Origin of the sequence: Flavobacterium tiangeerense (genome assembly GCF_007830355.1) — a bacterium.
Classification (GTDB): domain Bacteria; phylum Bacteroidota; class Bacteroidia; order Flavobacteriales; family Flavobacteriaceae; genus Flavobacterium; species Flavobacterium tiangeerense.
Map to the genome: position 1 here is coordinate 288,358 of NZ_VLKO01000002.1, position 57,671 is coordinate 346,028.

The 57,671-nt window shown below is 34.7% G+C and carries 44 protein-coding genes (2 of these 44 only partly in view); 21 read left to right on the forward strand and 23 right to left on the reverse strand.

Translation table 11 applies throughout. The features are described 5' to 3' along the window. Both IQ05_RS02955 and IQ05_RS02960 read left to right on the forward strand, forming a co-directional pair. A protein-coding gene (locus IQ05_RS02955) for a retropepsin-like aspartic protease family protein (protein WP_144889669.1) crosses the window boundary here: on the forward strand, positions 1–783 show its 3' portion. 105 nt of this gene lie to the left of the window's left edge; 783 of the gene's 888 nt are visible here — the last part of the coding sequence; its start codon lies beyond the left edge, outside the window; the stop codon is at positions 781–783. 25 nt (positions 784–808) lie between these two features. Next, the gene (locus IQ05_RS02960; protein ID WP_144889672.1) at positions 809–1,417 is read left to right on the forward strand and encodes a hypothetical protein; all 609 of its coding nucleotides are present in this window, start codon (positions 809–811) and stop codon (positions 1,415–1,417) included. Between the two features lie 231 nt (positions 1,418–1,648). On the opposite strand, the gene rpmA is transcribed toward IQ05_RS02960, so the two are convergent. Next, positions 1,649–1,915, reverse strand: coding sequence for a 50S ribosomal protein L27 (gene rpmA / locus IQ05_RS02965; protein WP_086453627.1), 267 nt, complete (start codon positions 1,913–1,915; stop codon positions 1,649–1,651). A gap of 23 nt (positions 1,916–1,938) precedes the next feature. Continuing rightward, positions 1,939–2,361 carry a 50S ribosomal protein L21 gene (rplU, locus tag IQ05_RS02970; RefSeq protein WP_144889674.1) on the reverse strand — a complete coding sequence of 141 codons (423 nt, stop codon included), beginning with the start codon at positions 2,359–2,361 and terminating at the stop codon, positions 1,939–1,941. A gap of 235 nt (positions 2,362–2,596) precedes the next feature. Between rplU and IQ05_RS02975 the strand changes: the two genes are divergently transcribed. Both IQ05_RS02975 and IQ05_RS02980 read left to right on the forward strand, forming a co-directional pair. After that, a complete protein-coding gene (locus IQ05_RS02975) occupies positions 2,597–3,922 on the forward strand; it encodes a M16 family metallopeptidase (protein ID WP_144889677.1) in 1,326 nt (441 codons plus the stop codon). A gap of 11 nt (positions 3,923–3,933) precedes the next feature. Further along, a complete protein-coding gene (locus IQ05_RS02980) occupies positions 3,934–5,982 on the forward strand; it encodes a M16 family metallopeptidase (protein WP_208653342.1) in 2,049 nt (682 codons plus the stop codon). Between the two features lie 200 nt (positions 5,983–6,182). On the opposite strand, the gene IQ05_RS02985 is transcribed toward IQ05_RS02980, so the two are convergent. After that, positions 6,183–7,049 (reverse strand): DMT family transporter, encoded by an 867-nt coding sequence (locus IQ05_RS02985; RefSeq protein ID WP_144889679.1) that lies wholly within the window; start codon positions 7,047–7,049, stop codon positions 6,183–6,185. A 105-nt stretch (positions 7,050–7,154) separates the two neighbouring features. Here IQ05_RS02985 and IQ05_RS02990 point away from each other — a divergent pair, with 105 nt between their 5' ends. Beyond that, complete coding sequence (locus IQ05_RS02990; protein ID WP_144889681.1) at positions 7,155–7,547, forward strand: heavy-metal-associated domain-containing protein; 393 nt, start codon at positions 7,155–7,157, stop codon at positions 7,545–7,547. A 95-nt stretch (positions 7,548–7,642) separates the two neighbouring features. Here the strand turns inward: IQ05_RS02990 and gldD are convergent, their stop codons facing one another. Genes gldD through mutY form a run of 3 tightly spaced genes read right to left on the reverse strand, consistent with a single transcriptional unit; the run spans position 7,643 to position 9,778 of the window. Further along, positions 7,643–8,206 carry a gliding motility lipoprotein GldD gene (gene gldD, locus IQ05_RS02995; protein WP_144889792.1) on the reverse strand — a complete coding sequence of 188 codons (564 nt, stop codon included), beginning with the start codon at positions 8,204–8,206 and terminating at the stop codon, positions 7,643–7,645. Positions 8,207–8,250: 44 nt separating this feature from the next. After that, complete coding sequence (locus tag IQ05_RS03000) at positions 8,251–8,691, reverse strand: single-stranded DNA-binding protein (protein ID WP_144889683.1); 441 nt, start codon at positions 8,689–8,691, stop codon at positions 8,251–8,253. A gap of 46 nt (positions 8,692–8,737) precedes the next feature. After that, on the reverse strand, positions 8,738–9,778 hold the full coding sequence (gene mutY, locus IQ05_RS03005) for an A/G-specific adenine glycosylase (RefSeq protein ID WP_144889685.1): 1,041 nt from the start codon (positions 9,776–9,778) through the stop codon (positions 8,738–8,740). Positions 9,779–9,911: 133 nt separating this feature from the next. Here mutY and IQ05_RS03010 point away from each other — a divergent pair, with 133 nt between their 5' ends. Both IQ05_RS03010 and IQ05_RS03015 read left to right on the forward strand, forming a co-directional pair. After that, positions 9,912–10,202 (forward strand): HU family DNA-binding protein, encoded by a 291-nt coding sequence (locus tag IQ05_RS03010; protein ID WP_066080765.1) that lies wholly within the window; start codon positions 9,912–9,914, stop codon positions 10,200–10,202. 380 nt (positions 10,203–10,582) lie between these two features. Continuing rightward, a complete protein-coding gene (locus IQ05_RS03015; RefSeq protein ID WP_144889687.1) occupies positions 10,583–12,127 on the forward strand; it encodes an Rne/Rng family ribonuclease in 1,545 nt (514 codons plus the stop codon). Between the two features lie 204 nt (positions 12,128–12,331). Here the strand turns inward: IQ05_RS03015 and pbpC are convergent, their stop codons facing one another. From pbpC to IQ05_RS03035, 4 genes are all read right to left on the reverse strand, one after another. Next, positions 12,332–14,707, reverse strand: coding sequence for a penicillin-binding protein 1C (gene pbpC, locus IQ05_RS03020; RefSeq protein WP_144889689.1), 2,376 nt, complete (start codon positions 14,705–14,707; stop codon positions 12,332–12,334). Positions 14,708–14,840: 133 nt separating this feature from the next. Continuing rightward, positions 14,841–15,431 carry a transposase gene (locus IQ05_RS03025; RefSeq protein ID WP_144889691.1) on the reverse strand — a complete coding sequence of 197 codons (591 nt, stop codon included), beginning with the start codon at positions 15,429–15,431 and terminating at the stop codon, positions 14,841–14,843. A gap of 128 nt (positions 15,432–15,559) precedes the next feature. Then, complete coding sequence (locus tag IQ05_RS03030) at positions 15,560–21,229, reverse strand: alpha-2-macroglobulin family protein (RefSeq protein WP_144889693.1); 5,670 nt, start codon at positions 21,227–21,229, stop codon at positions 15,560–15,562. A gap of 299 nt (positions 21,230–21,528) precedes the next feature. Further along, positions 21,529–21,972: a nucleoside deaminase gene (locus IQ05_RS03035; protein WP_144889695.1), complete on the reverse strand. Its 444-nt coding sequence runs from the start codon at positions 21,970–21,972 to the stop codon at positions 21,529–21,531. Positions 21,973–22,031: 59 nt separating this feature from the next. Here IQ05_RS03035 and IQ05_RS03040 point away from each other — a divergent pair, with 59 nt between their 5' ends. The 3 genes from IQ05_RS03040 to IQ05_RS03050 are packed head-to-tail and all read left to right on the forward strand — an operon-like array spanning position 22,032 to position 25,874. Beyond that, complete coding sequence (locus tag IQ05_RS03040; protein ID WP_144889697.1) at positions 22,032–23,006, forward strand: energy transducer TonB; 975 nt, start codon at positions 22,032–22,034, stop codon at positions 23,004–23,006. Positions 23,007–23,039: 33 nt separating this feature from the next. Then, positions 23,040–24,821: a 1-deoxy-D-xylulose-5-phosphate synthase gene (locus IQ05_RS03045; RefSeq protein ID WP_144889699.1), complete on the forward strand. Its 1,782-nt coding sequence runs from the start codon at positions 23,040–23,042 to the stop codon at positions 24,819–24,821. 21 nt (positions 24,822–24,842) lie between these two features. Then, positions 24,843–25,874: a DUF3078 domain-containing protein gene (locus IQ05_RS03050; protein WP_317133632.1), complete on the forward strand. Its 1,032-nt coding sequence runs from the start codon at positions 24,843–24,845 to the stop codon at positions 25,872–25,874. Positions 25,875–25,928: 54 nt separating this feature from the next. Here IQ05_RS03050 and IQ05_RS03055 read toward each other — a convergent pair whose 3' ends face one another. From IQ05_RS03055 to IQ05_RS03085, 7 genes are all read right to left on the reverse strand, one after another. Next, entirely contained in the window at positions 25,929–28,586 is a 2,658-nt protein-coding gene (locus tag IQ05_RS03055; protein ID WP_144889701.1) for a T9SS-dependent M36 family metallopeptidase, read from the reverse strand. An 81-nt stretch (positions 28,587–28,667) separates the two neighbouring features. Further along, on the reverse strand, positions 28,668–30,011 hold the full coding sequence (locus IQ05_RS03060; protein ID WP_144889796.1) for a deoxyguanosinetriphosphate triphosphohydrolase: 1,344 nt from the start codon (positions 30,009–30,011) through the stop codon (positions 28,668–28,670). A gap of 119 nt (positions 30,012–30,130) precedes the next feature. After that, positions 30,131–30,598 carry an RDD family protein gene (locus tag IQ05_RS03065; protein WP_144889703.1) on the reverse strand — a complete coding sequence of 156 codons (468 nt, stop codon included), beginning with the start codon at positions 30,596–30,598 and terminating at the stop codon, positions 30,131–30,133. Between the two features lie 357 nt (positions 30,599–30,955). Next, positions 30,956–31,591 carry an NYN domain-containing protein gene (locus IQ05_RS03070; RefSeq protein ID WP_144889705.1) on the reverse strand — a complete coding sequence of 212 codons (636 nt, stop codon included), beginning with the start codon at positions 31,589–31,591 and terminating at the stop codon, positions 30,956–30,958. A 210-nt stretch (positions 31,592–31,801) separates the two neighbouring features. Further along, a complete protein-coding gene (locus IQ05_RS03075) occupies positions 31,802–34,231 on the reverse strand; it encodes a ribonucleoside-diphosphate reductase subunit alpha (RefSeq protein WP_144889708.1) in 2,430 nt (809 codons plus the stop codon). Between the two features lie 258 nt (positions 34,232–34,489). Beyond that, a complete protein-coding gene (locus IQ05_RS03080; RefSeq protein WP_144889710.1) occupies positions 34,490–35,467 on the reverse strand; it encodes a ribonucleotide-diphosphate reductase subunit beta in 978 nt (325 codons plus the stop codon). 254 nt (positions 35,468–35,721) lie between these two features. Continuing rightward, positions 35,722–36,297, reverse strand: coding sequence for a DUF3109 family protein (locus IQ05_RS03085; protein ID WP_144889712.1), 576 nt, complete (start codon positions 36,295–36,297; stop codon positions 35,722–35,724). A 187-nt stretch (positions 36,298–36,484) separates the two neighbouring features. Here IQ05_RS03085 and IQ05_RS03090 point away from each other — a divergent pair, with 187 nt between their 5' ends. Together IQ05_RS03090 and IQ05_RS03095 are read left to right on the forward strand one after the other, a co-directional pair. Then, entirely contained in the window at positions 36,485–37,060 is a 576-nt protein-coding gene (locus IQ05_RS03090) for a MarC family protein (RefSeq protein ID WP_220485203.1), read from the forward strand. 98 nt (positions 37,061–37,158) lie between these two features. Beyond that, complete coding sequence (locus IQ05_RS03095) at positions 37,159–37,362, forward strand: hypothetical protein (RefSeq protein ID WP_144889714.1); 204 nt, start codon at positions 37,159–37,161, stop codon at positions 37,360–37,362. A 249-nt stretch (positions 37,363–37,611) separates the two neighbouring features. On the opposite strand, the gene IQ05_RS03100 is transcribed toward IQ05_RS03095, so the two are convergent. Genes IQ05_RS03100 through IQ05_RS03110 form a run of 3 tightly spaced genes read right to left on the reverse strand, consistent with a single transcriptional unit; the run spans position 37,612 to position 40,213 of the window. Beyond that, a complete protein-coding gene (locus IQ05_RS03100) occupies positions 37,612–39,186 on the reverse strand; it encodes a S41 family peptidase (protein WP_144889716.1) in 1,575 nt (524 codons plus the stop codon). Further along, the gene (locus IQ05_RS03105) at positions 39,187–39,618 is read right to left on the reverse strand and encodes a deoxycytidylate deaminase (RefSeq protein WP_144889718.1); all 432 of its coding nucleotides are present in this window, start codon (positions 39,616–39,618) and stop codon (positions 39,187–39,189) included. It lies immediately after the preceding gene. Between the two features lies 1 nt (position 39,619). Continuing rightward, positions 39,620–40,213 (reverse strand): HupE/UreJ family protein, encoded by a 594-nt coding sequence (locus tag IQ05_RS03110; RefSeq protein WP_144889720.1) that lies wholly within the window; start codon positions 40,211–40,213, stop codon positions 39,620–39,622. A 453-nt stretch (positions 40,214–40,666) separates the two neighbouring features. Here IQ05_RS03110 and IQ05_RS03115 point away from each other — a divergent pair, with 453 nt between their 5' ends. From IQ05_RS03115 to IQ05_RS03125, 3 genes are all read left to right on the forward strand, one after another. Then, positions 40,667–42,145: a PhoX family protein gene (locus tag IQ05_RS03115; protein WP_144889722.1), complete on the forward strand. Its 1,479-nt coding sequence runs from the start codon at positions 40,667–40,669 to the stop codon at positions 42,143–42,145. A 71-nt stretch (positions 42,146–42,216) separates the two neighbouring features. Further along, positions 42,217–43,989, forward strand: a complete 1,773-nt coding sequence (locus IQ05_RS03120; RefSeq protein ID WP_144889724.1) for a cytochrome-c peroxidase — start codon at positions 42,217–42,219, stop codon at positions 43,987–43,989. A gap of 152 nt (positions 43,990–44,141) precedes the next feature. Then, entirely contained in the window at positions 44,142–44,573 is a 432-nt protein-coding gene (locus tag IQ05_RS03125) for a tellurite resistance TerB family protein (protein WP_144889726.1), read from the forward strand. Between the two features lie 56 nt (positions 44,574–44,629). On the opposite strand, the gene fbp is transcribed toward IQ05_RS03125, so the two are convergent. Continuing rightward, positions 44,630–45,649 (reverse strand): class 1 fructose-bisphosphatase, encoded by a 1,020-nt coding sequence (fbp, locus tag IQ05_RS03130; RefSeq protein ID WP_144889728.1) that lies wholly within the window; start codon positions 45,647–45,649, stop codon positions 44,630–44,632. A gap of 256 nt (positions 45,650–45,905) precedes the next feature. Between fbp and IQ05_RS03135 the strand changes: the two genes are divergently transcribed. The 5 genes from IQ05_RS03135 (at position 45,906) to IQ05_RS03155 (ending at position 53,432) form a co-directional block, all read left to right on the forward strand. Further along, positions 45,906–46,412, forward strand: coding sequence for a GNAT family N-acetyltransferase (locus tag IQ05_RS03135; RefSeq protein ID WP_144889730.1), 507 nt, complete (start codon positions 45,906–45,908; stop codon positions 46,410–46,412). A 99-nt stretch (positions 46,413–46,511) separates the two neighbouring features. After that, positions 46,512–47,768: an aspartate kinase gene (locus IQ05_RS03140; RefSeq protein WP_144889732.1), complete on the forward strand. Its 1,257-nt coding sequence runs from the start codon at positions 46,512–46,514 to the stop codon at positions 47,766–47,768. Positions 47,769–47,913: 145 nt separating this feature from the next. Continuing rightward, positions 47,914–51,345: a hypothetical protein gene (locus IQ05_RS03145; RefSeq protein WP_144889734.1), complete on the forward strand. Its 3,432-nt coding sequence runs from the start codon at positions 47,914–47,916 to the stop codon at positions 51,343–51,345. 85 nt (positions 51,346–51,430) lie between these two features. Beyond that, positions 51,431–52,141: a hypothetical protein gene (locus IQ05_RS03150; RefSeq protein WP_144889736.1), complete on the forward strand. Its 711-nt coding sequence runs from the start codon at positions 51,431–51,433 to the stop codon at positions 52,139–52,141. A gap of 223 nt (positions 52,142–52,364) precedes the next feature. Next, complete coding sequence (locus tag IQ05_RS03155; protein ID WP_144889737.1) at positions 52,365–53,432, forward strand: glycosyltransferase; 1,068 nt, start codon at positions 52,365–52,367, stop codon at positions 53,430–53,432. 60 nt (positions 53,433–53,492) lie between these two features. Here the strand turns inward: IQ05_RS03155 and IQ05_RS03160 are convergent, their stop codons facing one another. Further along, positions 53,493–54,548: a sensor histidine kinase gene (locus tag IQ05_RS03160; protein WP_144889739.1), complete on the reverse strand. Its 1,056-nt coding sequence runs from the start codon at positions 54,546–54,548 to the stop codon at positions 53,493–53,495. Further along, entirely contained in the window at positions 54,549–55,232 is a 684-nt protein-coding gene (locus IQ05_RS03165) for a response regulator transcription factor (protein ID WP_144889741.1), read from the reverse strand. Positions 55,233–55,407: 175 nt separating this feature from the next. Here IQ05_RS03165 and IQ05_RS03170 point away from each other — a divergent pair, with 175 nt between their 5' ends. Next, on the forward strand, positions 55,408–57,671 hold the 5' portion of the coding sequence (locus IQ05_RS03170; RefSeq protein WP_144889743.1) for a TonB-dependent receptor. It continues 517 nt past the right edge of the window; 2,264 of the gene's 2,781 nt are visible here — the first part of the coding sequence; it begins with the start codon at positions 55,408–55,410; its stop codon lies beyond the right edge, outside the window.

Sequence of the window (57,671 nt, forward strand, 5' to 3'; positions counted from 1 at the left end):
CCATGCAAAGTCAATGGTATCCCAATGAAATTCATTTTTGATACTGGAGCAACTGATGTAACAATTTCAGTTATAGAAGCAAAATTTCTACTGAAACAAGGATTAATAACGAAAGAAGATTTTATAGAAAACACAAACTATAAAATTGCAAATGGAGACATAATTGAAGGAACAAAAATTTATTTAAAAACAATTGATATCGACGGAATAATCCTAAGAAATATTCAAGCTTCAATAATTTTTCAGCAAAATGCACCTTTATTATTAGGACAATCCGCAATTGAGCAATTAGGAAAGTATTCGATTGACAGAAATAAATTAATTATTGAAAATCCCTCTTCAAAAAATGAACAACAACACCCAGAGGTACTAGAAACTATAAATTGGATTAATGAACAATTCGAGAATAATATAGCAATTCCGGGCTCAAAATATTTTTTAAAAAATATCATGTTTATAAAAAACCAACCCTTTATAATATTAGGTAGTGAAGAGGACTTCTGTGGCGAACCCTGTGAAATTCCTATAAAAAAAATAAAAACTGTAACTTTTCAAGAAATGCGTCATAATTCAGGCGATATAGTTCAACAACAACTAAGATTCGAAACAAAAAACAATGAAGAAATTATTTGGTTTAAGAATGAAGAATCAAACTGTGGCCAAGAAGGAACATATATGTTTATAAATCTTAACAACTCAGTTAATAACAATAACTTAATTTATAAAATTAAAGAGGCATTTACCCGTATAATGATGATTTATGGCAATGATGGTAAGGAATGAAACATAAGAAAAGAAAAAAACCATTATGACTACCATCAAGCCTTACTTAGTTATACTTTTAATATTTGCTTTTCAAAGCTTAGCAGCACAAGATAATGATCGAAGCGCCTACCAAACTCAGCTGTATAAATTAGCAATAAAAACGAGTGAGACCGGTGATTATTTAGAAGCAATAAGAACTTTTGCAATTAGCAACAATATCAATCCTAAAGCAGAAATTGCAGCGTTTGCAGTTAAAAAAGGTGATTCCTTAAAAAGAATATTGCGACAGAACAAAATCAACGAATTAATTGGAAAATGGAAATGGATCCCCAAAGAAGGTAATTGGGCAATACGAGAAGATAATTTGGTTGGCAAGATGATTCATATTACTACAGAAGAAATTCAGTTTTTTGAATTGTATAAAAATGCCAAAGAATGGCAACTAACACAAACCGACAAGATCCGATTTTCAGAAAATCCAGAATCTTATTCCTTTACAGAATTTTTGAATTCTAATAATGAAATTTGGGATTATAATATTAATTCAACTACCGGCGAATTAAAAGCATATTATATAGGCGAAAAAATAGACAATAATTATACTGAATTAGTATGCGGAAATCCAGAATTATTTTATTTTAAATTACAATAGTTAAAAACCTTATGACTAAAAGAAAAAACAATCAAACACAACATCTTTTTCTATTGTAGATTTCAGTTCTTGGCTTCTTGCCTTCAAAAGGTCAAAAACGTTATATTAATTAAATTTTAAACCAAGTTATACACCCGATTTACATTTATATAGCATTTAATACAATCAAGCTAAAAACAAAAAAAACCATTTCTTTCGAAATGGTTTTTTTTAAATAATTGAGAAAATCAATTATGCTTCAACTTCAAATGGAAGGATAGAAACATAAGATTTGTTATCTCTTTTCTTTTGGAAGAAAACAACTCCATCTACTCTTGCGTGTAGTGTGTGATCTTTACTGATGTAAACATTAGCACCTGGATTATGTTTTGAACCTCTTTGTCTTACGATGATGTTCCCAGCAATAGCAGCTTGACCACCAAAAATCTTTACGCCTAAACGTTTTGATTCTGATTCTCTACCATTCTTAGAACTACCGACACCTTTCTTGTGAGCCATGACGTATTAGTTTTATGTTGTTATTATTCTTGAGTATCTTCTTTTTTAGCTTTTGAAGCTTTTTTCTTTGGAGCTTCTACTTCTTCAGTAGTAGCTTCTGCTGCTGCTTTTTTAGGAGTTGCTTTTTTTGCACCTACACCAGTAATACCTTCAATTACAATTTGAGTAAGATATTGTCTGTGACCGTTTCTCTTTTTGTATCCTTTTCTTCTTTTCTTTTTGAAAATGATAACTTTATCTCCTTTTAAGTGTTGTAACACTTTAGCTTCTACTGAAGCACCTTCTATAGCTGGGGCGCCTAAAGTGATTGCTCCGTTATCATCTAATAAAAGAACTTTATCAAAAGAAACTTTTGATCCTTCTTCATTAGACAAACGGTTTACATAAACCTTTAAGTCTTTGCTTACTTTAAATTGTTGCCCTGCTATCTCTACGATTGCATACATACTGAATTGTTTTAATAATTTTTAAGGTTGCAAATATACACTTTATTTTTTATCCTGCAATTCGTACTCTAAAAAAATATTACAACCCTCTAAACACCTGATTTACTTTTCTTTTCAAGGTCATAATCTCTATTATAAATCAAACAGATGTTAAAGTTTATTTGGGTCGCATTTTTACTGTAACAAAATAAATACCTTCACTACTAATTGTCATATTAATAAAATTATTAACCTTATGAAAAATTCATTAATGGCTTTAGGTGCTTTGTTTATGCTAGGAGGAGTCGCTTCTGCGCAGAAAGTAGCTTTTGAGGAATACAAATTAGACAACGGCTTACATGTAATTTTACACAATGACCCATCTGCACCTACAGTGATTACATCTGTGATGTACCATGTGGGAGCCAAAGACGAAAATCCAGAACGCACTGGTTTTGCTCACTTTTTTGAACACTTATTATTTGAAGGAACCGAAAATATTAAACGTGGTGAATGGTTTAAAATTGTAACTGGAAATGGAGGGGTTAATAACGCCAATACTACAGATGACAGAACGTATTACTATGAAGTTTTCCCATCAAACAACTTAGAATTAGGTTTATGGATGGAAGCTGAGAGAATGTTACATCCTGTTATTAATCAAATAGGTGTTGATACTCAAAACGAAGTAGTAAAAGAAGAAAAGAGACTACGAGTGGACAACCAGCCTTACGGTAACTTCTTAGCAGAGGTAAAAAAGAACATTTTTACAAAACACCCTTACCGTTGGGCGACTATTGGTTCTATGAGTCATTTAGATGCTGCTACACTGGAGGAATTCCAAGCTTTTAATAAGAAATACTACATTCCTAATAATGCGGTTTTAATTGTAGCAGGAGATTTCAAAAAAGAACAAGCAAAAGAATGGATTAAAAAATATTTTGGACCAATTCAAAAAGGAGCTCCAATACAAAGAGAAACATTCGTTGAAGAGCCAATTACACAAACTATAAAAGCAAAATACGAGGATGCAAACATCCAAATCCCTGCTATAGTTGCTGCCTACAGAACGCCATCTATGAAAACTAGAGATGCAAGAGTATTAGATATGATTTCATCAATATTAAGCGATGGAAAAAGCTCTAGATTGTATAAGAAAATTGTAGACGACAAGAAAATGGCTTTGCAAATAGGTGCTTTTAGTAATAATCAAGAAGACTACGGAAGCTACATTATTTACGGCCTGCCACAAGCACCAAATACTGTTGAAAATATTCTTACTGAAATTGATGCAGAGATTGTAAAACTTCAAACTGAATTGATCTCTGAAAAGGATTTACAAAAACTACAAAACAAGTTCGAAAATCAATACGTAAACAGCAATTCAACAATTGATGGTATTGCAGATAATCTTGCAACCTACTATTTATTGTACGGCGATGTTAACTTGATCAACACCGAGATAGAAATTTACCAATCTATTACTCGTGAGGAAATAAGAGATGTTGCAAAAAAATATTTGAATCCAAACCAAAGGTTAGTTTTGGATTATGTTCCATCTAAAGACAAAGCTCAAAACTAAGATATCTCATTATGAAAAAATCAATATTAATTATATCAAGCTTGTTCTTAACCATAATTATGCAAGGACAAATCATCCCACAGCCAAAACCTGGAGTAGCTCCATCCATCAAAATTGGAAAACCACAAACATTTGAATTAAAAAATGGTTTAAAAGTTATGGTCGTTGAGAACCATAAACTACCACGTGTATCCTTTAGTCTTACCTTAGATAACGACCCTTATACTGAGGGTGATAAAAAAGGTGTGTCTGAAATGACAAGTGCTTTGATAGGCAGCGGAACTTCAAAAATTTCTAAAACAGCTTTTAACGAAGAAGTTGATTTTCTTGGAGCAAACATCAATTTTAGTTCTAATGGAGCATCAGCAAGTTCTCTTTCAAAATACGCAGGACGCGTATTAGAGTTAATGGCTGACGGAGCCTTGAATCCTGTTTTTACTCAAGAGGAATTTGACAAAGAAAAGGCAAAATTTATTGAAGGGCTAAAGTCGAATGAAAAAAGCGTTTCAGCAGTAGCTGGAAGAGTTGTAAATGTTTTAACATACGGTAAAAATCATCCAGCTGGTGAATTTGTAAGCGAAACTACGCTAAAAAATGTAACACTAGAGGATGTAAAAACAAATTACAACACCTATTTTGTTCCTAGTAACGCTTATCTTATTATTGTTGGAGACGTAAAGTTTAGCGAGACTAAAAAAATGGTTGAGAAATTCTTTAGCAACTGGAAAAAAGCTGTTGCGCCATCAATATCATATACTGATCCAAAGGATGTTCCTCAAACACAAATTAACTTTATTGACATGCCAAACGCAGTTCAATCAGAAGTTGCTGTGGTGAATATGTCTAAACTTAAAATGACAGATCCTGATTATTTTGCTGTTTTAATTGCAAACCAAATTTTAGGGGGTGATTTTAATAGTTACATAAACATGAACTTGAGAGAAGCTCATGGATGGACTTATGGTGCTAGAAGTAGCATTTATGGAGACAAAAGAGTTGGAACTTTCAATGCTTCTACTCAAGTACGTAACGCTGTTACAGACAGTACAGTAGTTGAAATTTTCAAAGAATTAAAAAAGATTAGAACTGAAAAAGTATCTGAGGAAATGCTAGCAAGCGTAAAAGCGGGTTACATCGGTAGGTTTGTAATGCAAATTGAAAAACCTCAAACTGTTGCTGGTTATGCTTTAAGAATCCAATCACAAGGTTTACCTGCTGATTTCTACGAAAACTATATTAAAAACATCAGTGCCGTAACTGCCGATGACGTTCTTCGTGTAGCTAACAAATATTTCTTAGCTGATAATAGCCGTATCGTTATAGTAGGTAAAGCTGCTGATGTTGCTGCTGGATTAGAAAAACTAAAATATCCAGTACAATATTTTGATAAATATGGTAATCCAACTGCAAAACCAGAGTTAAAGAAAGCTATTCCTGCAGGAGTTACAGTAAAAAGTGTTCTTGACAATTACATCAAAGCTATTGGCGGACTTCAAGCAGCACAAGCAGTAAAAACTATTGTGATGAACGGAAGTACTACAATTCCACAAGCTCCAGCTCCACTAAGTTTTGTTTCAAAAACCGATTCAAAAGGAATGTTAATAGTAGAGTTAACCATGGGAACGATGAGCTTGATGAAGCAAGTGGTAAATGAAAAAGGAGGCTATGTGATGCAACAAGGGCAAAAACAAATTCTTGAAGGCGAAATGTTGAACGATATGAAAGCAGAAGCTACTCCATTCAAAGAATTAACACTAGCTACAAAAGAAGGTGTTACATTGGTAAATATTGAAACAATTAATGGTAAAGATGCGTACGCAATTAAAAATGGTAAAACTACATTGTTCTATGATGTGGCTTCAGGTTTAAAAGTAGCCGATTCAGTTGTACTAGAGCAAGGTGGCAAGAGTATGACTAAAACTACTTCATACAGTGATTATAGAGAAGTAAAAGGCGTTAAAGTTCCTTTTAACATGATTCAAAATGTAGGTTTTGATCTTGATATTAAAATAAGCGATGTTAAAATTAACGAAGGAGTACTTGCTACTGATTTTCAATAAACAAACAGCGCATAAATAATAAAGGTTGTCTAGCAATAGGCAACCTTTTTTTGATTAAAAATTTCTTGGGCGTGACCCCATAAAAAAAGGGACCTACTCAGCAATACCGGCTAGTTGGTCCCTTTTTTTATGCTGTCGGGCAATACGCGCTACTTCGGTAGCTTGCTGCTTTCCCTCACGCAAAACCGTCACAAGAGTATTTATTTCTTTGCAGACAAATACACTCCTATTAAAACAATAAAAGCACCAAAAAGCTGCACGGGTGTCAACATTTCATTGTCTAACAATCCCCAACAAAAAGCAACAACAGGAATTAAATACGTTACTGATGTAGCAAAAACAGGTGAAGACATTTGAATCAATTTAAAGAAAAGAATATTTGCAATTCCTGTCCCTACAACCCCTAAAACCATAATAAACAAGATCGACTCTTGTACTTTAAGTTCGCCTACTTGCGAAAAGAAATTCGTAAACAGTAAAACGGTAAAAGCAGGCACCAAAAGCACGATGAAATTTCCAGTTGTAATACTCAACGGACTCAAATCATGTAAGTACTTCTTGATTAGATTTACATTTACTGCATAACATATTGACGCTATCAAAACTAAAATAGCGTAGTAATAATTTTGCTCAGGATGATGAAAAGCACCATTCAAAATCAACAAAGCACTTCCTATAAGTCCTATTAATATCCCAAAGGTTTGATTTCTTTTAAACTGCAAACCAAAAACGAGTGCACCAATAACAAGCGTATTCAAAGGCGTTAAAGAATTCAATATAGAACTCACAGAACTATCAATTTCTGTTTGTGCAATTGCAAATAAATAGGCTGGAATAAAAGTACCAAACAAAGAAGTTAGCGCAATATACTTCCATTTGAACGAAGGTATTTTAGCAGCACTTTTAAAACCAATAATAATTAAAAAAATGGAGGCAAATATAATTCGGAGCGAACCTAATTGCATGGCTGTTAACCCTACCAATCCTTTCTTGATCAAAATAAAAGAACTCCCCCACACAAGCGCGAGAACAACAAGATACACCCACTTTAACTGCTTTGATTCCATATAGATAATTTTACTCCAAAATTGTACTTTTTTTATGAATTACGCCTTCATTTTTTAATTAATTTTGTGAACACATTTAGAAAATAAACTTTTAATAATAACGTCATGAATTTCAATAAATCAATACTTGCATTATTGTTTGCTTGCACCCTTTTTGTGGGATGTAAAGAATCAGAAAACAAAAAACCAGGAACTGAAATTGCTGCTGATGCTGAAGGCAAAAAAAATCCAAACGCAAAACCAAAGAAAATTGCTGCAGCAAATTTACAAACGGCAAACTTTGCAGTAGAAGGAATGACCTGTGCTATAGGTTGCGCCAAAACCATTCAAGAAGACTTAACCCAACTTGAAGGCGTTCAAGAAGCCACCGTAAACTTTGAGACAAAACAAGCCAAAGTAACTTTTGACAAAACCATTCAGTCACCTGAAAAACTAACCAAAGTGGTTGAGGCAGCCGCTGATGGTAAAACGTACAAGGTAAAAGATATGAAATCTTAAACGTTGCATATTAAAACGAAAAAATCCTCATAAAGAGGATTTTTTTTGTTGATAGAGGTTACGCTTTTTTTGATATTATCAGTATAACCTAACTGTTATTTCCATTTTAAAGTTTCCATGAGGCGCTGCATATCATTTTTTATATAACTGGCTGCAGGCATAATTGAATCAAAATTGGGCTTGGCATAAAAATATACGGATCCCGTTACAAAATGTCTCGTACTGTCTGTTACATAAAATTGTGAGTTTGTAGCAGCATTCCCGTCCACTTGATAAAACATACCGAACACTTTTTTATCTGGATTCAAGTACGGCTGCTCCAAGATATCATCTGCTTTTATAACGTGTTTAAAAGTTAGTGTTTGCGCATCTCGCAACAACGCGTTTATGTTGTTTCGAACAGGATTATAGGTCAAAAAAATGGTCGCTTTCATTTTAGGATACGTAATAGTAAAACCACAATTTTTTTCTTTTTTAATGATTGCCTCCGAGTTCATCTCAAATCCAAAAGGACATTCATTGGCAAAATTCACATAAGTAGCCTCAGGATAATCCAATCGTAAAAAGCCTGCCGGTTTTGGCAATAACTCCTCTTTACAGCTAAATAAAACTGTAACCAATAGTATTAACGTGATGCTAATTTTTATTTTTTTTAAAATCATTTTCGAAATTTATTTAAAAGAAACTATCCTATTTTATTTTCTCAAAACGGCAAGTCATTAATATGTAGCGTCTTATTTTCGGGTTCAAAATTAGTGTTTTTTGAATCAGCACCCGCAGCTGTAGATTTATTGTTTTCACTTTCTTTTTTTGTAGTAAGAAAAGTGAATTCAGTCACTTGAATTTCCATGGTTTGCTTTGTACTTCCGTCTTCTGCTTGCCATTGTCGTGATTTAATTCTGCCTTCAACATAAATTTTATCTCCCTTAGAAAGGTATTTTTCACAAAGTTCAGCGGCTTTGTTACGCACTACAAGATTGTGCCATTCCGTTGAAGTTATTTTTTCATTGGTAGTTTTATTGATGTACACTTCATTAGTAGCTAGCTGAAACCTGCCTATGCAATTGCCTCCCTCAAAGTAGTGCATCTTGATGGCGTCACCAAGATAGCCTATAAGCATGACTTTATTTAATGTTCCGTTCATTGTGATTTGTGGTATGTATCAAAGGTACATTTTTTTTGGAAACGGTTTAAAACAATTCTTTTTCAATAAAATTATGAATAACAATTGGGAACGGAAAACTTCGCAAAGTTTCAATATCTATTGCGTTTTCTAAAGTTTCTTCTACTTGAACCTTCCAAAACCTAATGTATAAATGCTGGTGGGACAATTTGTGCAATACACTCTTTGTGTTGTACTCATATATAATAGGTTTCGATTCCTCTTTACCATATACTTCTTGAACATATTCATTCACACAATCAAAACCTTCCTCTTTATCGGTTTCTAAAACTGGAAACTCATATAGGTTGTGCCAAATTCCTTTATCAGTACGTTTTTGAACTAAAGCATTACTGTTAGCATCTTCAAAAACTAAATAATTAAAGTAGCGATTTCGTACTTTGAGCTTTTTTGACTTTACAGGCAATTGATCGACTTTGTTTTTCTGCAAAGCCATGCAGCTATCATTAAAAACACAACCGCCACAATCAGGACTTTTAGGTACGCATTGCAAGGCACCAAACTCCATTATGGCTTGATTAAAAATTGCAGGATTGTCCTTTGGCATCAGTTCAAAAGCCAAAGCAGAAAATTCATTTTTGGCTGCTGCCTGAGCAATATCTGTTTCCACATCAAAATAACGAGCCAAAACCCGAAAAACATTTCCATCAACTACTGGAACGGCTTCATTATAGGCAAATGATGCAATTGCTGCAGCTGTATACGTACCTACTCCTTTTAGTTTTAAAAGCTCATTATAGTTTTCTGGAAATACACCTGACAGTTCAGTAGCTATGTATTGGGCCGTTTTGTGCAAATTACGTGCTCTAGAATAATACCCTAAACCTTGCCATAATTTTAAGACTTGTTCTTCACTTGCAGCGGCCAAATCAAAAACGGTGGGAAATGCTGTAGTAAAAGCAAAAAAATAGGGCATTCCTTGCGCCACACGTGTTTGTTGTAACATGATTTCTGAGAGCCAAATCTCGTATGGATTTGTGGTATGACGCCATGGCAAATCACGTTTGTTTTGTAAATACCAATCTGTCAGTGTTTTATAAAAAATCATGTTTTAATTATTTGTTAGCAAAAGTAAAAGTTTATGTAATTAAAATTTAATGAATTAGCTTGAATTATTGTTTTTTAAATTCCTATATTTGCAAACTCAAAAAAATAGTACAACATTATAAATAGGAAAGAAAATGACGAAAGCAGATATCGTAGCAAAAATTTCAGAAAAATTAGGTCTTGAAAAAGGAGATGTACAAGCAACTGTAGAGACCTTTATGAATGAAGTTAAAAATTCATTAGAAACTGGCGACAATGTATATTTAAGAGGTTTTGGAAGTTTTATAGTGAAGACTAGAGCTGAGAAAACAGGTAGAAATATCTCAAAAAATACAACTATTAAGATTCCTGCACATAACATTCCTGCATTCAAACCTGCAAAAGTTTTTGTAGAAGGAGTGAAAACAAATAACGAAGCAAAATAATAATATTAATCATAAAATCGACAAGACATGCCAAGTGGTAAAAAAAGAAAGAGACATAAGGTAGCAACGCACAAACGTAAAAAAAGAGCGAGAGCTAACCGTCACAAGAAGAAAAAGTAGTTTTAAACTACTTTTTTCTTTTTAAACGTTCATTGAAATTGAAAATCCAGTCAGCAATATACAGTCTCCGTCAGCACTTCAGCTAAAAACTGAAACTGTATATTGTAAACTGAAATTTTCTCCGGGTACAATACCTGTTAAATTATTGTTTAATCCATCCTTACAGCCAGTTATGGGTTATGAGTTATGAGTTATGAGTTGCAATACTTTTGACTTTCGACTTTTGACTTTCGACTTAAAGTCAGGATAAAAATTTACAAATGAATAAAGAATTAATCATTAGATCTAGTTCTGAAGCCGTAGATTTTGCCTTATTAAAAGATGGAAAACTAATTGAATTACACAAAGAAGAAGAAAAAAGCAACTTCCAAGTAGGCGATATTTTTATTGCTAAAATCAGGAAACCAGTTGCTGGACTCAATGCTGCTTTTGTAAACGTAGGCTTTGAAAAAGATGCCTTTTTACATTATCATGATTTAGGACCTAACCTATCTTCTCAACTGAAATTCATAAAACTTGTAAGCGCAGGTAAAATAAAAGATTTCTCCCTAAAAAACTTTCAGTTTGAAAAAGAAATAGACAAAGATGGCACCATTACTGATGTTTTGAATGCCAATCAATCTGTTTTAGTACAAGTCGTCAAAGAACCTATATCCACAAAAGGACCAAGGATAAGCGCTGAGCTTTCTCTTGCCGGAAGATTTATAGTTTTGGTTCCGTTTTCTGACCGCGTTTCTATTTCACAAAAAATAGAAGACAAAAAAGAAAAGGAACGCTTGAAACGATTAGTGCAATCTGTCAAACCAAAAGGATTTGGTGTTATTGTTCGCACAGTAGCCGAAGGCAAAAGCACAGTAGAATTAGAAAAAGATTTGCAGAACCTGCTAAGCAGATGGACTGCAATGTGTAAAAAATTACCAACTGCTCATCATCCGTCAAAAGTACTTGGAGAGCTCAACAGAGCTTCATCAATACTTCGAGACGTGTTTAATGATACCTTTAGCGGTATTCAAATAGATGATGAAGAGTTGTACAACCAAACAAAGGATTACTTGCAAGAAATTGCACCATCCAAACAATCAATTGTAAAGTTCTATCAATCAAAAGACACACCTATTTTTGAGAAATACAACATAGAGCGACAAATCAAGACTTCATTTGGGAAAACAGTTTCCATGAGTAAAGGAGCTTACCTAATTATAGAACACACCGAAGCGTTGCACGTTATAGACGTAAACAGCGGAAACCGTTCTAACAAAGCTACCAACCAAGAAGATACTGCCATGGAAGTCAATATGATTGCTGCTGCCGAAATTGCTAGACAATTACGTCTGCGAGATATGGGCGGTATCATTGTAGTTGATTTTATCGATATGTCAAATCCTGAAAATCGCAAAGTGTTGTTCGATTTCTTAAAAGAAGAAATGAGCGATGATAAAGCCAAACACAAAATCTTACCTCCTAGTAAATTTGGTTTAGTCCAAATTACAAGACAAAGAGTAAGACCAGAAGTTAATATTAAAACTAGAGAAGAAGATCCAAACAATGTAGAAGGCGAAATTGAAGCGCCAATCCAAATCATTGATAAAATAGCTTTTGACCTAGAAAGAGTATTAAAAAACCACAATCAAGTAGTTCTTAATGTACATCCGTTTGTGGCCGCATACCTTACCAAAGGTTTTCCATCATTGCGTTCAAGATGGTTTCTTGAACACAAAAAATGGGTGAAAATTATACCTCGTGATGCTTACACGTACCTAGAATATCACTTTTATGACAAAAAAGAAAATGCTGTCATAGAATAAAACAAACTCCTCAAGAAATTGGGGAGTTTTTTTTTGCTCTTTTTTTAGTAGCTACTTCCAGCTATCCGCTATATTCCCGATCAAAAAAACTACGACCGAAAAAGCCTTGTTTTTTAAGATCGGGAGATGCCGCTGCTATCTGGGCTAAGAGAATCAATTTCAAAAGAAGATTCTCTATTAAAAAGATATTCAGAATTCAAAAAATCATTCCCTAACAATTTCAATCTTCCTCCTAATTTCGTTTCCAAATTCATCTACCACAGTGATATAATGAAACCCTGTTGTTGCCGAGATTGGCATTTCATGAAAAGTTTTCGTACTGCCTTTAAACACTTGGTCAACATACCAAAAAAGTTTACTATCTCTTTGCGAATGCGCTACTTTTAAAATCACAGGCTGAACTTCGCTATTAAAATTCTTAGTCAGGTAGATTTTGCTATTTGTTTTCGGATAAATAAAATCCATTGTTGCGGTTTGTGTACCCATACAATCACTCCTAAACGGTGGCAATGGCAAATATTCAATATGCTGACTTTTGTAATACCAAGCCATTACGGGTGGCAAAATGAACCAGTTCTTAGTGACTATATTTTCAATGTTTTCGCAACTACTGTTCACTTGAAATTGCAGTAAATTATCCAAATGCACGGTTTTGTGATACGGACAAATCGAAGTGTTTTTCCCTTTTTTTGGAACGAGCTGTTTTATTGTTGGGCAACCGTCTTTGGCCAAATGACCACTCAAACTGCACACCTCAACTTCTTCTAAATCCTTAAATGGGGTATCAAACCATCGTTGTCTAGACAACAAATTAAAAACATCAAATAAAATTGGTGCCGCACTAGTGACACCCGTCAAGGTAGGTCTACCTTCTCCTGTCGCGTTACCCACCCATACACCTACCACATATCTCGCATTGGTACCTATCGCCCACGCATCACGATTCCCGAAACTTGTTCCCGTTTTCCAAGCAATCTTGAGTGAACTATCATAAAATTTCCAAGCCTCATCACCTTCGGGACGATTGACTTGTTCCATTGCGTTATAAGTGAGCCAAATTGATCCTGCACCCAAGATGTTCTTTTGCTTGGTTTCGTCGCCAAAATCAACTTGAACATCATCCTGATAGTTTAATTCTGCAAATTCATTGGTTCTGTAGTTTCCTTGATTTTTATTGAAAAAATTTAAAGTTGAAGACAAACCAGCATAGGTTCGGCACAGATCCCATAAATTACTTTCGGCACCACCCAAAATAAGTGACAAACCGTAATGATCAGGCGGTTTTGAAATATCCCGTAATTTAAATCGCTGCAATTCTTCGTAAAATTTATTCACTCCAAAATCCTGTAACATCAATACAGATGGGATGTTCAAGGATCGTGCTAATGCCCGATGCGCTGGAACGGCTCCATCAAATGTCAGGTTGAAATTCTGAGGCGTATAACCCGCAATCTGCGTTGGTATATCTGCCACTAATGTATTCGGCAACAACTCTCCATCATCTAGCATACCGGCGTATAAAAGCGGTTTCAGAATACTTCCTGTACTTCTTGGCGCATCAATAATATCGACATCTTTTTGATGATTCCCATCCGTAGGCGAGTTACCCACATAGCTCATCACTTTTCTATTCGAGACGTCAATTACCAAAATAGCCAAATTATGCACTTCATTTTGCTTGTATTGGTTGTAATAATACTTTGCAATTTGATTGACCCTGTTTTGCAACCCAATCTCTACTGTCGTTTTCACCCGAGTTCCATCTTGATTCTTAGCTACTCTTTGCAATAAATGAGGTGCAATTTGTGGTAAATCATACGGTTTTTGAGGCAAAGGTTCGTCTATAGAAAGTTTGTAAGTTTGCTTGTCAATTACACCTTCTTGGTTTAATTTCAACAACAGTCGGTTGCGTTTACTCAATAATTTAACTTGGTTTTTTCCGGGATAAATTAAACTGGGCGCATTAGGTAAAACAGCTAAAGTTGCACTCTCGGCCCATGACAATTGATGGGATTGGACGCCAAAATACCGCCAAGAAGCCATTTCGAGACCCACTACATTCCCGCCAAAAGGAGCGTGCGCAGCATACAGTTCCAAAATTTCGTTTTTAGAATAGCCCAATTCTAATCGGGTGGCAAGAATGAGTTCGATTATTTTTTCAAAATAAGTTCGCCTTTTCCCGTTTCTGGATAAGCGAATAACTTGTTGCGTCAGCGTGCTTCCGCCCCGAACGACTTTGCCTGCTTTTCTATTTTGCTGGACAGCATTGACCATCGCCATAGGATTGAATCCGGGGTGTTTATAGAAATATTCGTCTTCAAAATAAACAATACATTTTTTGAACTTATCTGGAACGCTGTCTTGAGAAGGAAATCGCCATTGCCCATCGAGAGCAATTTTGGCACCAAGCAATTCGCCTTCTTTACTTTCAATCACCGTCGAATAAGGTTCTTGAAACAATGTTCCTGGCAATGAAAAATAATAAACCACCAACAGCAAAAAGGCTATTGATGATTTAATTTTATTTCTTTTTATCCAATTTTTGATGCGTTGCAAGAACGCTAATAGTTTATTTTTCAAAGTGAAGTTTGTTTGTTTCTCTTCCTAACAGGTTTCTTTTAACCTGTTAGGTATGCTTTGACAATCCTAAAATAAAAATTAGTTTAACATAATAATACCTAACAGGTTTTAGAAACCTGTTAGGATAAGTAATCTAGTCATCCATTTTATAAATCGAATCAATTACGCCCTCATAAACCAATCTGTTTTCGTCGTGATAAAATTTAAAATTCTCTAAACCTCCAAATAGTTCAAGAATAAAATCCCTAGCAATACTTGTTTCTTTATTTGACAAATAAGAGCGATAGGATGAACGTGAATACGTTTCGAATGATTTGGTAAATTTATGTTTAACAGGGTTTAAATGGGTATAAACTATCAATTGCTTCAAATAAGCTTCATTTTCGATTCTATTTCTTTGTAAATGTTCTTGAAATAAACTTCCTGTTCGATTATAAACGGTATTTATACTTTTGGCATACGAATTAAAAAAGTTAGAAAAAGGCAAATGAATTCTCTCTTTAAATTTTTCTGGCAACTCTTCCTTGTCTTTAATTCTTAACACAATATGAAAATGATTCTTGAGTAAACAGTAAGCATAAACATCCGCAATTGGTAAAAGATATTTCTTCATTTTCTCAAGAAAATAATTATAGTTTTTCTCCTCAATAAAAATATTCTCCTTGTTATTTCCTCTATTGTATATGTGATAATATTGACCTGATTCGAAAATATCTTTTTCCATAGCTAATACCCTTTTTTATCATCCTAATAGGTTTTGTAAACCTGTTAGGTATAATTTCATTCTAAAAATAAAAACCCTTTAAACTTTTGTAATACCTAACAGGTTTTAGAAACCTGTTAGGATAGATACTACTTCACAACCTGAACCCAAAAACCTTTAGTCCTTGCCAAAAATGTATTGTCATACATTGCTTCACATTGCAATCCAGGCAGATAATAGGTTCCAAGATAAGAAGCATTCAGTAATATTCTAAACGTTTTGGTTTCACCCGATTTTAATCCAAAATAGAAATTGGTTCTATCATCACGAATATCAATATAATCCGCAACGTTATTGGTAGCGTCTCCATAATCCGTGAAACGGGTATTTACAATTTCGAAACCAGAAGGCAAAATTTGTGACAAAGCCACATTTTCTACACGTTCATTTTTTAGGTTTTTCACTGTTACCTCAGCAACAAATTCAGTTCCTTGATTGATTTTAGACACATCGATAACGCCTCCTTTTCTGTTTTTGAAAACAATCGAAGCCGAAACATTACTCTGAATCGCCTTTTCTTGTCCAATTGGAAGAATTCCTGTGTTCAGCACACGAACATACAATCTATTCTTTCTATTGTTTTTTAAAGTCACACTATTCGAACCCGTTTTGACAACCAAACTTCGGTCTGCAATGGTTTTTGTTGTTTTTACTGATTGTGCTTTTCCGTCTTTACTGAACTGGACATCGATTCCTTTTGGACCATTGCTTACAGAAAATTTAGCCATAGCATACAATCCATACGCCGTAGTTTGCGTACTCATCCATTGGTCACTTGACATATCTTTGGCCAATTTTGTTGCCATTGCAAATGCTTTTTGCTTTTGCCCAAGCAATAACAATGTTTCTAGAGCCATGGCACGATTCCTATCAGCAGATCCGTAATAGTAATAATTATAATTCGAATTATCATCTATAGAAGTATTCAGCAACAACGATAAACCTGCCGATTTTTGTCCTGCCAATACGTAAGCCGAGGCCAAACGCAATTTACTTTCGTTCGAAATTCCTTTGGTTTCGCGCAATCTGTTCATCGAAGACAAATCGGGAGCTCCTGCCAACGCTAATGTGTATAAGCGATACGATTGCGCCAAATCATTTCCATAACTCGGCATAAATCGCCATTGTTTGGCTTCTTTTTGCTGATACGAAATCCATTTTGATTTGAAATTGATCGGCAAGAAATACCCTTTTTTCTCAGCTTCAATCATAAAATGTCCTGCATACGAAGAACCCCAATCATCGGCAACGGTTCCTCCTTGCCAGTATGCCATTCCACCATTCGATAATTGAAAACCTCCCAAACGAGTAATTCCTGCGGTCACATTTTTTTGAATTAATTGCTGACGCGTAACATCCAAATCGACAATCTCATTCAGATACAATTGTGGAAAAACAGACGAAGTCGTTTGCTCTACACAACCGTGAGGATATTGAATCAGATATTGTAATCGCCCGTTTAAATTGATCGTTGGCATCGAGGAAACCTCCAATTTTGCTTTATTACTTCCCGAAACACCAAATGTTTTCCAAAAAATAGTTTTAGTGCTATTCGGTTCCAAAATCACATCAGTAAATGTATTGGTCACTGGATTCGGATTGGTCATATCGATCTCTACATCATACACTGATTTTTCCTTTCCGGAAGTCGCTATAATTTGCACTTTCCCTATTCCGGTAACAGAACCCACGGCCAAATTGAAATAGGCCATTTTTTCGTCAGGCTGAGGCAAAGTTAATTTTTGAGTGGCACTTCCAATAACTTTTAATCCGTTATTCGTTTTAATCTGAACCGTTACATTTTTGATGTTTTTCTCCATGGCAAAAATGGTCACTGGAATCGTCACTCTCTCGGATGGACTAATTTTTCTTGGCAACGAAGCCAAAACCATCAAAGGACTACGAACCGGAGTTGCTTTTTCGGCACTTCCATACGCACTTGAAGTTGCATCGCCAGCCACGATCATTGTTTTTACGGAGCCAATGTACTTCGGTAATTTTACTTGATGGGTTTTGGTTTGTCCTTTTTCTAATTTAAAAGGTCCCATATAAATTACAACCGGTTTGAAACGATTGGCTTTTTTGGCTTTTCCACCACCCAAATCTTGGTCACCACCAATACTGAAAATCTGATTTACTTTTCCGCCATATGCTCCAATCACATCATCATAAATATCCCAGGTTTTTACGCCCAAAGCTTCACGAACATAAAAACTATCCCAGGCATTTGGCGCTTTGAAACGGGTTAAATCCAATAATCCTTCGTCAACAATGGCAATGGTGTAGGTCATTGCTTTTCCGGATTGTTCACTCACTTTTATAGCGAATGATTGCTCCGGACGCAACACATCAGGCATTACTAATTTGGGAGCTAAAATGGTGTTTTTATCAACCACTTCAATAGGCACAATTCCATACATTCGGATTGGCAAATCATTTTTGGTGGAAGCGTGTGGTTGTAAAAGCGTAATATTAAAATACACATTTGGAGCCATAGCAGCCGTAATCGGAATGGTAACTTTGGTTTCTCCTTTTTGGGTCTTTGCCCAAAGTGTTTGTACTACTTTCGAACCATTTTCAATAGAAATAAAAGCTCGTCCTCCTGCACTAGATGGGAACGAAATTTGAGCATTTTCACCCACAGCATACTTCTCCTTATCGGTTGAAAACACTAACATATTGGCCGTAGCAGCATCTGTATTTCTAGTTTTTCCAGACCACATTGGCCAATCGATATTTACCGTTAAAGCCGTTGCGTGTCCGCCAACAGCATCAGAAACCCGAATCATATAACGTCCCCATTCTTCATCCGTCAAGGCAAAACGGACATTTCCTTTTCCGTTAGCATCGGTATTAATTGTAAAAGTTTTGTACGAAGTCGTAGCATTATCCGAGTTATAATTCGATAAATTATCACTAGATGCATCCCACCACCAGCGCCATTCTACTTTATACACTTTTACTTCCAGGTTTTTAACCGACTTTGGTCTTCCGTTTTCATCGACCGTAACCACATCAAATTGGTTCGTAGTACGGGTTTCTAGCATTCCGTATTTGTTAGGCTCAGGTGACTTAATCCCCACATAAGTAGGGTACGGCGAGTAGGTCGTCGCTATAACATCAGTACTAAAATCGCCACCTTCTTCATACACTTTGGTAATAAACGACGCTTTCAACATTCCAGGTGCTTCTCCTTGTATTTTCGGGTCTATAGTAGCATTCGCTTTTCCAGTGACATCTAATTTACCTGAGAAAACGGTAACTTCTTCGGTGCTGAATTTTCGAACTAAATCATCAAAAATATACTTGTCATAATTTTTGAAAGTCGTTATTTGTTGCGAAAATTTGGCTTGCATTTCAACGTTCAAATTTTTGGCCACAGCGCCATGAAGCCAAGCCACTTCAAGGTTGCTAGTGTTTGGATAAGCCGAAGAAAGTATTGCTCGTTTGAAAGTGTTTTTGATTTTCAAACGATTGGGTTTGATGGTTTCAATCTTGATGCTTTTGTAAAACTTCGCACCACCCACGCTAACCATTGCCTCCCAATTTCCTGTAGGCGCATCATTTGCTGTTGGAACTGTAAATGCAAAATGATTCCATTCATTCGATTTTTGAACCGTTTGATAGGTTACTTTTCCATTTGGATCAGCTAGTCTAAATTTTATAGGGTGTCCTAGTGGAATTTTATTTGAAGCATCATTCAAAATGAAAGACAAATACAAATTATCCCCAGGACGCCAAACGCCTCGTTCTCCATAAATGAATCCTTTGAGTCCTTTTTGTAAAGTCTCGCCAGACACATTAAAATTACTCACTGACAGTGAATTCCCGTCGTCTAATTTAACATAAGTAGACTCCGTACCTTGCGTTACAATAGCAAAATAGGCAAATTTATCCAACTGAAAAGTCGCAATTCCATCGCTATTGGTAGTTCCTGTCGTTATTTTTTGCTGCTGAAAAGTATACAAATCTACTCTTGCATTTGAAACTGGCTCTGTGGTGACAATATTATTTACGGCAAACAAATACGATTTGTTTTCGCCTCTTTTAGCAATTACACCCAAATCAGTAGCTAGAATATTAGTTGCTATTTTGGCATTATAAAAATACGAACTTGAGCAAGGATCCTGACTTTCTCTCCATTCGTAATCATCGTAGTAATAATCATCGTAAGAGTTTCCGCTGTAATTAACATCACTCTCATCAACCTCTTCTTCCTCTTCGGCTGTATCCTCATCAGCGGTTTCGCATTTGTACAAAGAATATTTTTTCTTGTAAACAAACTCTACTCTATAAATCGCACCTGGTTCAGGAGTAATAATTTTAGATAAATCCAAAGCAAAAGTGTTCCACTTACTTAGATTTAGTAATGTATTTTCTTTTAAATTCAGAGTTGATTTGGCAATAGGTTGCGCCACTCTTTTTAGGTTTTGACTGCCATTGAGTTCGTTGTATTGCAAAAATTGCATGATGTTGTTTTTGTAAATTTTATACACTTTTACATCAACAGCACTCAGGTTTACAGCCTCAAAATTGAGTTTTAAGTTATTAGAACTTGGCAGAATTGTTCCGTTTTTTATAAAACGAATGCTTGGCTTTATTTCATCAAAGGATATTTTCTCGGTATAATTCTCATTTAACTTTCCACCGTATTCACTTTCTATTCCCTGAAAAACTTCTAACAACAGTTCTCCGGTAAGCTTTTGCAAATCCACAACTGGCTCAGGCTCAACAATAGCAACTTCTTCGGGTTCCTCAACCACAGCGCTATCAACGGCCACGGCCGAAGTATCAACAGTTACAACTGCTTCCACTGGTTCAACTGGTTCTGGAGCCACTTCAACAGGTTTTTGAACGGGTACTTCATTACTAAAATAAACTTTCAACACATTTCCTTGTGCAGAAAACTTTAAATTATTGGTGTTCTGAATGGCGACTAATCCTTTAAAATCTTGTCCTTTTTCTAAGGGTTCCGAAAAATTAATAGACAAGGTTTGACTATCCCCTTCTTGAATTTCGGTCTTAACCACTTTAAACTCTTTCAATGACGTGATTGGGAAATCGATAGTCCCTTTTTGATCGATATCAAAATCACTTCCGTCGTATTTTATCTCCAAATTGCTTTTAGATTCCAATCGTTGAATGCTGTCAATTCTGAACTTGAATTCTTTTCCAACTGCATTCGTTTTTTCGAAAACAATTTTCAAATCATCTCCGTTATGCTCGGCTTCAATCAATTTTTTAGCGGTTTCCAAATCAATATTGTCTGCGGTTTTGAGTACCGCATTCAAGTATTGGTATTCTGGGCTGTAGGACTGCAAATCCAGCGTATTGACCACAAAATCTTGCTTAATCGTTTTTACCGTAAAGTTAAAATTGGAAAGTATTTTATCTTTTTCGGCAACCTTTGGATTCAGTTGGTCCAAATGCAAAGTCACCTGATATTCCGTACCTGATTCCAGCTTTTTTTCAGGAATAAAAGCAATCGTATTGCTCGAAAGCGCAATTACTTTTCCGTCTACATTAGGAGAAATAGTGAACAAATCGTTATCTAAAACCTCATTGACTTTCCATTCTTTTTTATCAAAAGCCAAAACTACCCTAATATCCGATTCTGAAGAGACAATTCCTCCCGTAAAACTCACGATAAACTCTTTGAATAAGGAGAAATCTGAATTAAAATCGGCGGCAGATTTTCTACCACACGCTTGAAACAAAAAAAACACACAAAACACATAAATTAATCCTTTTGTTTTCACTTTTAGCTAGAGTTAATGGGTTATAAATAAAATTATTGCAACATCTCACAAGTAACACAATAACTAGATAGTTACCGTAATATTGTAGTAAATGTAGAATAATTAATTTATTATTTTAAGAAGAAAATTCTTTGAGCAGAAATTATTTTTTAAAGGTGTTTTTCAGGAGCTTTTTGCTTCGCCAGTTCGTTTCACTCGTGTCCAGCTATTCGTTACAATCTTATATGCCGTCCCGAAGTTTCGGGATTGGCATATAAGGATTTTCACTTCTATCTGGGCTAGAATATATCTTGAATACCCTACTTCCTTCTCTCAGCAAAAAATCGTTTCATCAAATCAGCGGCTTCATTGGCCATGATTCCTTGTACAACAGTAGTTTTAGGATGCAGTTTTGTTCCAAGAGTGATGAAACCGCGTTGTTCATCACGAGCGCCAAAAACAATTTTAGAAATTTGACTCCAATACAAAGCGCCGGCACACATTTGGCAAGGCTCCAGTGTTACATAAAGCGTACAACCTGTTAAATATTTTCCACCTAGATAATTTGCAGCAGCAGTGATGGATTGCATTTCGGCATGTGCAGTAACATCATGAAGTAATTCGGTTAAATTATGACTTCGAGCAATGACTTTGTTACCAATGACAATTAGGGCACCAACAGGAATTTCGCCTTTTTCAAAAGCCATTTCAGCTTCCTGCAAAGCTTTTTTCATGAAATATTCGTCGGTGAATGGGTTTATCATACAGCAAAAGTAAGGATTTGAAATAAATTTCGTTAATTTTATATTCAGAAACACAAAGCATGGAAAGGAAGTATAAAATCACAATTTCAGAACCTTGTCAAGAGGATTGGAACAAAATGACTCCAAATGACCAAGGTCGTTTTTGTATGAGTTGCGCTAAAACTGTTGTTGATTTTACTGCAATGTTACCCGAAGAAGTGCAGCATTTTTTCATCCAAAATCAAAGCCAGAATATCTGTGGTAGAATGAAAAAATCGCAATTAGATTCGATTACCATTCAAATCCCTAGTCACTTACTTTATAAGCAAACTCAGTATCACAAAATGTTTTTGTTAGCACTGTTCATCACAATGGGAAGTACTTTGTTTAGTTGTGCCGATAAAAACGGAAACAAACAAAAAATTGATGCTGTTGAGGTCGTTGAAAAACAGAGTAAAAGTATTAGTGTTAGTGTTAATAAATCAGTACTCCAAACATCTAAAGATTCGTTGAAAAATGTAATACAACCCACATCAAATGTAAATCAAATAAAATTTAAAAAACTTAGAGCGATTAAATGTGGGGAAGTAGCATCAAAAAAAGAACAAGAAACTAAAAATGAAACAAACGTTATATATGAAGATCATACCGTGTATGGCGGTATGGGAATTAGTGTATATCCAGATTTTAAAGGCGGTATTTCTATGTTTTATTCTTTTATCAAAGACAATTTTAAAGTCCCTAAAAATGATAATAATTTACAAGGTGAAATTATTGCTTCTTTTAGTATTGAAAAAGATGGAAATTTGAAAGAAGTTAAAATAGTAAGAGGACTAGATGTTACAAGTAATGAGGAATTATCTAGGGTTTTAAAGTTATCCCCAAAATGGTACCCTGGCGTAGACTACGGTAAACCAATAAATTGTGATTTTCAGTTATCACTAATACTCGTGCCAGACACCATTAAAAAGTCTTTTTTTAGAACTAAAGTTATAACGAAGATTGACACTTTGTTCATTAAACGAATTACCAAGTTTGAAAGCGATAAGTTCTAACATTAAAAACGTAAATTTGCTTTTTATAAAACAATGAAAAAAAGTTTACTTTCAAACATCAATAACCCAACCGATTTACGCTTGCTTGACGAAGCGCAACTTCCTCAAGTAGCCCAAGAATTACGCGATTTTATTATCGATATTGTGGCCGTAAAAGAAGGTCATCTTGGCGCAAGCCTAGGTGTTATTGAATTGACAATTGCCTTGCATTATGTTTTTGACACCCCAAATGATTTATTGATTTGGGATGTAGGGCATCAAGCCTATGGACATAAAATCCTAACCGGCCGAAGAGAAAATTTTCATACCAATCGTCAACTCGGCGGTATTTCTGGTTTCCCAAAAAGAAGCGAAAGCAATTACGACACCTTTGGCGTAGGCCATTCTTCCACTTCTATTTCGGCGGCACTCGGAATGGCAATAGCATCTAATTTGAAAGGCGATTTCAACAAACATCACATTGCTATTATTGGTGATGCTTCTATTGCCTCAGGTATGGCTTTTGAAGGATTGAATCACGCTGGAGTTACTGATGCTAATTTACTTGTAATTCTCAATGATAACGCTATTGGGATTGACCCAAGCGTTGGCGCCTTGAAACAGTACCTCACTGCGGTAAAAGAAGGAAAAAACCCAAGGCAAAACAACATGATTAAGTCCTTGAACTTTGATTATTCGGGACCAATTGATGGTCATGATGTTTTTGCTGTGATCAAAGAATTGAAGCGATTACAAAAAATAAAAGGTCCTAAATTTTTACATTTAATTACCACCAAAGGAAAAGGCCTCCAACAAGCCGAAGAGGATCAGGTAAAGTACCATGCTCCGGGAAAATTTGATGCGGCAACTGGCGAAATCATTACAAAACAAGAACAAAATTTACCTCCAAAATACCAAGATGTTTTTGGCTTGACCGTTTTAGACTTGGCTCGAAAAAACGACAAGATAATAGGAATCACACCTGCAATGCCCTCTGGTAGTTCGTTGAAATTCATGATGGATGCGTTTCCAGAACGTGCTTTTGATGTAGGTATTGCAGAGCAACATGCTGTGACTTTAGCCGCCGGAATGGCAACACAAGGCATGATCGTTTATTGCAACATCTACTCGACATTTTTACAAAGAGCTTATGACCAAATCATTCATGATGTAGCATTGCAAAATCTTCCAGTAATATTTTGTCTTGACAGAGCAGGTTTAGTGGGCGAAGATGGCGCGACGCATCACGGAGTTTTTGATATAGCGTACCTGCGTTGCATTCCTAACCTAATTGTTTATGCTCCAAGAAATGAAATTGAACTTCAAAATATTTTATATACCGCGCAATTGGGACTTGAAAACCCGATTGCTATTCGGTATCCGAGAGGTCGAGGTGTAATAAATAACTGGCAAGAAAAACATCTGAGTCATTATGATGCTATACCCATTGGCGTAAGCAGCTGTATTGTATCAGGAACTCGAGTAGCGGTTTTATCAAATGGTACTATTGGAAATAATGTTACTTTGGCTCTAGCCAAAATAAAAAAAACAAATACAATTGCCCACCATGATTTTCCTTTTGTAAAACCATTAGACGAAAAAAGTTTACACCAAATTTTCAGTCAATTTGACTCTATCATTACCCTTGAAGACGGCACTGTAAAAGGAGGATTTGGTAGTGCTGTAATTGAATTTGCAGCCAACAATAATTACAAGTCACAAATTACTGTTCTAGGAATACCGGATGAATTTATAGAACATGGAACCGTGACGGAATTACAACAATATTGTAAAATTGACGTTTCTAGTCTTGAAAAACTTTTTTCGAATTATTAATTCCTAAAACCCCTGCTACAAATGAATTCATTACGATACCTTATATTCTTTGTGTTTGCAATATCGCAATTAAGTTTTTCACAAGACACCATTCAAAATAATAAAATGTATTCCCTAGCTACTGTAACTGCATTAACAAAAACAGATAAAATGGAACGCATACCGCTTAAAATCAGAACCAAAACACATTTATTGCCTTTTTCGTACTGGAGCAAAAAAAATAGTTTGGGTTTTGATATTTCTGAAGTAGCATTTGTAAATTGGTCTGCTGGGGGAACAAGCTCAATATCTGGATTACTTAAAGGTAAATTTCATAGAAATTATGCCCGTGATAACTACAACTGGTCAAATGAACTCATTATAAAATATGGCTTAAACAAACAAGATGGTGTGGCCATTCGAAAAACAGAAGACGCTATTCAGCTGAATTCTACCTTTGGATACCGTAGAGACACACTCTCTAATTGGTTTCATTCTGCAAAATTTAATTTTAACACCCAATTTACAAATGGTTTTGCTTATCCAAATACCGAAAATGCCATATCAAAACCGTTCGCTCCAGCGTATATCTTTATGGGAATAGGAGCCGAAAATATTGATAAAGAAAAAAAGAGAACTCTTTACATCTCTCCATTTACTTTTAAAACCACCCTTGTTCTTGATCAAAGATTAGCGAACCAAGGTGCTTTTGGGGTTGCGAAAGCTACCTATGACGTAGATGGAAATTTAATTACTGAGGGAGAGAGAGCTAAGATGGAATTGGGTTTTCTGATTACCAATAAATACAAAAAAGAGGTATTTAAAAACATCAATTTAGAAAACAGACTAACCCTATACTCCGATTACATCAATCGTTTTGGCAATATCGATATAGATTGTGATCTACAAGTTGAACTCGTGGTTAATCAATATGTAAAAGCAAATATTGGTGCTCACGTAATTTATGATGACGATATCAAATCGAAACGAGAAATTGAAGGAATACAAGTCACCGAGGGTCCTAAAACACAACTCAGACAAGCTATTGGAGTAGGAATTGAATATGCATTTTAAATAAAAAGTCCTGATAAAAAAATTCATCAGAACTTTTTATTTAAGTAATTACTTTTAGTTTATTATTATTTTCTCAACATACTTTAAACCTTCTCCAGTAATATCAATCATATATATACCGGCGCTAAGTTGACTTAAATCAAATGATTTTTCATTATTGAATGTTACTTTATTAGCCGTATACACTAATCTACCATTGATATCTATCACTTTCACAGCTACTTGTCCATTATAATTGTTTATTCGCACTGTTAAATTTCCATTTGATGGATTTGGATAAACACGCATAACATTCTCGTCATCAATATCTAATGTGCTTAATGTACAATTTGCTCCTGCAGCTGGAACTGTGAAATCTTCTGTTTGATCATTTCCTATATTCCTATCACCTGCTAATGCATTTGCTCCCAGACCCCTTGCAGCAAACACCTCCCATATCATGCAAAAATCTTTACCCCCTGTAAGAGCTTGATCAGCAGCAATGATTGCGTTTCTCGCATCTACAAATGTTGGGCTACAGGGTTGTAACTTTATACCATCTAAAACGATACGCATCAACTTGTTATTTCCTCCATTACCAGTATACTTATTATCATCATAGCCATATTTAGTGATATAGGCCCACGTTAAATCCCACAACATTGTAGCCCATACTGAACCTACACCATGAACAGAAGTCTCTTCAAAATCTTGATCATTTATAAACTGAAAAGAATTAGTGCGGCCATAAGTCATTGGATTAATAGAAGTATCAGTCGAGTACGGATAACTACGAATACCCACTCCATCAGTTTTCTGCGACGATACAAACGTGCCAATTCCCCTTTTCGCGGTGCCAACATCTCCGGGTTTTAACTGCATCATTAAAGCGAACCAATCTGACCAACCTTCACCCATTTGATCTGTATTATCTAAACATTTTTCGTTGTTACTACCACCTGCTAAACGAGTTGAAATTCCATGTCCGTACTCATGTGCTATGATACCGTTATCAAAATCTCCATCCGAATTGATAAATGGAGGAGTTTCTAATTGTAGTTTTACGTTAACTGCTGTCAGTTTCATTTGTTCAATTATAGCATCTCCAGTAGCTTTAGTTACACTTATTGCTGGTATGGTGATCGTTGCATCATCACCTGACATTGTTATTTCGCCAGGTGCATTGTTTACAATAATTACAGCAATAGCACCTGCATCTTGGGCTGCCTTAACTTTAACCACAAAATTACAAGAGCCACGGTATAAAATTACAATTTTACCATTCAAAGCAGCAGCATTACTTGGGGCTGAACAACCTAAAGAGCCAGTACCTGAACTATCAAGATATAGAACTAAGTCTGATTGTAGAAATGCAGGTGCTACTGGCAAATCTACTTTTCCAGGATTAAATCCGTTTTGTTTTGCACTATAAGCTCCTGTTAAAGTAGAAGGTGATGTAATAAGTATAGGACTTATTCCTGAGTCCACATTCCATAAAAACATTTGCATTCTTGGCGGAGTGCCATCTTCAGGAGTGTAAAAATTAGCATTATTTAAACTTTTACGAGTAGCAGCTGAGCCATCTTGAGCATCAGCAATAACATAATCTGCTTGCGCGCCACCTTTACCGTAATTATTTTGCTGAAAATTTCCACTTGCTTCATCGAAACCGTATTGATACCACACATCATGCATTACATTATTCATATAAAATAAATTCGTACAAGCAGCGTCAATATACGTAGATGCCTCTACACTAGTCCCGCCGTAAGGATAGTCAAAAATTAAAGAAGGACCTCCATTAGGGCTATATGCTGTTATTGCATTATCCGCCATAAAATCCTCTTTTGCCCAAACATTATTACCTCTTGTAATAGTAAAATCTGGACCTGCTTGCCCATCTATATCATGCCACCCAAAAGGAGAGGCTTTGGTATTAGCTGGATTGGTCAATAATTGAAATGCCCCATGATTAGGACTTTCTATGTTTGACGGAATAACTTTATAGGATCCAATTTGTGTTTGTAAAACTAAGGGAGTAAAAAGCTGTTTATAACTAATTGAAGTTGGACTTACAGTGTTTGTTTTAGAAGAAAAAACCGCTTTATGATCGAAATGACAAGAAATTATACGATCATTTTTTTCTAATAACAAACCAGTAATCGCATCTATTCTGACGCTCCATAAATGATCATGCTGATTAGTATGAATATTGAAATCCCAAGCTAATTTTAAGTCACCATTTTTTTCTTGATGATATACTAAATTTGCTGTTACTGGTTCCGTAATCCCAAGACCGTTACTTATTTTATATTTGTTAGTTCCAACGGTTTCTAGTATATTAAATTTATCTTTAGCGGTTATACCTAATTGGAAATATGCTTTTACAAGAGCATCTGTTACCGATAGTTTAGGTGCTGTCGCATTGACTTTTTTTGATACATTCGAAACTATCCTGCTACTAACGTCTATTACTTGTTTATTCTTTATTGAGAAATTAGAAACTGCTCTAAAAATCTCAATTCCTTGATAACGCTGCACCACATAACAATTCTCTATTCCAGAAGTTGTAGTACCTCCTTCACTTTGAATGGCCCAGTCATTAAAATCTGCACTAGACAACGTTGTTCGAGAAGCGGGATTTTTTAAGTAATTTTGAATTATTTGGTTGTTTGATTGTGAAAAACCAACAAAAGACACCAAATAAATTATAGAAAGTAAAATTTTTTTCATAAAATCACGTAATTAGTTATAAATGCAAAACTAAATATTATAATTTAAATTTCAACAATTAAACCCCATATTCTTTGAATTTTAACTTTTAGCAGCGGTTATTGTTTTATAGAACAACAATGCATTTCCATCAGTTAACAAGGAAATAAAATGACAAATATGCAACAAACGACCGTATAAATTGTCTTTTTCTAATTGATGCTTTTCTGGCAACATCTTTAAAATTAAGGTATCATAATTAGAGGCTACACCATTATAATTATTATCAAATGCGGTAATAAATTTATCCAATAAGGTTTGTATAATTTGATAGCCTACAATTTCTTTTTCGATCACTTCACGACTCTGATAGATTTTCTCGACACTGATCTTGATAATATCATCCATCTGAGCTTTGTACTTGCTTTTATCCATTAAGGCATAAGGAAATTTTCCTTGCAAAATGAGCTCTTCGTTTTCAATAAAAACTTTCACGGCATCGTTGATTAGACTTCCAATTGCTAATGCACGCAAATAGCTAATGCGATCTTCTTTGGTCTCAAGTGTTTTGTACTTGGAAGTATCAATACTGTCTTTTACTAATTTTATCAGGTATTCCAATGCAAAATCCTCCGATACCAAACCTAGATTCATTCCGTCCTCAAAATCGATGATGGTGTAACAAATATCATCTGCCGCCTCAACGAGATAGGCCAAAGGATGGCGTTCAAAACCAACATCTTCTCCTGATTTATTCGGAATCAAACCCATGTCGTGGGCTACTTCTTGAAAAAAAGCTTTGTCTGTTTGAAAAAAACCATATTTTTTATCAGCGATATTTTTGGTTGGTTTTTTAGGCAAACTCTCTTTGGGATATTTCATAAAAGCACCCAAAGTAGCATATGAAATACGAAGTCCTCCTTCAATTCCAGGACGACTTGCGGTAAGTACCGAAAAACCATTGGCATTACCTTCAAAATCAATTAAGTCTTGCCACTCTTTTGCGGTAAGTTGTTCTTTGTATTTTTGTCCGTTTCCTATCGAAAAATACTCTCCAATGGCTTTTTCACCCGAATGTCCAAAAGGTGGATTCCCAATATCGTGCGCCAATGATGCTGCAGCTACAATTGCCCCAAAATCATTCATGTGATAGCCATGCACCTCTTTTAAATGCGGATATTTTTCGATAATTTTTTTTCCTACCAAACGACCCAAAGAACGCCCAACGACTGATACTTCCAGACTATGTGTTAATCTGGTATGCACAAAATCAGTTTTGGATAATGGAATAACTTGTGTTTTATCTTGCAAACTTCTAAACGCCGAAGAAAAAATGATTCGATCATAATCTACTTCAAAACCCAAACGGGTGTCGTCTTGTTCTACACGCAATCGTTTGCCTTTGTCGCCTTGACGTTTAAGTGATAAAAGTTGTTCCCAGTTCATCATTGCTTCTTGTAATTTTCTAGTTTTAAAGGAGCGAATATAAAGAAAAAGAATCCAGCGGAAACAAAAAAAGCAGTCTAAAATGACCGCTTATACAAACCAAAAACAAGAATAGTCATTTACAATTTCGCTTTTGCTAAAAATTCATGCTTATTGACCACATAGGTTACTGATAATGTATCATGCCAACCTCTTGAATTGTTGTTTAAAAAGGAAACTATCTCAATAGGAATGAATCGTACTAAGGTTCTAATGAGTATACTTTTTAGGTGTGGTTTGCTACCATTAGGTTTTACAACTAGCGTTTTAGTGAAGTATTTCCCAAAAGTTCTAGACAAATAAAACTCCATAATGAAATAGTAAAAAAACATCACTATCATCCCAAACAAGGCGTTTTCTGTGGGTGATAAATTGATAATCCAATCTGCAACTTGAAAATTCCCTGTTACAACTCCTAACCCGTTTATGAGCGCTCCAATTCCGATGGTGAACAAGTAAACAATAAACAAATCAATGAGCAAGTTTAAAAATCGCTTGGTTCTGGACGCTAACAAATCCGCCGAAATAGTTAATTCTGTAGTTTCCATAGTTATTTTTTTAAGAGTGTTTTACTACTTCGTAAAGTAATGTGGCAGCTTTGCAATTATATGTATGTTGTATAGGTACAAAGATACATTCGCAAGTGGTTTGTGGAGTTATACTATTTTAGGAGAGTGTTGCTAAATTCGCACTTTAAGATTCTAAAACCAATCCTCTTGCGTAACTGCAACTCAGTATACGTATCACTGTAACTAGCAAATTCCTTTTCAAAACCGTCAATTCCTAGCCTTGATAGCAGTGAAAATCCTTATATGCCGGTCCCGAAACTTCGGGATGGCGTATAAGATTGTAACGAATAGCGGGATAAAGCTCTAAAAAAAGAACTGAACAAAAAACTACTTGATTTAACTCCAGTCTTTAGGTTTTTTTAGTATGAAACCATCTTTTTTAGGAACCTCCGAGGCAAACTGACTGTCCACTAGTTTTTTTCTACCAATGGTTAAAGAGCCTTTTGCAACTGCTGCGACCGATTGATTGTGACGTTTAGGAGGAAAGGCAGCGAACACTCTTTTATTTTTAAATATTTCATGAACTGCTGTCATTGGCGGAACCAAATCACTATCACCTGATATTAGCATTGCCATATCATATCTATCTTGATAAGCATCAATTAAAATTTGGGTGGCAATATTGACATCAGTCATTTTCTCATTAAACTTAGGCCAAACATTATTACATCTTTTGCATTTTATTTTATCTGACTGATAATTCCCATAGTATATATTAACTCCAACACTTTCCAATGCTTCTATATATGTAATTTGTCTTTTTTGTTTATCTGGATCATTACTAACACTACTAGTAAAATATTTCACTTGCAGTAAAACTTGGTTTGGTTGCAATAAATTCTCGACTAAAAGAACTAAATTCAACCATTTACAATAATCAAATCCAGCATCTTTCATACCGAAATATAAATTAAAGCCATCTACATAAACAATAACCCTTTCTTTTTCTGTTAAAATATTTGTATTACTCATAATTTATTCATTATATTTGCATCACTAAAACAACGCTAAAGATAGCATCTTTAGTCCGACGCCTCTTTTGAGGCGTTTCTTTTTTAAAAAAAACACAAGAATTTTTAATCCATCCTCTAAAGGATAGACCAAATAACTCCGATTCTAAAAAAACAACCTTGTACCTTAAAATTACTCTAAACTACAAGGTTGGAAATAATATATTTAATTTTAACTCCCACACATTTCACAATCTTCTGGACCAGCATTTTTGGCTAGTTCGATCATGGCTCTATATTCTTCAGGGCTCATTTCTACAGGTTCGTTTAAAACAGCAATACTCTGCAAACGCTCTTGCACTGGAGCTTGTTTTACCTCAATAGGTTCTGCTTTTTTATCGTTGTTTAAAGTAAATTTAATAGCGTCAACGGCAGCTTTTGTTCTTAAATAATACATTCCGGTTTTAAGACCTGATTGCCAAGCATAAAAGTGCATGGAAGTTAATTTTGCATAATTAGCATTTTGCATGAACAAGTTCAATGATTGCGACTGATCTACAAAATACCCACGCTGGCGTGACATATCAATAATATCCTTCATAGACATTTCCCAAACGGTTTTGTATAGATCTTTCAAATCCTGAGGAATATCAAGCGCCTGCACCGATCCGTTATTACGCATTAACTCTTGTTTCAGGGTTTCATTCCACAAGCCGCGCTCTACTAAATCGTGAAGCAAGTGTTTGTTTACCACAATAAACTCTCCCGAAAGTACACGTCTGGTGTAAATATTTGAAGTATACGGCTCGAATGCTTCGTTGTTACCCAAGATTTGAGATGTAGATGCGGTTGGCATTGGCGCTACCAATAAAGAGTTACGAACACCGTGCTCCATTACTTCTTTACGAAGCGAAGCCCAGTCCCAACGACCTGATAAATCACCGTCGGTTAATCCCCATAAATTGTACTGAAATTCTCCTTGTGAAATAGGCGATCCTTCATAACTTGAATATGGTCCTTCTTCTTTAGCCATTTCCATCGATGCTGTTACTGCTGCAAAGTACATGGTTTCAAAAATCTCTTGATTCAGTTTTTTAGCTTCGTCACTTGTAAATGGCATACGCAACATGATAAATGCGTCTGCAAGTCCTTGCACTCCTAAACCAATTGGACGGTGGCGTTTATTAGAGTTTTCTCCTTCTTTAACCGGATAATAATTCCTGTCAATTACTTTATTTAAGTTGCGCGTTACACGCTTGGTTACGGTATAAAACAAATCGTGATTGAATGCCCCGTTTTCAACAAACATTGGCAATGACAATGAAGCCAAATTACATACAGCAATTTCATCTTTTGAAGTAAATTCCATAATCTCTGTACACAAGTTCGACGAACGAATAGTACCTAGATTTTTTTGATTTGATTTGCGGTTGGCTGCATCCTTATATAACATGTAAGGTGTTCCGGTCTCAATTTGCGACTCTAGAATTTTCTCCCACAATTCATGCGCTTTGATGGTTTTTCTACCTTTACCTGCTTTTTCATAATCAGTGTACATTTTTTCAAACTCTTCTCCATGCACATCATACAAGCCCGGACATTCATTAGGACACATTAGGGTCCATAATCCATCTTCTTGCACACGTTTCATGAATAAATCCGAAGTCCACATAGCAAAAAACAAATCTCTTGCACGCATTTCTTCTTTTCCTGTATTCTTTTTCAAGTCTAAGAAATCAAAGATATCAGCATGCCAAGTTTCTATGTAAATAGCAAAACTTCCTTTACGTTTTCCGCCTCCTTGATCTACGTAACGAGCCGTATCATTAAACACACGCAACATCGGAACAATCCCGTTTGAGGTTCCGTTAGTTCCACGAATGTACGATCCTGTAGCTCTTACGTTGTGAATTGAAAGTCCAATTCCACCTGCTGATTGCGAAATTTTAGCCGTTTGTTTCAACGTATCATAAATCCCATCAATACTATCATCTTGCATCGCCAATAGGAAACAGCTCGACATTTGAGGTTTTGGCGTACCCGCATTAAATAAGGTAGGCGTAGCGTGAGTAAAGAATTTTTTCGACATTAAGTCGTAGGTTTCAATAACCGATTTCAAATCATCTAAATGAATTCCCACCGATACACGCATCAACATATGCTGCGGACGCTCTACAATTTTGCCGTTTATTTTAAGTAAATACGATCTTTCTAGTGTTTTAAAACCAAAATAATCGTAGTTGAAATCTCTGTTATATATAATGTGCGAGTCTAAAAACTCTGAATTTTCCATAATCACTTTATGTACTTCCTCAGACAGTAATGGAGCGTATTGCCCATTTCTTGGGTTTACATAATGGAACATATCATTCATCGTCTCAGAGAATGATTTCTTAGTATTCGAATGTAAATTTGAGATCGCAATACGAGCGGCCAACTGTGCGTAATCTGGGTGCGCAATAGTCATTGAGGCAGCTGTTTCGGCAGCAAGATTATCTAATTCTGATGTTGAAACCCCATCATAAAGCCCTTCAATAACACGCATTGCTACTTTTACAGCATCTACTAAATCATTCAAACCATAGCATAGTTTTTTAATTCTATCTGTGATTTTGTCAAACATCACTGGCTCTTTGTGCCCGTCTCTTTTTACTACGTACATACTTTTTCTTTTTTTTAAAACAGAAAATCCCTTCGCTGTTTTTAGTTATTTGTTTATTATTTCGCAGCATGACCACCACAACTTTTGTGGCAGCAACTACTATTGGTGGGTACTGATTTGGCATAAAGTTCAGTTTCTTTATTTTCGGGAGCTGATCCCGCTGTCATTCCAATCTTTTTAGTCCTGAGAAAAATCAGGACTAAAAAGGATTTTCCCTTCCATCGGGGCTAGGAAGGTAGTAGGTATAGTCAAAACCGATTAAAAATCGGCGTCGAATGTTATTTTTTGTGCTTCTTCATCGGTGTTCATCACACCTGCTTTTTGGTATTCAGCTACTTTTTTCTCGAAGAAGTTGGTTTTTCCTTGCAATGAAATCATGTCCATAAAATCAAAAGGATTGGCCGTATTGTATTCTCTGTCGCAACCTAATTCTACTAATAAACGATCTGCAACAAACTCCAAGTACTGTGTCATCAACCCTGCGTTCATACCAATTAAAGATACTGGTAACGACTCCGTGATGAACTCTCTTTCAATGTTCAAAGCATCCACAATGATTTCTCTAATTCTGTCTTTTGGTACTTTATTAACCAAGTGGTGGTTGTGCAAGTGAACCGCAAAATCACAGTGTACTCCTTCGTCACGAGAAATCAATTCGTTCGAAAACGTAAGTCCTGGCATTAAGCCACGTTTTTTCAACCAGTAAATAGAACAAAATGCACCTGAGAAAAAGATACCTTCAACAGCTGCAAAAGCGATCAAACGCTCTGCAAACGAATCAGATTCAATCCATTTCAAAGCCCAGTCTGCTTTTTTCTTAATAGCAGGAAAAACTTCAAGCGCATTGAACAACTCATCTTTCTCAGCTTCGTCTTTCACGTAAGTATCAATCAATAACGAATACGTTTCGCTATGAATGTTTTCCATCATGATTTGAAAGCCATAAAAAAACTTTGCCTCAGCATATTGTACCTCGTTTACAAAATTCTCTGCTAAATTTTCGTTTACAATCCCATCCGAAGCAGCAAAAAATGCTAAAATATGCTTTACAAAATAACGCTCTTCATCAGAAAGTTTGTTATTCCAATCATTTAAATCCTGCGATAAATCAATTTCCTCAGCAGTCCAAAAACTAGCTTCCATTTTCTTGTACCATTCCCAAATATCATGGTGCTTGATAGGAAAAATTACAAAGCGATTTTTGTTTTCTTGTAAAATAGGTTCCACTTGTGTCATTGTATTGTTTTATTTTGTTGTGATTTTAACGAAATTCTATTCGATCTGGGGATTACAAAGGTTGTGAAATATTGCTGGATTTAAAAGCCAAACTTATTCACAATCGGCCCTAGTTTTTAACAACGAAAAGAAAAATTATCGTTTATAGCTTTATTTGTAAAAATTTGAATATCAATAGATTGTATTTTACAAAACGGCGTTAGCCACTGTAAAATATAGGGTTTAAGAAATTAAAATTGCGGGGTAGTTTTGTGCTATTTTGAATTGTTTAAGTGCTCTTGAGCAACAGTCTCTAGTTCTGCATACCAGTCTTCACCAAACTTGCGTACCAAAGCTTCTTTTACGAACTTATAAACAGGCACTTCTAGTTCTTGCCCTAACGAACAGGCTGCATCACAAATGTCCCATTTGTCATAATTTACAGCTGCAAACTCTGTAAAATCTTTTACCCGAACTGGGTATAAATGACACGAAACAGGTTTTTTCCAGTCGATGATACCTTGATTGTAGGCTTGCTCAATACCACATAAAGCAGTTTTGCCGTCAAAGATGACATAAGCACAATCTTTATTGTCAATAAGAGGTGTTTCCAGTTCACCATCTGTTCCAGTTACCCAAGTTCCCTGCGCTTCAATAGCCGCAATACCTTGCTTGCGCAAAAAAGGTTTTACTTTTGAATAAATAGACTCCAGGATTTTTGTTTCTTCCTCGCTTAATGGCGCACCAGCGTCACCATCTACACAACAAGCTCCCTTGCAGGCAGTTAGATTGCAAACAAAATCTTTTTCGAGTAAGTCTTCTGAGACGATGGTTTTTCCTAGTTGAAACATGCTGCAAAGGTATCCAAAGAAATTTAAAAATGAAGCACTGAAAATCAAAAAAAAGAATTTGGCAAAAACGGAAGGCTTGACTTCTACTTTATAATTCAAAATATTTTTAACTTGACCTTAAAATAATACAAGATTGAACCCGCTAACCATCAAAAATGAATACTTTTGCATCATTAAAACCAATATTATGCAGCTAGACATAAGAGAAATAATTACCGTGAGCATGGTTCTTTTTGCCGTAATTGACATTGTGGGATCTATCCCGATCATTGTAGATCTTCGTGCTAAACACGGTCACATCGAATCTGAGAAAGCCTCCATCGTAGCTGGAGTCATTATGATTGTTTTCCTTTTTGCGGGAGAAGAACTTTTAAAGTTAATTGGAATCGATGTCAATTCATTTGCAGTTGCAGGTTCATTTGTTCTTTTTTTCCTAGCCTTAGAGATGATATTAGGCATTCGTATTTATCGTGACGAAGAAGCGAGTTCAGCATCTATTGTTCCGCTGGCCTTTCCTTTGATTGCTGGAGCAGGAACCATGACTACCTTGCTTTCTTTACGTTCGCAGTTTTTTACTATTAATATTGTCATAGCCATATTCCTGAACATTATTTTAGTATATATTGTACTAAAATCGTCTTCAAAAATTGAAAAGATGTTAGGCGAAAATGGACTTGGAGTGATCCGCAAGACTTTTGGAGTAGTATTATTAGCAATTGCTGTTAAATTATTTGCTGCTAATGTTAAAGGTTTGTTTCTTTAATATAAAATTTAATAATTTTACAGCCTAATTTTAATTGGTCACATAGAATTTACTTCTATCTTTTTCAGTACACTAAGATTTAAACAACAAACTCATTTATGAAAATTTTCACTAACATACTGGTATTTTTGGCACTTGCTTTAATCGTCTTTAATGTTACATTACTAGATTTTAAAAACCCATTTCAGGGTGAAAGCATCGTTGCGTTTATTGGTATTGCAGCCTCATTATGTGCTGTATTAATTCTTCTTATTTTTAGAGTTTCCAAAAAGATTGAAGAAAAATCAAACACAAATTCGTAATACAATAAATTTAATTTTGAAATACATTAAAGGATGCGCTTGATTTTTAGCACATCCTTTTTTTGGATAAAGAAATTTCTCATTTCCTTTTAGGTTCTCCTATAATCAAACCTAAATCTCCAATTATTTAAATTAATTTACAGTCGATTTGATTATAATTCGATTACAAATTAAAGGAGTAATAAAACCAACCTTATCTTAATACAGCTTGTAAGTAGGATTTTCATTTAAAACACTACTAGTTTTAAATCATTTTAATTTTAATGCTTCTTTAAGCATAGAATCTTCTTTAAGAATAACTTCATAATATTTGTTCTCTCCAAACAATTGTCTTGCGTACTCTGCAGTAAGAAATCTTTTAACTAGGGATTTGCTTTTAGAAAATTGAATATCGAGACCGTTATCAAGAATGAATTTTTGAAACTTATTATAATAATAATCCGAAGTGCTAATTTTTTCTTGTAGCGATTTATAAGCAAGATCTTTGAACTCTTTTTTATGAGCGTCTAAATCCTCAAAAACATAATTCCCCACGATGCCAGACTGCAGTAAATACCCTGTACTTTGACTGCTATGTTCTACCTCAATAGGCACAAAAACATCAGGAACAATACCGCCACCGCCATATACTATCCTTCCTTTTTTAGTTTTGTATTTTAGAGTATCTGCTATTTTAATACTGTCTTTATCATACAACTCTCCATTTTCAAAACGGGTTTCTGACTCTTTAAAATATTCCTCTTTACCTTTTGTATACGGTTTTTGAATGGATCGTCCCGAAGGAGTGTAGTAGCGCGCTATAGTAAGACGCACCGATGACCCATCTGCAAAAGGCATTTCTCGCTGCACTAGACCTTTCCCAAAAGAACGTCGACCCACGATACTACCTCTATCGTTGTCTTGAATAGCACCAGCAAGAATTTCACTAGCCGATGCGCTATTTTCATTGATAAGAATAGTTAATTTTCCTTTTTCAAATTGACCGTTTGCTGTTGCAAAAGTTTTGGTAACTTTTCCGTTTTTATTTTTGGTGAAAACAATAAGTTGCTTGTCAGATAGCAATTCATCCGTTATCGCAATCGCCTCTTCCATATAACCGCCTCCATTATCCCGAACGTCAATAACTAAGGACTTTGCTCCTTGTTTTTTGAGTTTTCCTAGACCTTTCATAAATTCATCATAAGTGGTCTCTGAAAATCTATTTATTTTAATGTACCCTGTAGTAGGATTGATTAGCATAGCCACATCAATACTGTTTAAAGGAATTACATCTCTTTTTATTTTAAATTTTAGTTTTTGTTTGGTGCTTTTTCTATAAACGATGAGCTCTACAGAGGAACCAACTGTTCCTTTGAGTTGAGAAAACAAGCTATCAGAAGGAAGTTTTCTACCATAAAGCTTTGTCTTTCCAGCGTATAAAATTCTGTCTCCTGCTTGAATTCCAGCTTTTGCCGAAGGACCATTTTCAACCGGTTTTATTACTGCGACAGAATCCTTAAACATGTAAAAATTCACTCCTATTCCCACAAAATTTCCTTGCATACTTTCAACCACTTCTTGCTGGTCACTAGGCGAAATGTAAACAGAATGCGGATCCAGTTGTACGAGAATATTATCAACGGTAAGATTCACTATAGAATCTGTATTTACAGCATCAACATATTCATCATCAATAAAATCAATGAGTTTATTTAGTTTGTTTTTGGCATTATTTTGTCCAATGAGACCGGATGCATTGGAGAAATTCAATAATCCGCCCAGCAACACACCAATAGCTAGTGTAGCAAATATAATAAGAGGCAAATATTTTGTGTTGAATTTCATTTATTCTTCCATTATTGGTATGTGTTCCACCTCTACGCCTGCTTTTATTAAAAACTGAATTCCAGAATCATCACGATAACCAGAATGATATACAACTCTTTTTATACCCGACTGGTGAATTAACTTACTGCATTCTTTGCATGGAGAAAGGGTGATATACAATGTAGCTCCCTCACATGATTGCGTAGAACGCGCTACTTTTAATATCGCATTAGCCTCGGCATGCAAAACATCCCAGCGTGTAAGTCCTTCATCATCTTCACAGCAATTATCAAAACCACTTGGCGTACCATTGTATCCGTCAGAAATGATCATTCGATCCCGCACAATGATGGCTCCTACTTTTTTTCGTTGGCAATAGGATAGTAAACTCCATTCTTTTGCAATTCGCAAATAGGCTTTGTCGTATTTATTTAATTTTTTTTCACTCATTTTATCGGTTCCAAATTTCACTATCAACAATCAACGGGATAACAACTCCAATAATAAAAGAGGACATTACCAGTGTCCAATCTCGTTTAGAGAATCTAAAAATAGTTTGCACAATATAAGAGAGAATTAATACCACAAAAACCACTGTAATTTGAGCGGCCTCAATTCCTAAAGCAAACTCGGCCAAAGGCAACATTTTTGAGGCAGCATCGCCACCTAAAATAGATTTGAAATAGTTAGAAAACCCCAGACCATGAATAATTCCAAAGAAAAGCGTGATAAAAAATATTAGGTTTATACTTTCTTTTTTACTTGACTTACCAGCTGTAAACAGATTGAATAATGCGGTAACCAAAATTGTGATTGGGATTAAAAGCTCAACCACATTGACTTTTATAGCTATTATTCCAAAAACAGAAAGCATTAAAGCCATCGTATGACCAATGGTAAAGAGCGTGACTAACAAGACAATTCGTTTCCAATCTTTAAACGAATATGGCACCGCCAAAGCTATTAAAAACAAAACATGATCATAAGCATGAATGTCTAAAACGTGTTTTAATCCTATTTGAAAATAAATCCAAAATTCTTGCATCACTACTAATTTAAGTTGCTAAAAGGGTTGTAAACTTACGATAAATTTTGAAAATCCTTCCTTAGAATATCTAATAAATTCGATGAAAACCATACGCACAATTCCTTGAAAAACGAATATAGCAAAGCAACTCAGGTCATAAGGACACCCTTAAAAGCAATACTCATAACTCCTGTACTATCATCATGGTTTACTTACATCACATTCTACCTTGGCAACAAAAGAAAAAAAGGATAAAAACCTCACACACTAAATCACAAGTTTGAAATACTACTATTGAAATATATAAATCTTACAAATCATGTGAGCAATCTTAATTTTACCTTAAATTAACAGGTTTACGATGTGTTAATCTTGGAGTAACATTTTATTGATGAATCAACAATATTGACCTAAACTAAGATTCAGTTTCTTGCGATAGTTTTGCATTCAAACAAACTAAACACAATTATCATGAATCAGCATTATTTAAAAAAAATAGCATTATCATCGGTTTTGTTAGCTGCAGTAGTAGGCTGTCAAGACGACAAAAATGAAACTCCTAGCGTAAACACAGCCATTAATTTTTCAAATGTTTCTACAGTTCCAGCATTGGCGGTAGCAAAAGAAGGCTTTGAAAACTTACAGATAACTTCTTTATTAAGTAGTTCAGATGTATTGGCACAATCACCAGCTTTTGTTTATGGTGCTCAACCTGATGGTGCTGGATTAATGAAAGATCCTGCAAGCGATGGTTACATTATGATCACTAATCATGAAATTTTAAAATCTGTATCAAGAGTATATTTAGACAAAACTCTTAAGCCTGTAAAAGGAGACTATATTGTTGATGCAGTGGGCGGATTAACCCGATTATGTTCAGCAACTTTAGCTTCACCAGCAATCCATGGATTTGGACCTTTATTTTTAACTGCTGGAGAAAGTGGTGAAGAAAGTATGGTTCATGGTATTGACCCATTAGGACTTACAAGTATGAAAAATAGAACCGACCGAGTTTTACCAGCTTTAGGAAAAGCAAGTATGGAAAATGCTGTTCCGCTACCTAAGGATGCTTACCCCGGGAAAACCGTGATTGTTATTGGAGAAGATCAATCGTATTCAACTTCTCACGCAAGTGCTGGCCAAGTAATTATGTATATGAGTTCAACTGTTGGAGATTTAAACAACGGAAAATTATACGCCTTAAAAAGAAACGATGGAAACCAAGTAGAGACTAGCATGAATGTAGGAACCTCATTTGATGTATCTTTTGTAGAAATTCCAAATGCTAAAAACTTAACGGGTGCGGTAATCAACACAACAGTTAATGAATTAGGAGCCATCCGTTTTTCTAGAGTTGAAGATGTAGATTACAGAAAAGGATCTGCAAAAAACAATAGAGAATTGTACTTTACCGCAACGGGACAAGCAAGTTCAAACGCTCCTGTAGCGGGTTATACCATGTGGGGACGTGTGTATAAATTAGTATTAAATGATGCCAACCCACTTATTGGAAAATTAGAATTAGTTATTGAAGGCGATTCTACTCCAGGAACTGGGATTATCAATCCGGATAACTTATGTGTTACCGAAAACTTTGTATACACTCAAGAAGATGGAGATTCATTCTACACTGCCGCAAAACATGATTCTTATATCTGGCAATACAACATTGCTTCAAAAGTGAACAAACCTTGGTTGACAATGAATCACAAAAGAACTGATGCTGCCTGGAATACAGCTTACAACCAAGCTAATGAAATGCGTTTTGGAAGTTGGGAATATGGCGCAATGGAAGACATTTCAGATGTAATTGGTGTTCCGAATACATTTATTGTAAACATACATCCACATACATGGCAAAAAGATGCTTTTTTAAATGCTGATGGTAGTGGATTAAATACAAACAAAGAAGGTGGTCAAACCCTAATCATCCGAAACGTACAAAGATAATTACCTCAACTATTGATATAAAAAACAACCCAAAATTTTGGGTTGTTTTTGCATTTAATACAATTCACAACATGAAACCGCTATTAAAACTACTGCCCCTATTCCTACTATTTTTTTCTTGTCAAAAACAATACACTAGTTTGACAATTCAAGAAGACCTGTTGTCTAATTTAGAGGAACTAAATCAAGAAATACTTGCTTTTGAAAAAGTAGCTACCGAAAATCCAAATCAAAAACAATTACAAAAATCATTTGAAACAAGCCGCATTGCATATAAAAAAATAGAATGGGCTATCGAATACTTTACACCAGATCCTGCACGATTTATCAATGGGCCAGCACTTGATGAATTAGAAGTAGAAGAAAACAAGTTCTTATCCCCAAGTGGCTTTCAAGTCATTGAAGAACTTATTTACCCGCAATACGTTGCCAGTAATTCCAATACTTTAAATAGAGAAATTGCCGTTTTAAAAGGTTTAATTGCACAAGTCAAAGAGCATTTATCAGTAATCACTATCAGCCCTGATTATGTTATTGATGCCAGCAAAATGGAAGTGTACCGAATTTTAACTCTTGGCATCACCGGTTTTGATTCGCCAATTGCCAATCAATCCATCCCTGAAGCTAAAGCGAGTTTATCTTCCTTAAAAGTTGTACTTGAAAAATTGAATACCAATAATTCAAAAACAAAAGTCTTACTTTTTGATTTGATAGACCAAGCCAGCACCTTTTGTGATGCGAACACCAATTTCAACTCCTTTGATCGCGCTACCTTTATTAAAAAATATTTAAATCCAATATCTCAAAAGCTAGTTCAATTTCAACAAGACAACCGTATTAAAAACGTTGCAAAGACAAATGCCATCAATCCAGATGCAAAATCGCTTTTTGAAAAAAACACCTTTAATGTAAACGCTTTTATTCCGTCAAAAGAATATGCGTATTCCAAAGCAAAAGCTGATCTTGGCAAAAAATTATTTTACGATTCGTCCCTTTCCAAAGATGGAAGACGCAATTGCGCCACATGTCACAATCCGGAATTGGCTTTTACTGACGGACTAAAAACCAACTTGTCATTAAACGGAAGTCAACTACTGAGAAACACACCTACATTAACCTACGCCGGACTTCAAAATGCGCAATTTTGGGATATGCGTCAAACAGATTTAGAGAAACAAAGTTTAGATGTCATTCAAAACAAAGATGAAATGCACGGGAACTTAAAAGAAAATTTAACTCGAATTCAAAGCAATACAGGATATAAAAAATTGATCAAAAAAGCTTTTCCTAATACTATTAAACTAGAAGAATGGCAATTGCAAAACGCAATAGCGAGTTATGTTCGTTCTTTAAATAAATTCAACTCTAGGTTTGATAATTACTTTTCGGGCACTTCAAATACTTTTTCGTATGAGGAAAAACTAGGATTTAATCTCTTTGCAGGAAAAGGCAAATGTGCGACTTGTCATTTCGTCCCGTTATTTAACGGCACAGTACCTCCTATTTACAAAAAAACAGAGCAAGAAGTTATAGGAACACCTCAAATCAAGAATGGAAAAATCATAGATCAAGACTTAGGTCGATTTACACAATACAAAATGGCACAGCTGAAACATGCCTTTAAAACACCAACGCTCCGAAACATTGCACAAACAGGTCCGTACATGCATAATGGTGTTTTTAAAACGTTGGAGGAAGTTGTTGTTTTCTACAATGAAGGTGGCGGAGTAGGAAATGGCATCACTGTAGAAAATCAAACCTTACCCACAGACAAACTCAACTTGACTTTGGCAGAGCAAAAAGCATTAGTTGCCTTTATGAAAACACTTTCAGATGCTAAATAAGCTATACAAACACATTTTTAGGTCACTAGTAGCCTAGCGCTTTTACCTGAAAACAAGCGCAATTGACTCTAGCATTCGAAAAAAATTAAACAAAAATTAAAATAATTAATTTAAAAATAGATTTATCTTTGTAGGATATAAAATCAATAACTATGTCATTTTCAGATTTATTTGATAGCGAATTTAAGCTAAGAAACAAAGGTCACTTCGCCTCAATTGTTAGAGTTGCACTTACTGATGGGAAATTTTCACCAGAAGAAAAAGCATTTTTAGACAAACTAGCACTTCGCTTAGAAATATCAGCAGTGGAGTATGAGGAAATTTTAGAAAATCCTTTGAATTACCCTATCAATCCACCGTATTTACACGAGCAAAGATTAGAGCGTTTGTATGATTTAGCACGAATCGTTCACGTAGATCATCATTTAGGAGATCAACAAGAAATGTTGTTGAGAAAAATAGGTGTAGCTTTAGGGTTCAATACTGATAATGTAAATTACATCGTTGACAAAGCCTTAAAACTTGTTGACAAAGAGGTAGACTCTGACACTTTCCTTGAGGAAATGCAAAATATGCACAAATAAATTACAGCTGTATTTAAATAAAAAAGCTTCCAGTAATCCTGGAAGCTTTTTGCTTTTTAGTATTTGCTTAACTTTGCATTATGCATGAACTCTTCGGCTTTTTCAACCATGTTATAGCTTCCGCAAAAGAAAGGAACACGCTGATGTAATTCGGTTGGAGTAATTTCCATGATGCTTCCAAAACCATCTGAAGCTTTACCTCCAGCTTGCTCCACAATAAACGCCATAGGATTACATTCATATAATAAACGTAATTTACCATTAGGTGCTTTTGAACTAGTTGGGTAGATATAAATTCCTCCTTTGATAATATTTCTATGAATATCCGAAACTAAGCTACCTATATATCTAGAAGTATACGGTCTATCTTCCTCTTCTGTCTGACAGTATTTGATGTAATCTTTAACCCCTTGTGGAAAATGAATGTAGTTCCCTTCATTGATAGAATAAATATGACCGTCTTTTGCAAACTTCATATTAGGGTGCGATAAATAGAAAGTCCCAATAGCAGGATTCAATGTAAACCCATTTACACCATGCCCCGTTGTGTACACTAGCATGGTTGATGTTCCATAAATAACATACCCTGCAGCTACTTGATTGATTCCTGGCTGCAAGAAATCCTCCATTGTAACTGGAGTTCCTATTGGTGTTATTCTTCTATACACTGAGAATATAGTACCCACAGATACGTTTACATCAATATTAGAAGATCCATCAAGAGGATCCATCAATACCACATATTTATTGTTGTGACTGTTATCACTACCTTCAACAGTGATGAAATCATCGTTCTCTTCAGAGGCAATACCACAGACAATTTCACGGTTAATTAAGGTTTGAATAAAAACTTCATTGGCATAAACATCCAATTTTTGTTGGTCTTCTCCTTGTATATTTTGCTCGCCTGCAGCACCCACGATATCAACTAATCCGGCTTTGTTTACCTTATAGTTTACTACTTTGGCGGCAAGCCTAATCGAGTTAATAATTCGGGATAATTCACCAGACGAATATTGAAAAGCATTTTGATTCTCTATAATAAATTCTCCTAAAGTCTTGTTGCGTTCTTCCATTTCGAAATCGTTGTAGTTATTTTGAAGTCACAAATATCGTTTTTTTTGTGAAAATGATTTCAATAATATGAACTTAGTTTACCACTATTGTATATTTGCTAAATAAACTGTAAATTTTTAGGTTTAAAGTTTATTTAATTGTGATTTTAAACAATTAAATTAAAAATTGTATAGCAGAATCTTTGTAAGATTTTAAAAACAAGAAATTGACAATTGCCCGTTAGATAATCCAATCATTTACAGATACAACTACGCCATGATAATAAGAAAAGGTACTCCGGCAGATATGCCTTCCGTTTTAGGTTTAATCAAAGAACTAGCATTGTTTGAAAAAGAACCAGATGCAGTTCTTATTACCGTTGAAGATTTAGTACGAGATGGTTTTGGAGCTGTCCCACTGTTTCATGTTTTTGTAGCAGAGATTGATTCAGACTCTCCAGAAAGTACTTCAGATAAGCAAATTGTCGGTATCGCCTTGTGGTACTATCGGTATTCAACTTGGAAAGGTAAAACCATTCACTTAGAGGATTTAGTAGTAAAAGAAAGCATGCGAGGAACAGGATTAGGTTATGCCTTATATTCTGAAATTTTAAAGCAAGGTAAGAAAGACCAGGTTCGAAGAGTAGAATGGAATGTTCTGGACTGGAATACGCCTGCAATTGATTTCTACGAAAAATCAGGAGCCAAAGTATTACGCGATTGGCATGTAGTGCAAATGGACGAATTAGGAATACATCAATTTGTATCTGACAAATTGAAATAAAGCGTCCAAATTCAGAGACACAAATAGGAAATTAAAAAATTAAAGATAAATAGAATTCTGATTTCAATTTAGAATTTAAAAATTGTGATTTAAGAAAATATGAGAGTATTCAAATTTGGAGGTGCATCAGTAAAAGATGCAGCAGGAATCAAAAACGTGTACAGCGTTTTACAAACAGTGGGTTATGAGGATGTATTACTGGTAGTTTCAGCTATGGGCAAAACTACTAATGCATTAGAACTTGTCATAAAAAATTATTTTGACAAATCAACTGAATTAAATTCATCCGTTCAAGAAGTAAAAAAATACCACAATCAAATCTTAATCGATTTGTTTGAAGATGAAAAAAACGAAGTATTTGCTGCCGTAAATGCACAATTTAGTGATTTAGAATATTTTTTGGCGCATAACAAATCTCCTAATTACAATTTTGTTTACGACCAGATTGTAAGCTTTGGCGAATTGATATCGACCACCATTCTGAGTCATTTCATGAATTTTATGGGTATTCAAACACAATGGCTAGATGTTCGTAATTTTGTAAAAACTGATGCTACGTATCGAGATGCCGAGGTAGATTGGGACTTGACACAAGCTAATATTGCCAAAAATGTAAAACGACAAATCCTGAATATTACACAAGGTTTCTTGGGATCTGACCCCAATAATTTTACAACAACACTGGGCCGTGAGGGATCTGATTATACTGCTGCCATTTTTGCGTATTGCCTAAATGCCGAAAGCGTAACCATCTGGAAAGACGTTCCTGGAGTTATGAATGCTGACCCAAGATATTTTGAGAATGCTAGTTTGTTAAACCAAATTTCATATCGAGAAGCTATTGAACTTGCGTTTTATGGCGCTACCGTGATTCACCCAAAAACGTTACAACCTTTACAAAAAAAGGAAATTCCTTTATTTGTAAAATCATTTATAAACCCATTACTAAAAGGGACTAGTGTTTCAAAAGGAGTAGATCTGGAGCCGTATTTACCTTGTTTTATTGTAAAAAGAAACCAATTATTAATTTCGCTTTCTTCTATAGATTTCTCTTTTATAATGGAGGAAAACATCAGCGAGATTTTTGCATTATTTCATCAATTCAAAATAAAAGTAAATTTAATCCAAAACTCGGCTATCAGTTTCTCTGTATGTGTTGAAGATAAATTTGATAATTTTAATGCGCTCAATGCCATTTTATCAAAAAAATTCAAAGTAGATTACGAGCAAAATGTAACCTTGTACACCATCAGACATTTTAATGATACTGCTGCAAAAACAGTTGAAGAAAACAAAATTGTTTTACTCAAACAAGTAAGCCGCGAGACCATGCAAGTGGTGACTAAAGAAGTTTAAGAATAGAAAAAAGGGAAATAACATTCATTTACTTCCCTTTTTATTTAGGTGTAGCAGGATAATACCACTGCATACTACCCGTTTTTTTGAATACTTATTATCAAATTATAAATACTACTTTTGATTCCTGTGAGTTATAGTATTTATGCTAAAAAAAATCTTGTTTTTTTTTCTTTTGATTTTCTTTTCTGGTCTACAGGCGCAGGAAATCAACTCCTTGTACAAAACAAAAAAAATAGCTAGAACTCAGGATACTCTTTATATTGAAAAAGAAAGTCTTAACCCGCACTTTTTTAAACTGCTTGACGCCAATGGTAAAAAAATAGACAGCACTTTTTTTGAAATTAATTTCACAAAAGGAATTTTACTATTGAAATCCCCTTTGCTAATAGAGCGGGATTCCTTGACCGTGCAGTATTTAAAATTTCCCGAGATACTCACTAAGGTATACCAAGTATTTGATTCGAATAAAATTGTGAGCAATACGGCGTTACAGGGAACCTTATACACCATAGATAAAAAAAACAATAACAAGACAGTTCCTTTTGATGGACTAAATACTTCTGGGAGTATTACCCGAGGAATTACCATCGGAAACAATCAAAATGCCGTTTTTGGATCAAACCTTGACTTACAAATAACAGGCAAAATATCCGACAAAGTAAGCTTGAGAGCCTCCATTCAAGATAGTAATATTCCGCTTCAAGACGGTGGGTATTCTCAAAAATTAGATCAGTTTGATAATGTTTTCATGGAATTGTATAGCAAAGATTGGAACATTAGAGCGGGTGATATTTTTTTGGAAAACAAAAACACCCAATTCCTAAACTTTAATAAAAAAGTGCAAGGACTTTCTACAAAAATCCAGTTTGGAAATAAAAATCACAAAACCGATCTCTTTGCATCAGCAGCATTAGTGCGAGGACAATATGCAAAAAGTGACATTATAGGACAAGAGGGTAACCAAGGTCCATATAAATTAAAAGGACAAAACGGAGAGTTATATGTACTCGTGGTTTCTGGATCGGAGCGCGTATATGTAAATGATACTTTATTAAAACGAGGTGAGAATAATGACTACACCATTGATTATAATGCGGGAGAGATTGTATTTACACCCTTGTTCACCATAACCTCTGAAATGAGAATTGCTGTTGAATATCAATACTCTGATCAAAACTACACCCGATTTGTAACCTATGCAGGGGCAACACACGAGAATAAAAAATGGCGTTTAAAAGGCTATTTGTACTCGGAGAATGATTTGAAAAACCAACCCTTACAACAAAACCTTACTCGAGAACAAGCGCAAATTTTAACTCAAGCAGGTGACAACCCTCAATTGATGATAGCACCATCTGAGTATGCTGATACCTTTGATGAAAATAAAGTGCTCTATAAAAAAGTAATTGCAAATGGAGTCACTTTCTTTGAATATTCAAATGAGGATCAGCAAGAATTATTTAATGTCCGTTTTACACAAGTTGGCCCAAACAACGGAAATTATATAGTTGTAAATACCGCCACCATCACCCGTGTGTTTGAATATGTAGCCCCAATAAACGGAATCCCACAAGGTGATTACGAACCTACCATTCAGCTTATTGCTCCAACAAAAACACAAGTAGCCACATTTATAAGTGAATTCAACCCTAGTGATAAAACAACGATTGCAGTAGAAATGGGGGTAAGTAATACCGATAAAAATTTATTTTCAACGCTACAAGACAACGATAATAAAGGAGTTGCAGGAAAGATAAACGGACAACAACGGCTTTTTTCTAAAAAATGGCAAATGGATGTTTTTGCAAACTATCAATTTATACAGCGTAATTTTAAATCTGTGGAACGTATTTACAACATTGAATTTGATAGAGACTGGAATATTGGAACTAATAGAACTGGAAATCAAAGTTTACTTATAAGCGGTTTTAAACTGAATCTCAACACCAAAAAAGAGACTTCAAAAAAAGGTTTTTTTGTATACCAATACGAGAAACTAGATTTTTCAGACAGTTTTTCAGGAGGAAAACATGTTGTAAATAGTGCGTTCCAACTAAAAAAATGGAGTTTTAAAAATAGGGGAAGCTATCTTAAAAGTGAGTCGAATACTGCTCAATCTGAATTTTTTAGAAATCAATTCCAAATGCGTTATGATCGCAAAAAAAACTGGATAGCCACAACCCTTCGAACAGAAGACAATAAGGAAAAAGACACGAATAGACTTCAGTTTTCGGCCTTGAGCCAAAAATTTAAAGAATACGGATTTTTTGCCGGTCGAGGTGATAGTACCAAAGTTTTTGTAGAGCTAGGCTATTTGAAGCGTAGCAATGACAGTTTACAGAACAACTTGATTCAAAGAGTAAATACCTCTCAAACCTTTGCTCTTAAAACAAAACTAATTCAAACCGCAAAAAGTGACTTGTCAATTGTGTCCCAATATAGAGTGTTAGACTTTGAAGCAAATACACAAAAAAAAGAATCTACACTCAACTCAAGGATTATTTACACCGATCGGTTTTTGAAACAATTATTGGTGAGCAACACTGTATTTGAGACTAATTCTGGTACGATTCCGCAACAAGAATTCACCTACTTAGAGGTAGCGGCAGGACAAGGAGTTTACACCTGGAACGATTACAATAATAATGGTATTCAAGAGCTACAGGAATTTGAAGTGGCGCCTTTTGTTGATCAAGCACAGTTTATAAGAGTGTTTTTACCTAACCGCATTTTCATAAAAACCCATCAAAATAAATTTTCTCAATCCCTTACGTGGAACCCTACAATTTGGCAAAACAATAAAGGAGTTAGAAAATTTCTCTCTAATTTTTACAACCAAACTACATTTTTATTAGATCGAAAAGTGAAAAACGACGGAGCTAATTTTGAGTTAAATCCGTTTTCTAATGCTACCAAAAATGTTTTAGGTTTAAACTATAATTTTAGAAATAGTTTGTTTTACAACAGAGGTAAACAAAAACATTCCGTTACCTATTCCTATCTAGAAAGCAGAACTACAAACCTATCATCCATTGGCTCACAGGAAGTTTCAAACTATTCACATCAGTTGCAATACAATCATTTGTACCAAAAAAATTGGCTTTTTGGTGTTTTTACTAAAACAATACAATCTGCTTTAAAATCTGAAAATTTCCCAGAAAAAAACTTCAATCTTTCAGGCTACCAATGGACACCAAAAATTAGTTATCTATTTTCGAAAAATACAAGTTGGGATTTATTTTACGAATTGCAAAAAAAAGAAAATACCATCGGCGAGCAGGAAACGCTCACTCAAAGTCGTTTTGGAACTTCATTTTCATTTGCTGGAGCAAAAAAAATAACTATGAATGGCGAATTGTCATTGTATCAAAATAAATTTATAGGAAACGAACTTTCTGCAGTAGGATTTCAAATGCTTGAAGGACTACAAACTGGACAAAACTTAACATGGAGATTGCTTTTGCAAAAAAATATTACTCAGTTTTTAGACATAAACATCAATTATCAAGGTCGAAAGAGTGAAAAAAACAACGCCATACACACTGGAAACGTTCAACTAAGAGCCTATTTTTAAGCAATTTTACGATATTGAATTACGAATTGATTTTAAAACATTTTTTTCGCTATTTTTATACTACTAAACAAAAAACAAAACCCCTATGAAAAAATTATTAATGATGTGTATGGCCTTTATTTTCTCTTTAAGTACTTACGCACAAGAAACAGCAACTGAGAAAAAAGCAACAAAAGCAGCCACCGAAAAGTTAGCCAAAGCTAAAAAGAAAGAGGCGGCTAAAGCCAAAGCAGAAGCTACCAAAGAAAAAACCGAAGCAGCAAAAGAGAAAGCTACAAAAGCTAAAGCCAAAGCTGATGCTACCAAAGAAAAAACTGAAGCAGCAAAAGAGAAAGCAACAAAGGCTAAAGCCAAAGCTGATGCTACTAAAGAAAAAACTGAAGCAGCAAAAGAAAAAGCCACAAAGGCTAAAGCCAAAGCTGACGCTAGTAAAGAAAAAACAGAAGCAGTAAAAGAGAAAGCTACTAAAGCTAAAACCAAAGCTGATGCTACTAAAGAAAAAACAGAAGCAGTAAAAGAGAAAGCTACAAAAGCTAAAACCAAAGCTGATGCTACTAAAGAAAAAACAGAAGCAGTAAAAGAGAAAGCTTCAAAGGCTAAGGCCAAAGCTGAGGCTACTAAAGAAAAAGCAGCAACAACAAAACCAGCAAAAAAAATAAAAGAAACCACTGAAAAAGCTCCAAAAGTTGCAGACAAAGTAACTGGCGAATACAATGGTAAAAAAGTATATACTGGTCCTAGAGGTGGTAAATACTACATCAATTCTAACGGAAATAAAACGTATATTCAAGAATAAGCAACAGTAATAAAATAATAAAAGCTATCTCTTGGGATAGCTTTTGCTTTTTATATCCTTTTTAAATTTGTTAAACTCCATTTTTAAAATGATTTTGATGATGCGTTTTAAAGCTCAGTAAATCGAATTACCATAATTTAATAGTTTGGTAATGTTTTACAAATACAAAAAAGAAGTGTTTCAATGTATCTTACACTTACAAAACATTTGATACAATTTTGAAATGAATAACAATAACAGCGCTAAAACTATCTTAATTGCACCGCTTAATTGGGGTTTAGGACACGCCACTAGATGTATTCCGATCATAAAGGCATTACTAGAAAACAATTTTACTCCCATAATAGCTTCGGATGGAGTTGCTCTAGCATTACTTAGAAAAGAGTTTCCAGATTTGCAAACTTTAGAGCTGCCATCGTACGAAATTGAATATGCAAAAAAAGGGAAGAATTTCAAGTGGAAGTTAATTCAAAATAGTTTGAAAACATTAAAAGCAATCCGTACCGAAAGAAAAATTGTTCGGGGCTGGATTGAACAATATCAAATTGATGGTATACTATCGGATAATCGTCTGGGAGTTTTTGATAAAAAAGTACCATCTGTTTATATCACACATCAATTAAATGTTTTAACAGGAAACACAACTTGGATAACCAGTAAAATTCACCAATACATCTTTAATAAATATAAGCAATGTTGGGTTCCAGATTATGGAGGCACAATAAACCTTACGGGGAATTTAGGTCATCTTGAGGTTCTTAATCCAAAAATAAAATACATAGGCCCCATAAGCCGTTTACAAAAAAAACTTGTTCCCAAAAAATATGATTTATTGATCATTCTCTCAGGACCAGAACCACAACGAGGATTATTAGAAAACTATTTGAAAAAAGAAATTTTAAATTATCAAGGTAAGGCCATTTTTATTGAAGGGAATATTGCCCCACAACAAACTAAAGTTATAAAAGAAAATGTTACCTACTTTAATTTCATGAATTCTGTAGAACTTGAAAACGTTTTTAACGAAAGTGAAATAGTACTTTGCAGATCTGGTTACACCACTATCATGGACTTAGCCGTACTTCGTAAAAAAGCTTTTTTTATTCCTACACCCGGTCAGTATGAGCAAGAATATTTAGCAAAAAAATTAAAGAAAGAAGGACTTGTCCCTTATGCAACTCAGGATAATTTTAAAATTAGTGATTTAGAAATGGTTCATGATTACAAAGGATTACCGAGGTCTGAATCCAGAATAGAATGGGCAACTCTATTTGAAGTTTTTAACCCCTAATTAATGTATTGCATAAAAAAACCGACATTGTAGTCGGTTTTTTTTAATTTATGAAATTTATTATATCTCTTTAACTTTAGCCTTTTCAATTGTAAATGAAAATTCAGATCCCACTCCATAGGTACTATCAACATAGATTCTCTCTTCATGTGCCTCTATAATGTGTTTTACTATAGACAAACCTAGACCAGATCCACCCTCGGTTCTTGCACCACTTTTATCCACTCTATAGAAACGTTCAAAAAGTCTCGGGATATTTTTTTTCTCAATTCCTTCTCCGTTATCGGTCACCCTTACAATCACTTTTTCATCTGTTAAATCCTCTATACTTACTTCAGTTGAGCCCTTGAATTTACCGTATTTTATAGAATTCACAACCAGATTCATAACCACTTGCTGAATTTTGTCTTCATCACCATAAACCATTATGGGTCTATTATAACGCATATCAAACATAAGTAAAATATCCTTTTTGGATGCTTTCATTTCGAGCAAGTCAAAAACATTTTGAACCAATTTAACAATGTCAAATTCACCCATTTCAAGATTCAAATCTCCTATTTCCAGTTTTGAAATCATGTCAAGATCCTGTACGATATAGATTAATCTTTCTACACCTTTCTCGGCACGCTCTAGATATTTCTTTCTAATTGTTTTATCGTTCATCGCACCATCTAACAAGGTAGATAAGTATCCTTGTACAGTAAATAAAGGAGTCTTGAGTTCATGAGAAACGTTACCTAAAAATTCTCTTCGGTATTCTTCACGAACCTTTAGGGTTTCTATTTCTAGTTTTTTATCTGTTGCAAACTTTTTTACTTCACGAGTAAGCGTAGCCATATCAGTAGTGATTGGCTGGTTTCTAAAAGTACTAGACTCTAATAAAGAAACATCATCATATATTTTTTTTACTTTCTTGTAAATAAAACGCTCCACTCTATATTGTATCACTAAAAAAGAAAAAGTAGCTATTGAAAATGCAAAAAGCAGACTAAATTTAAAGGAAAAACTAAAAAAAAGATAGGTCAAAAAGCTAACTAATATAGTAGAAAATATAGTAATATACAATGCTGACTTTACAGCAAAACGGTATGTTTTTTTAAAATTGATTGTCATTTACACCTCAAACTTATATCCTACACCTTTAATGGTTTTAAATAAATCTTCGCCTATTTTTTCGCGTAGTTTTCTAATGTGAACGTCAATAGTTCTTCCTCCTACAACTACTTCGTTACCCCAGACTTTATCAAGAATTTCATCTCTTTTAAAAACTTTGCCAGGCTTTGATGCCAATAAATAGAATAATTCAAATTCTTTTCTTGGCAGAGCAATTTCAATATTATCTTTTACGATTTTATACTCTTCTCTATTGATTTCAATACCACCCACGTTGAGAGTTTCGCTATTAACTTCTTTTTCTTTTAACCTTCTTAACAATGCCTTTACCTTACTTACTAGCAATTTGGGCTTAATAGGTTTGTTAATATAGTCATCTGCGCCTGCATCAAATCCAGCAACTTGAGAGTAATCTTCACTACGCGCAGTCAAGAAAGTAATTAATACATTATTTAATTCAGGTATTTTTCGAATGTTTTCGCAAGCTTCCATTCCATCCATTTCTGGCATCATCACATCCATGATAATTAAATCTGGAATTTCTTTTTTGGCCACAGCAATTGCTTCTTTACCATTTGTAGCCGTAACAATTTGATACCCCTCTTGTGAGAGGTTGTATCCTACAATCTCGATAATATCCGGTTCATCATCAACCAGTAGAATCTTGGTGTTTTTTTTCTTCATAGGGTTCAAAAATTATTTTTGAGATGTAAATGTAAACATAAAACCAGCATACGAAAGCTGTTAACTATAATTTAATGTTAGATGAATTTTGCAAACATAAACACAACATAAGGTTAACAAATGAGTAACTCAAGTTTTGCATTATGACCGTTACTTTGCAAAAAATTTAAACAAAATGAAATTCAAGTTATTATTTCTCACGTTATTACTTACAGCAATCTCTTACTCACAAAGTAAAGGTACCATTACTGGAACGTTAACAGACAAAGATGCTAATAATCAATCGTTACCATTTGCTAATGTCCTCATCAAAGGAACAGCGATAGGAACCAATACTGACGTAGATGGTAAATATACCATAAAAATCCAACCTGGAAGTTACACCTTACAATTAAGTTTTGTGGGTTACGAATCTATAGAAGTTCCTGTAACAGTAGTTGCAGATCAAACAGTAACAATCAATAAAGCGCTAGGTTCTGGAAGTTACAAGCTTGAAGATGTTATTGTAAAATCTACCGTAAACAGAGAAAAAGAAACAGCAATACTTTTAGATCAAAAAAAAGCTATTGTATTCAAACAAAGTATTGGGGCGCAGGAAATGGCTCGTAAGGGAGTAAGTGATGTAGAAGAAGGTTTAACTAAAATCACCGGAATTACAAAAGTAGAATCTAGAGGTTTATTCGTAAGAGGTTTGGAAGATCGTTACAATAATTTATTGATTAACGAATTACAAGCTCCGTCTAACAGCCCTTTTACTAAAATCATCCCGTTAGATTTATTCCCAACAGATATCGTAGGGGTTTTAAATGTTTACAAAACATTCAATCCAAACATTTCTGGAGATTTTGCTGGCGCAACTGTAAATATAGAAACCGTTCAGGCTAAAAGTATTACTAAAGTTTCTATAGGCGCTGGATTTACTACTGAAAACAACGGTTCTGACTTTTTGATTCACAGTGAAGCAAACAACTCTCAAGGTTATTTTGGATTAAATGGAAAAGATCGTCAATTGAGTTCAGCATTTGGAAGTGTACCATCAGGTAAAAAACTTACTCCAGATGAGTACAATGCAACTTACAAAAAAAATACTTGGAACGTTGATGAAACTTCTAGTCCTTTGAATACTAGTTTCGGATTTATCCATTCTGAAAAATTCAATCTAGATAATGGCAACAAAATTAATTACACCTTCTCTATCAATGGAGATAATAAATATGTGGTACGTAAAGGAGTTGACCGTACTTTTATTCTTGGCGCAGGTGATTATGACAATAATTTACAAAAAGAAAGTTATAGTTATCAAACTAATGCATCTGCTTTGGCAGCGATCAACTATAAAGCAAAACGTTTTGACATTGGTTTAAACTCTTTCTACTTGCGTTCAACAGATAGCAGAATAATCGATCAATTAGGATACACTAACAATCAAGCGAGCAACCCAAACATTTTGATTCGTACAAACCAATTTGACCAATCTGATTACATTAACACTCAATTGTTAGGAAATGTAAAACTTACTTCTGACGAAAAACACACTTTGAAATTAGGCGGGTCATTTGTGAGAACTGGTTATGAACAACCTGATCGTAAATTTATAATTGGTGAGAAAGTATCTCCAACTGAAATAAACACTTCTTATGGTGGAAATCATTTGAATAGACAATACTTAGACATCAAAGGAAATTACTATTTCTCTGGTTTGGCAGAATACAATCTTAAATTTGATGAGAAAGAAAACGGGAAATCAAATCGTTTAACAGTAGGGTATAATGTTTTCGAAAATGACTTGAGATCAACATATCGTATTTTCTCAGGATTACGCTCGGTAAACAAAAACTACACCGCTCCTGTTAATAGCATTAACTCTTTCATAGTTGATGATATTAATAACGGTATTATTTCAGTTCGTGAGGAATCAAATGCAGATTACAAAGTAAAATTAAACCAAATTGTAAATTCTGGGTATGTTAATTACTTACATAATTTTGGTGAAAAATTAGAAATTAATGCAGGTGTTCGTTTAGAAAATTCAGATAGAACAATCAAATTCAGATCTATAGGTCAAATCATAAATGGTCCATACAAAAACATCAATGATCAAAAATTGGATTTCTTACCAGTTGTTAATGCTAAATATGAGCTTACTGAAAATAGTAATTTGCGTTTTAATGGTTCTAAAACCATCACTAGACCAGTTACAATGGAGTTATTGCCACTTCAATACATAAGTCCAGATGGAAAATCTCTTTTAGGTAATCCAAATTTAAAAAATAGCGACAATTACAATTTTGATGCAAAGTATGAATTGTTCCCAAAAAGCACTGAATTGTTTGCTGTTGGTCTATTTGGTAAACAAATTCAAAACCCTATAGAAAGAATATTCATTGCAGGAGCAGGAGGTAGTGGTCAATTAATGACTTACCAAAACTCTAAAGAAGC

Bases quoted from the DNA above. Each gene is read 5' to 3' on its own strand.
- IQ05_RS03035 (WP_144889695.1), bottom strand. From the start codon at position 21,972: ATGATAAACCCATTCACCGACGAATATTTCATGAAAAAAGCTTTGCAG.
- IQ05_RS02985 (WP_144889679.1), bottom strand. From the start codon at position 7,049: ATGGAATCAAAGCAGTTAAAGTGGGTGTATCTTGTTGTTCTCGCGCTT.
- IQ05_RS03080 (WP_144889710.1), bottom strand. From the start codon at position 35,467: ATGACACAAGTGGAACCTATTTTACAAGAAAACAAAAATCGCTTTGTA.
- IQ05_RS03135 (WP_144889730.1), top strand. From the start codon at position 45,906: ATGATAATAAGAAAAGGTACTCCGGCAGATATGCCTTCCGTTTTAGGT.
- IQ05_RS03050 (WP_317133632.1), top strand. From the start codon at position 24,843: ATGAATTCATTACGATACCTTATATTCTTTGTGTTTGCAATATCGCAA.
- IQ05_RS02975 (WP_144889677.1), top strand. From the start codon at position 2,597: ATGAAAAATTCATTAATGGCTTTAGGTGCTTTGTTTATGCTAGGAGGA.
- fbp (WP_144889728.1), bottom strand. From the start codon at position 45,649: ATGGAAGAACGCAACAAGACTTTAGGAGAATTTATTATAGAGAATCAA.
- IQ05_RS02960 (WP_144889672.1), top strand. From the start codon at position 809: ATGACTACCATCAAGCCTTACTTAGTTATACTTTTAATATTTGCTTTT.
- IQ05_RS03015 (WP_144889687.1), top strand. From the start codon at position 10,583: ATGAATAAAGAATTAATCATTAGATCTAGTTCTGAAGCCGTAGATTTT.
- rpmA (WP_086453627.1), bottom strand. From the start codon at position 1,915: ATGGCTCACAAGAAAGGTGTCGGTAGTTCTAAGAATGGTAGAGAATCA.
- IQ05_RS03155 (WP_144889737.1), top strand. From the start codon at position 52,365: ATGAATAACAATAACAGCGCTAAAACTATCTTAATTGCACCGCTTAAT.
- IQ05_RS02980 (WP_208653342.1), top strand. From the start codon at position 3,934: ATGAAAAAATCAATATTAATTATATCAAGCTTGTTCTTAACCATAATT.
- IQ05_RS02990 (WP_144889681.1), top strand. From the start codon at position 7,155: ATGAATTTCAATAAATCAATACTTGCATTATTGTTTGCTTGCACCCTT.
- IQ05_RS03025 (WP_144889691.1), bottom strand. From the start codon at position 15,431: ATGGAAAAAGATATTTTCGAATCAGGTCAATATTATCACATATACAAT.
- IQ05_RS03040 (WP_144889697.1), top strand. From the start codon at position 22,032: ATGGAAAGGAAGTATAAAATCACAATTTCAGAACCTTGTCAAGAGGAT.
- IQ05_RS03010 (WP_066080765.1), top strand. From the start codon at position 9,912: ATGACGAAAGCAGATATCGTAGCAAAAATTTCAGAAAAATTAGGTCTT.
- IQ05_RS03095 (WP_144889714.1), top strand. From the start codon at position 37,159: ATGAAAATTTTCACTAACATACTGGTATTTTTGGCACTTGCTTTAATC.
- IQ05_RS03070 (WP_144889705.1), bottom strand. From the start codon at position 31,591: ATGAGTAATACAAATATTTTAACAGAAAAAGAAAGGGTTATTGTTTAT.
- IQ05_RS03055 (WP_144889701.1), bottom strand. From the start codon at position 28,586: ATGAAAAAAATTTTACTTTCTATAATTTATTTGGTGTCTTTTGTTGGT.
- IQ05_RS03125 (WP_144889726.1), top strand. From the start codon at position 44,142: ATGTCATTTTCAGATTTATTTGATAGCGAATTTAAGCTAAGAAACAAA.
- IQ05_RS03000 (WP_144889683.1), bottom strand. From the start codon at position 8,691: ATGAACGGAACATTAAATAAAGTCATGCTTATAGGCTATCTTGGTGAC.
- IQ05_RS03165 (WP_144889741.1), bottom strand. From the start codon at position 55,232: ATGAAGAAAAAAAACACCAAGATTCTACTGGTTGATGATGAACCGGAT.
- IQ05_RS03115 (WP_144889722.1), top strand. From the start codon at position 40,667: ATGAATCAGCATTATTTAAAAAAAATAGCATTATCATCGGTTTTGTTA.
- IQ05_RS03110 (WP_144889720.1), bottom strand. From the start codon at position 40,213: ATGCAAGAATTTTGGATTTATTTTCAAATAGGATTAAAACACGTTTTA.
- IQ05_RS03145 (WP_144889734.1), top strand. From the start codon at position 47,914: ATGCTAAAAAAAATCTTGTTTTTTTTTCTTTTGATTTTCTTTTCTGGT.
- IQ05_RS03060 (WP_144889796.1), bottom strand. From the start codon at position 30,011: ATGAACTGGGAACAACTTTTATCACTTAAACGTCAAGGCGACAAAGGC.
- rplU (WP_144889674.1), bottom strand. From the start codon at position 2,361: ATGTATGCAATCGTAGAGATAGCAGGGCAACAATTTAAAGTAAGCAAA.
- IQ05_RS03100 (WP_144889716.1), bottom strand. From the start codon at position 39,186: ATGAAATTCAACACAAAATATTTGCCTCTTATTATATTTGCTACACTA.
- IQ05_RS03160 (WP_144889739.1), bottom strand. From the start codon at position 54,548: ATGACAATCAATTTTAAAAAAACATACCGTTTTGCTGTAAAGTCAGCA.
- IQ05_RS03140 (WP_144889732.1), top strand. From the start codon at position 46,512: ATGAGAGTATTCAAATTTGGAGGTGCATCAGTAAAAGATGCAGCAGGA.
- IQ05_RS03090 (WP_220485203.1), top strand. From the start codon at position 36,485: ATGCAGCTAGACATAAGAGAAATAATTACCGTGAGCATGGTTCTTTTT.
- IQ05_RS03105 (WP_144889718.1), bottom strand. From the start codon at position 39,618: ATGAGTGAAAAAAAATTAAATAAATACGACAAAGCCTATTTGCGAATT.
- IQ05_RS03085 (WP_144889712.1), bottom strand. From the start codon at position 36,297: ATGTTTCAACTAGGAAAAACCATCGTCTCAGAAGACTTACTCGAAAAA.
- IQ05_RS03150 (WP_144889736.1), top strand. From the start codon at position 51,431: ATGAAAAAATTATTAATGATGTGTATGGCCTTTATTTTCTCTTTAAGT.
- IQ05_RS03065 (WP_144889703.1), bottom strand. From the start codon at position 30,598: ATGGAAACTACAGAATTAACTATTTCGGCGGATTTGTTAGCGTCCAGA.
- IQ05_RS03045 (WP_144889699.1), top strand. From the start codon at position 23,040: ATGAAAAAAAGTTTACTTTCAAACATCAATAACCCAACCGATTTACGC.
- mutY (WP_144889685.1), bottom strand. From the start codon at position 9,778: ATGATTTTTTATAAAACACTGACAGATTGGTATTTACAAAACAAACGT.
- IQ05_RS03120 (WP_144889724.1), top strand. From the start codon at position 42,217: ATGAAACCGCTATTAAAACTACTGCCCCTATTCCTACTATTTTTTTCT.
- IQ05_RS03075 (WP_144889708.1), bottom strand. From the start codon at position 34,231: ATGTACGTAGTAAAAAGAGACGGGCACAAAGAGCCAGTGATGTTTGAC.